Below are 54,566 nucleotides of genomic sequence, written 5' to 3'. Positions count from 1 at the left end.
TGGACTTCACGAGGGTCAGGGCCGGCAGCTGGTCGGTCGGCGTCTCGGTGGTGTCCGGCTCGGACGGCACGGCGGGCTCTCCTGGTGGGGTGCCCTCCGCGGTCGCGGTGTTCCGCACGGCACCGGCGTCGACATCCTCCTGGGTGATGACGTACGGCGCCGCGGTGCAGGAGGTGACAGCCCCGGGCGCGAGCGTCGTGAGGTCGCACGTGACGACGTCTGTCTTCGGGTCGTTCACGACGACGTCGCTCAGCGGCACGTTGCCGGTATTGGTGACGGTGAAGGTGTACGCGATGGTGTCGCCGACGTCGACCAGTCCGTTGCCGTTCGCATCCACGGGGAGTCCGGCCGTCTTGTCGATCGAGAGGGAGGGCGCAGCGGGGATCACCGGGGTGTTCGTGGTGTCGGGAACCGGCGGGAGCGGATCCCCGCCGGGGTCGGTTCCGGAGCCGCCGGCGGTGTTCTGCACTGCGCCCGCACCCTCGTCGGCCTCGGTGATCGTATAGGGCTCTGCGGTGCAGTTCGCGACCTCGCCCGGGGCCAGCGTCGTGGTGTCACAGGTGACCACACCGACCATCGGGTCGTTCACGACGATGTCGGTGATGGTGACGGTGCCGTTGTTGGTGACCGTGAACGTGTAGGCGATGGTGTCTCCGGCGTCGGTCAGGCCGTTGCCGTTGACGTCGACGGGCGTGCCCGCGGTCTTGTCGAACAGCAGGGACGGCACCTGGTCGGCCGGCGTGTTCGTGGTGTCGGGCTCGGACGGCACGGCCGGCTCACCCGGAGGCGTGCCCGTGGCCGTGGCCGTGTTGTCCGCACTGCCCGCGTCCACGTCGGCCTGGGTGATGGCGTAGGGCTCGGCCGTGCAGTTCGCGGCCTCCCCCGGCGCGAGCGTGGTCACGTCACACGTCACGGCGCCGACCTTGGGGTCGTCCACGGTGATGTCCTCGAGCGGCACGTTGCCGGTGTTGGTCACGGTGAACGTGTAGGCGATGGTGTCGCCCGCGTCGGTGAGGCCGTTGCCGTTCACGTCGACCGGGGTGCCGGCGCTCTTGTCGAGCGTGAGCGCCGGGGCGGAGGGCACGACCGGGGTGTTCGTCGAGTCGGGGTCGGACGGCACCGGGTCGCCGTCCGGACCGTTCGCGGTCGCGGTCGCGGTGTTCACGACCGCCCCTGCGGTTTCGTCGTCCTCGGTGATCGTGTACGGCGCGGCCGTGCAGCTCGCGGATTCTCCGGGCGCCAGGGTCGTGACGTCGCAGGCGACCTCGCCCACCAGGGGGTCGGTCACGGCGACATCGGTGACCGTGACATTGCCCGTGTTGGTGACGGTGAACGTGTAGGCGATGGTGTCGCCCGCGTCGGCGAGGCCGTTCGCGTTCGCGTCGACCGGGGCGCCGGCGACCTTGAACAGGGTGATGGACGGCAGCTGGTCGGCCGGAGTGTTCGTGGTGTCGGGCACCGACGGCACGGCGGGCTCGCCCGGGGGTGTGCCCGTCGCGGTGGCGCTGTTGTCCACACTGCCGTTGTCGAGGTCGGCCTGGGTGATGACGTACGGCTCGGCGATGCACGCGGCGACCTCTCCCGGGGCGAGCGTGGTCACGTCGCACGTGACGGCGCCCACCTTCGGGTCGTCGACGGTGATGTCGGCGAGGGGCACGTTGCCCGTGTTGGTCACGATGAACGTGTAGGCGATGGTGTCACCGACGTCCGTGATGCCGTCGCCGTTCACGTCGACCGGGGTGCCCGCGTTCTTGTCGAGCGTGAGCGACGGAGCCGAGTCCGCCGCGGGGGTGTTGGTGGTGTCCTCGTTCGACGGCACCGGATCGCCGTTCGGGGCGGTGCCGGACGCGGTGGCCGTGTTGACGACCTCGCCCGCGGTCTCATCCGCTGCGGTCACGGTGTACGGGGCGGCGGTGCAGGTGGCGACCTGGCCCGGGGCGAGCGCGGTCACGTCGCAGGTGACGGCGCCCGCCCTGGGGTCTTGTACCGCGATGTCGGTCACGGTGACGTTGCCGGTGTTGGTGACGGTGAAGGTGTACGCGATCGTGTCACCCTCGTCCGTGATGCCGTTCGCGTTGACATCCACCGGGACGCCGGCCGTCTTGTCGAGCAGCAGCGCGGGGGCCGCAGGGACGACGGGCGTCTCGGTGGTGTCGTCGTTGGACGGGACGGGGTCGCCGTCCGGGTCGGTGCCCGAGGCGGTGGCCGTGTTGACGACCGCGCCCGCGGCCTCGTCGTCCGTCGTGATCGTGTACGGCGCGGCGGTGCACGTGGCGAGCTCGCCCGGAGCGAGCGCGGTCACGTCACAGGTGACCGCGCCGACCTTCGGGTCGTCCACCGCGATGTCGGTGGTCGTGACATTGCCCGTGTTGGTGACGGTGAACGTGTAGGCGATGGTGTCGCCCGCGTCGGCGAGGCCGTTCGCGTTCGCGTCGACCGGGGCGCCGGCGACCTTGTCCAGCGTGAGCGCCGGGGTCTGGTCGGTCGGCGTGGTGGTGGTGTCGGGGTCCGACGGCACGGCGGGCTCGCCCGGGGGTGTGCCGGTGGCAGTGGCGGAGTTGTCGACGCTGCCGTTGTCGACGTCGGCCTGGGTGATGACGTACGGCTCGGCGGTGCACGCGGCGACCTCTCCCGGGGCGAGCGTGGTCACGTCGCACGTGACGGCGCCCACCTTCGGGTCGTCGACGGTGATGTCGGCGAGGGGCACGTTGCCCGTGTTGGTGACGGTGAAGGTGTAGGCGATGGTGTCGCCCACGTCCGTCAGGCCGTTGCCGTTCACGTCCTCGGGGGTGCCCGCAGTCTTGTCGAGGGTCAGCGACGGAGCCGACGGCGCGGCGGGCGTGTTGGTGGAGTCCTCGTTCGAAGGGACCGGGTCGCCGCTGGGCGCAGTGCCCGACGCGGTGGCGGTGTTCACGATCTCGCCTGCGGCCTCGTCGGCGGCGGTCACCGTGTACGGTGCGGCGGTGCAGTTCGCCACATCGCCCGGGGCCAGCGTCGTGATGTCGCACGTGATCGTGCCGACCATCGCGTCGGTGACCACCACGTGGGTGACCGTGACGTTGCCCGTGTTGGTGACGGTGAAGGTGTAGGCGATGGTGTCGCCCTCGTCCGTGATGCCGTTCGCGTTCACGTCCACGGGGGTGCCCGCGGTCTTGTCCAGCTCCAGCGCAGGAACCTGGTCGGTCGGGGTGGTGGTGGTGTTGGGGTCCGACGGCACGGCGGGCTCGCCCGGTGGTGTGCCGGTGGCGGTGGCAGAGTTGTCGACACTGCCGTTGTCCACGTCGGCCTGGGTGATGACGTAGGGCGCGGCGGTGCAGTTCGCGACCTCTCCCGGGGCGAGAGTTGTCACGTCACAGGTGACGGCACCGACCTTGGGGTCGTCCACAGCGACGTCGTTCAGCGGCACGTTGCCGGTGTTGGTCACGGTGAACGTGTAGGCGATGGTGTCGCCCACATCGGTGATGCCGTTGCCGTTCACGTCGTCGGGGGTGCCCGCGGTCTTGTCGATCGTCAGCGACGGGTCGGACGGGATGACCGGGGTGTTGGTCGTGTCCTCGTTCGACGGCACCGGATCGCCGTTCGGGGCGGTGCCGGACGCGGTGGCCGTGTTGACGACCTCGCCCGCGGTCTCATCCGCTGCGGTCACGGTGTACGGGGCGGCGGTGCAGGTGGCGATCTGGCCCGGGGCGAGCGCGGTCACGTCGCAGGTGACGGCGCCCGCCCTGGGGTCTTGTACCGCGATGTCGGTCACGGTGACGTTGCCGGTGTTGGTGACGGTGAAGGTGTACGCGATCGTGTCACCCTCGTCCGTGATGCCGTTCGCGTTCACGTCCACCGGGGTTCCTGCAGACTTGTCGAGCTCCAGCGCGGGAGCGGGGGCCACGACCGGGGTGTTCGTGGAGTCCTCGTTCGACGGGACGGGGCCGCCGTCCGGGTCGGTGCCCGTGGCGATGGCGGTGTTGGCCACCGCACCCCCAGCCTCATCCGCCGCGGTGATCGTGTACGGCGCGGCGGTGCAGGTGGCGACCTCGCCCGGAGCCAGTGTCGTGACATCACAGGTGACGGCGCCCACCATCGGGTCGGAGATCGCGATGTCGGTCACCGCGACGTTGCCGGTGTTGGTGACGGTGAACGTGTAGGCGATGGTGTCTCCGGCGTCGGTGAGTCCGTCGCCGTTGACGTCCACCGGAGCGCCCGCGGCCTTGTCCAGCGTGAGCGCGGGAGCGGCCGGTACGACAGGGGTCGTGGTGGAGTCCTCGTTGGAGGGCACGGGGTCGCCGTTCGGGTCGGTGCCCGTGGCGGTGGCCGTGTTCGCGACCTCGCCCGCGGCCTCGTCATCCGCCGTGATCGTGTACGGCGCGGCGGTGCAGGTCGCGACCTCTCCTGGAGCCAGCGCGGTGACATCGCAGGTGACCGCGCCGACCTTGGGGTCGTCCACCGTCAGATCGGTGAGCGTGACGGTTCCGGTGTTGGTCAGAGTGAACGTGTAGGCGATGGTGTCGCCCTCGTCGGTGAGCAGGTCGCCGTTGACGTCGACCGGGGTGCCGGCGCTCTTGTCGAGCTCCAGGGCAGGGACCTGATCCGTCGGGGTGTTCGTGGTGTCCGGCGTCGACGGCACGGCTGGCTCACCCGGGGGCGTCCCGGTCGCGGTGGCGGAGTTGTCCACGCTGCCCGCATCGACATCGGCCTGCGTGATGACGTACGGCTCGGCCATGCAGTTGGCGACCTCGGTGGGCGCGAGGGAGGTCACGTCGCACGTCACCGCCCCCACCTTCGGGTCGTCCACCACGATGTCCAGCAGCGGGACGTTGCCCGTGTTCGTCACGGTGAAGGTGTAGTCGATGGTGTCGCCCGCGTCCGTGAGGCCGTTGCCGTTGACGTCGACCGGGGTGCCGGCGGTCTTCTCGATCGCGATGGCCGGTGCCGACGGCTCGACCGGGGTGTTGGTGGTGTCGTCGTTGGAGGGCACCGGGTCGCCGTTCGGGGCGGTGCCGCCCGCGTTGGCGGTGTTCACGACCTCGCCCGCCGCCTCGTCCGCCGCCGTGACCGTGTAGGGGCCCGCGGTGCACGTGGCCACCTGGCCCGGTGCGAGCGTGGTCAGGTCGCACGTGACCGCACCCACCACGTCATCCGCGACGGCGATGTTCGCGACGGTCACGTTGCCCGTGTTCGTCACGGTGAACGTGTAGACGATCGTGTCGCCCTCGTCGGTGATCCCGTTCGCGTTGGTGTCCACCGGAGCACCCGCGGTCTTGTCGAACGCCAGCGCCGGGCTCTGGTCGGTCGGGGTGGTGGTCGTGTCGTCGTTGGACGGGACCGGGTCGCCCGCGGGGTCCGTGCCGGTCGCCGACGCCGTGTTCTGCACCTCGCCCGCGTCCATGTCGGCCTGGGTGATCTCATAGGGCGCCGCGGTGCACGTGGCGACGCCGCCGGGAGCCAGGGTGGTCACGTCGCACGTGACCGGTCCGGCCTTGTCGTCCGTGACGACCACATCGGTCACCGGGACGTTGCCCGTGTTGGTCACGGTGAAGGTGTAGGCGATGGTGTCGCCCACGTCGGTCGAACCGCTGCCGTTCGCATCGACCGGCGTTCCCGCGCTCTTGTCGAACTCCAGCGCCGGGGCGGGCGCCACGACCGGGGTGTTCGTGGTGTCCTCGTTGGACGGGACGGGGTCGCCGTTCGGGTCGGTTCCCGCGGCGGAGGCGGTGTTCGCGACTGCTCCGGCGTCCTGGTCGGCGGCGGTGATCGTGTAGGGCGCGGCCGTGCAGGTCGCGGTGCCGGTGGGCGCGAGCGTGGTCACGTCGCACGTGATCGCACCGACCATGGCGTCGGTCACCACGATGTCCGTCACGGTGACGTTGCCGGTGTTGGCGACGGTGAAGGTGTAGGCAATCGTGTCGCCCGCGTCGGTGATGCCGTTGCCGTTCACATCGACGGGTGTTCCGGCCGTCTTGTCGAAGAGCAGCTCGGGCACCTGGTCGGTCGGGGTGGTCGTGGCGGAGTCGTTCGACGGCACGGGGTCGCCGCTGGGGTCGGTGCCCGCTGCGGTCGCCGTGTTCGTCACCTCGCCGGCATCGGTCTCCGTCTGGGTGATCGTGTAGGGCGCCGCCGTGCAGGTCGCGACCTCGGTGGGCGCAAGCGTGGTCACATCACACGTGACGGCCCCCAGCTTCGGGTCGGTCACGGCGATGTTCGACATCGTGACGTTGCCGGTGTTGGTCACGGTGAAGGTGTATGCGATGGTGTCGCCGGCGTCGGTCGCACCGTTGCCGTTCACGTCGACCGGGGTGCCAGCGGTCTTCACCAGCTCCAGGGCCGAGAAGCCCTGCACCGTGTTCGTCGCCGAGATCGGCGTCGGCTCCTGGGCCGAGCTCACGCTGGCGGTATTCGTGTAGGAGTCCACGGTGTCGGGCGCCGGCGTGTCGACGGTGACCTGGTAGGTCACGGTCATCGTCTGTCCCGGCGCGATCGTGAACGGATCGGTGGGGCCGACGAGGGAACCGGCGACGGGGTCTCCGCCGACGAGATCCGGGTTCGTCCCGCCGGGGGCGTTGTCGCGGACAGTGGTCCCCTGGGTTGCGACGGTCGAGCCGGGCACGTAGGTGACACCCGGGGGCAGCACGTCGTCCACCGTCACGCCGGTCTGCGCGATGGTGCCCGTGTTGGTCACGGTGAGAGAGTAGGTGAGCGTCTGCCCACCCTCGACGATCCCGTCCGCATCGTCGTTCGACTTCGTGATCTGCAGCCCGGGCGCCAGGACTTCGATCGGGGCGGAGAACGAGGACGTGCTCGGGCCGACGATGGGCGCGCTCAGGTTCGCCGCCGGGATGGTGTTCGTCTGGACCCCGGTCGCTACGCCGACCACGTCGACGGAGATCGTGCAGGTGCCCGGAACCGACGTGGATCCCTGGAGGAGAGCGGCGGGGACGGTGCCGTTCGACAGCGTCAGCGTCGACCCGCCGGCCGGGGCGTCTACCGAGCCGGCCGAGCAGGTGGTCGCAGCATTGGGGGTCGGAGCGATGCGGATGTTCGACGGCAGGTCGTCAGTCAGCGTGGTGCCGGGCAGGCCGGTCGACGGACCGAGGTTCGGGTTAGTGATGGTGATCGTGAGGCGAGTCACCTCGCCGAGCGCGATGGGCGACTTCGCGAAGGCTTTGGTCCCCGTGAGCGGCGGCATGCACGACATCGCGGGCTCGTGGTTGTCCGGATTGGTCTGCAGCGCCGTCTGGCTGGAGGTGTAGGTCCACGTGGAGGGCGCACCGGTCGTGTTGAGCACGTCCATTGCGCCGGCGCCGGCGAAGGTCGAGGCCCCGGCGATGTACATCTGGTTGTGGAAGGGCGAGGCGGTCACGACGCGCATGTCCTTGTTCGGCGTGGGAAAGTCGCGAAGGAGCGCGCCCGTGGATGCGTCGAACACGAGGGTGTGGCCCGTGGTCGCCTGGTTCGTCGCGCTGATTCCTCGAACCGTCGCGACGAGATAGTTCGTCCCCGGGACGAAACCGACCCCGTGAAGCGCTCCACCCCCTGCCGGTGTGTAGTTGATGGTGCGCGCGAAGGTGCCGGAGACACGGTTGTAGATCTGGATGGACGTACCCTGGTTGACCGTGGCGACGTAGGCCGAGTTCGCGTCGAGGTACTCCGACGGATTCGGGGCGCTGGCGGCGAGAGTCGTGACGGCATGCGTCGTCATGTCCATGACCATCACCGCACCGCTGGTGTTGCTCATGTAGAGCAGATTGCCCACGGCACTCAACGTGACGGGCCGCCCGGGAAGGCTGATCGTCTGGGTCACGGCGTTCGTCGCTGGGTCGATCACGGAGAGCGTGTTGTTGTTGCTGTTGGCGACATACACCTCCCCGCCATCGCTCCGCGACCAGATGCCCGTCGTGAAGGCGAACCCCGGGTTGGTGATGGTTGTGACCGCCAGCGTGCGAGTGTCGATGACCTTAACCGTGTTCGAGCCGGTCGTGACGAACAGCTTGCTGCCGTCGGGGAGCGAGGTCACTCCGTACGGCGTGCTCGTTCCGAGAGGGACGTTCGCGACGGTCGTGTTCGTGCCCGTGTATACGACGGACACAGATGCGGACCCCGTGTTGACGAAGTACGTGTACCCCTCGGTGCTCGAGCAGGAGAAGTTGAACTCCGCCCGTGCTGCCGGCGGTGGAGACACGAAAGCGATCAGATACCCGGCGAGCAACGCGAAGAGAGCGAGAAGCGCCCAGTGGCGCCGCCCGTTCTTCTCTCCTGCGGTGGGCGCGATGAAATTGTGGTGCTCAGACGCGAACATCCGATCCTCCGGCAACCCCCGCCAGATGGAATCAGTGACTGCCGGAGCCCCACCTCCCGGCAATCAGGAATGCTAGCTCCGCTGCCGCGACCGATATAGAGGACTTTAGGAATTCACCCTGAGTACTTTGGGTATTCCCTGATAGTCGAAGGTCATGCTCCCGAGGTGCTCGTGAGCGCGTGCGGCGCGAGATTCAGCCGCTCACCGCCGGTCTCGGTCACGACCACGATGTCTTCGATGCGGGCGCCCCACGCACCGGGGAAGTAGATTCCCGGCTCGATGCTGAACGCCATGCCCGGTCGCAGGACGAGGTCGTTCCCCGGGGCGATGTACGGCTCCTCATGCACCGAGACGCCGATGCCGTGGCCCGTGCGATGCAGGAATGCGTCCGCCAGGCCGGCGTCGGCGAGCACGTCGCGGGCGGCGGCGTCCACCTCGGCGGCCGTCGCGCCGGGACGCACGGCGTCGACCGCGGCCTGCTGGGCGCGCACGAGCACGGCGATGCGCTCCGCCGCCTCAGGGTCGGGCGTGCCGACCACGTAGGTCCGCGTGCTGTCGGAGTTGTAGCCGCTCGGTACCGCACCCCCGATGTCGACCACCACGATGTCCCCGTCCTCGATGACGCGGTCGGACACCTCGTGGTGCGGGTCGGCGCCGTGCGCGCCGGAACTCACGATCACGAACTCGACCGTGCGGTGCCCCTCGGCCACGATGGCCTCCGCGATGTCGGCGGCCACCTCCCGCTCGGTGCGCCCCGCGCGCAGCCACTCCGGCACTCGATGATGCACCGCGTCGATGGCGGCACCCGCCCTGCGCAACTCCGCGATCTCCGCCGCATCCTTGATCATGCGGCTCTCGCGGAGCACCGGTGTCGCGAGTTCGAGTGTCACGCCCAGGCGCTGTCCCAGCGGGACCACGTGCAGGGCAGGCAGCGCGTCGGACACCCCGACGCGCGCCACGTCGCCGGCGGCCGCGGCGACCAGTGGATACGGGTCGTCGCCGTCGACCCAGTCGGCGACGGTGAGCCCGAGTTCTCCGACGGCGGTGCTGCGCACCTTGGCGAGCTCCATGCGCGGCACCACGATCGTCGGCGCTCCCTGCGGTGTGATCACCAGGGCGGTCAGGCGCTCGATGGTGTCGCCCTCGACGCCCACGAGGTACTGGAGGTCGGGGCCGGGGCCTACGACGATCGCGTCGAGGCCGGTCTCACGGGCGAGGGCGGCGGCACGGTGGAGGCGCGCGGCGTATACGGGTGCGGGGAACGGGGGTGTGCTCACAGGCTCCACGGTACTGCGCTCCGCCGACGCCAGGGCGGGTTGATCGCGCCCGTCAGCTGATGGCCTGGCGGATGCGGTCGGCGAGGAACTGCAGGTCCTTGGTCGTGAGATCCGTCACCGCGTAGGCGGTGGGCCAGACGGTGCCGTCGTCGAGGTTCGAGATCGGCTCGAACCCGAACGTGCCGTAGCGCACCTTGAACTTGCCGGCCGGCTGGAAGAAGCACAGCACCTTGCCGTCGCGTCCCCACGCGGGCATGCCGTAGTAGGTGCGGGGAACGAGTTCCGGTGCGACGTCGGAGACCAGCGTGTGCAGCTTCTCGGCCAGCGCGCGGTCGGTGTCGCCGAGCTTGTCGATGGCCTCCTTCAGGTCGGCCTCGCCGGCGGCGCGCAGCTCCTCCGGCGACTTCTTCGCCCGCGAGCGCCTGGTGCGGGCCTCCTTGGCGGCGGCCTGCATCGCCTCGCGCTCTTCGACGGTGAAGTTCTTGTCGTTGTCGGCCATGGTCGGTCCTCTCGTCCGGGGGTGAAGCGGTGATGCCCTCAGCGTACGAGCGCGGCGCGGCTGGCGCTTCTCGATTCGTGATCGGTTCGCCGGCCGACGCGGCGCGGCTCGACCGACCCGCCGTCACCGGCGGGGCGCGGCCTCGACACGCGGTCGGGGCCGCGGCATGCAGGCGGATAGGGTGTGACGCATGGACCTGCGCGTCGCCGCATACGGGGTCGTCACCGATGGGGGTGGCCGGCTCCTGCTGGCGCGCTGGACTGAGGGTCGACGTATGGCGTGGACCATGCCGGGTGGAGGCCTCGAGCCCGGCGAGGCGCCGGAGGATGCGGTCCGGCGCGAGCTGCGCGAGGAGACCGGCTACACCGTCCGGGTGGGCGAGCTCCTCGGTATCCACTCCCGCGTGATCCCCGCCGGCCGCCGCGTGCACGCCTCGACGGAACCCCTGCACACGCTGCGCATCGTCTACCGCGCGGAGGTTACGGGCGGCAGGCTCCGGTTCGAGAAGGACGGCTCCACGGACATGGCCGAGTGGTTCCCGCTGAAGGCCGTCGCCGAGCTGCAGCGGGTCAAGCTGGTCGACATCGCGATCCGCATGGCCGGCCTGGCCTGACGCGGCGCGCCCTCAGCGCTCGCCCGGCTCTTCGGGGACGGAGATGTCCGCGACGGTCGCGCCGTACGCGGCAATCAGGTCGTCCGCGTCGACGAACAGGCTGTACCCGTGCGCGCCGGCACCCATCGCGATCCGCTGCCCGACGATGGACTCGTCGGCGTAGACCGGCCAGTCGGTGTAACTGCCGATCGGCACGATGGTCCCGCGCTCATAGCCGGTCGCCGCCAGCGCGAGCTCGGGCTCAGGCAGCCGGAGCTTGTTCACGCCCACGACGGCGCGGAGCTTGGGCCAGGAGATGGCACGGCCACCCGGGACGAGCGCGAACAGGTAGGTGTCGTCGGACCGCTTCACCACGAGGGTCTTCACGATGCCGGACGGCGGAATGCCGAGGATCGCGGCGGCTTCGTGCAGGCTACGCGCCTGCGGCCGCTCGCGGATCTCGATGTCGAGTCCGCGGGCGGCCGCAGCATCCCTCACCCGCGCGTGCGGGTCGGGGGTGGTGTTCACGCGTCGGGAGCCGACAGCGGGTCGTCCGCGACCCAGAGCTCGTCGTCCGCACGGAGCGCCTGCCAGGCGGCGTAGAGCACGCCGACGGCGGCAGCGGCCCCGAGCACGATGGCGATGACGGAGCCGAGGCCCATGCCCTTCTTCTCGGCGACGACCTTACGCGGCTTGTAGGCGACGCCCTGACGCTTGGCGTTGGCGACGTCCCACGCGGTGAGGGCGGTGCCGACGACACCGCCGACGATCGGGACGACCTTGTCGTCGACGACGTGCTTGCCCATCTTCACGCTGCGGTCGACCACCGGCGCCACCCGGCGGTTGTAGGTGTCCTGGACCACCGGGACGATCTGCTCCCGGTTGAAGTTGCCGAGCTGACGACCTGCCTCGCGGGCGACGTCGGCGGCGTGGCCGACGAGCACCTGCTGGTCCTCCCACAGCTGGTTCGCGTCCTTCTGAAGACGACGAAGCTGCTTCTTCCGCTTGCGGCTGAGGCTCACGATGCTCTCCTGTCCATTGGAGTACGGGTTCCCCATCTTGCCACGAGTGCCTGAATGCGGGGAGGGAATCGTCCGCCCCTTGCATGTTGGCGCGAGGAGATGTACGCGCCCGGCCGGCTCACCGGAAGCTCTGCGAGAATGAGGGAATGGTTCACGCTTCGCATGTCGCAACTCTGCACACCAACCACGGTGACATCGTCATCAACCTCTTCGGGGACCACGCCCCCAAGACGGTCAAGAACTTCGTCGGGCTGGCCGACGGCACCCAGGAGTGGACGCACCCCGCCACCGGCAAGCCGGGCGAGGGGCCCCTCTACAAGGACGTCATCTTCCACCGCATCATCCCGAACTTCATGATCCAGGGCGGCGACCCGCTCGGTCAGGGCGTCGGCGGCCCCGGTTACAACTTCGACGACGAGATCAACGGGGAGCTCGACTTCAACGAGCCCTACATCCTGGCGATGGCCAACGCCGGCCTCCGCCGCAACGCCATCACCGGCAAGGTCGAGGGCACCAACGGCTCGCAGTTCTTCATCACGACGGACCCGACGCCGTGGCTGCAGGGCAAGCACACCATCTTCGGCGCCGTCGCCGACGAGGCATCGAAGAAGGTCGTCGACGCGATCGCCGCGGTTCCGACTGCCGCGGGCGACCGCCCGATCGAGCCGGTCGTGCTGCAGTCGATCGACATCGTCGCCGCCTGACGACAGCTGCGGTCGATCCGGATGACGACGCCCGAGTTCACGAGCAATCGCGACAACTTCTGCTACCGGCATCCGGATCGGCAGAGCTTCGTGCTCTGCCAGCGGTGCCTGCGCACCATCTGCCCCGAGTGTCAGACTCAGGCGCCCGTCGGCGTCATCTGCCCCGAGTGCATGAACGCCGAGCGCAAGAACCGCACCCCCGCTCAGAAGAAGGCGGCGCGGCGCTGGGGCGGCGGCAGCACGATGGCGGTGGCACGTGGCGGCAAGCCGGTGGTGACGTACGCGCTGCTCGCGGTGACGTCGTTCATCGGGCTGGTGCAGCTCATCCCCGGCATCGGGCAGGAGATCACGCGTCAGCTGCTGTTCGCCGCGCCCTACCTGTACCCGAGCATCTCGCCGTACCCGTTCGAGCCCTGGCGGCTGCTCACCGCGATGTTCGTGCACGGCAGCTTCATCCATCTGGCGTTGAACATGCTCGCGCTGTGGATGCTGGGTCAGAGCCTGGAGCCGATGCTCGGACGAGCGCGCTTCCTGGCGATCTACCTGATCAGCGGGTTCGGCGGTTCGGTGATGGTGGCCTGCCTCGCGCCGACCACCGCGACGGTCGGCGCCTCCGGCGCCATCTTCGGGCTCATGGCCGCGCTGCTCATCATCGGTCGGCACATCGGCGCGAACGTGACGGGGCTTCTGGTGATCCTCGGCATCAACTTCGCGCTGGGGTTCTTCATCGGGAACATCGCGTGGCAGGCGCACCTCGGCGGCGCGATCGTCGGTGCGATCGTCGCGTTCATCTACACCCGGACCAAGCGCAGGGAGCAGCGCGGCTGGCAGATCGCGCTGCTGGCGCTGGTGGTCGTCCTGTTGATCGTCGTGGTGGCGTTCGTGCCTCCCGCGATCCTTTTGTCCTGATCCCGAGTTGTTAACAGGGTTATCAACCCATGTGAATAACATCGGTGTAATTCTCCCCAGTGTGGGGATAACCTGTGGATAACTTCGCACCCCCCGCAACGACAGAACCCCTCGCCGAAGCGAGGGGTTCTGTGCGTACCGCTGACGATCAGCGCCAGCGCGTGGTCATCAGGAAGCCGATCAGGGCGATGCCGAGTCCGATCGCGAGGTTCCAGTTGTCGAGGCCAGGGATCGGGAACTGCATCCCCGAGATGTAGAACACGAGGATCCACGCGAGGCCGAGAAGCATGAAGCCGATCATCACCGGCTTGAACCACACGGCGTTGGGAGCGGCGTCGCCCTCGGCGCGCTCGACAGCGGGTTCTTCGGTCTTACGGTCACGTGCCATGCCGTCATTGTACCCATGACACCTTTGCCCGACGAGTCGCGGGGCCCTCCGCACGCCGACAGCGCGAGCCCGCGTTCAGCGATGGCGGATATGATCTCGCCATGACTGCATCCGTCGTGTCTGGGGGGCACAGCGGACGTCGGGAGCGACCACGGTCGCGCGCCACGTTCGCGAGTGTGCTCGGCGAACTCCTTCTCACCGCCGGCGTGCTCGTCCTCCTGTTCGTGGCGTGGCAGATGTGGATCGGCGACATCATCATCGCGGCCCAGAAGAACGACGAGGGCGCCGCGATCTCGCAGCAGCTCGCCGCCGCCGACCCGCCGGCACCGCCGCCGCTCGTCGAGACGGAGGACGGCACGAAGGTCTATCAGGCCCCGATCCCCGCAGCGCCGGAGGACGGCGCCTGGTTCGGGCAGATGCACATCCCCCGCTTCGGCGCGGAGTACAACTTCGGCATCTTCGGCGGCACGAGCCGCGCGCGCACGCTCGACCAGAAGGGCATCGGCGTCTACACGGACTCCAAGATGCCCGGCGAGGTCGGCAACTTCTCCCTCGCCGGTCACCGCACCACCTGGGGCAAGCCCTTCAATCAGCTCGACAAGCTGCAGCTCGACGACGCCATCGTGGTGGAGACCCCCGACGGCTGGTACACCTACCGGTTCCGCACCCTGGAGTACGTCAAGCCCACGCAGACGGACGTGCTGGCAGACGTGCCGCAGATGCCCGAGCAGCAGACCGGGGAGCAGTACATCACGCTGACCGCCTGCTCCCCGCTGTACTCGCTCGCGGAGCGCATCGTCGCGTACGGCGTGTTCGAGAGCTTCCAGCCCCGCGCGGAGGGGCCCCCGCCCGCGCTGACCGATCCCCCGCCGCCGCCCGCCGCACCCTCGGTGTGACCACGAACGAACAGGAGCGAACACCGATGTATGCCGCCCTCTGGCGTCTGCTGCCCGGTCCGTGGTGGCTGCGCGTGCTCATCCTTCTGGTGGTGATCGCCGCCGTCCTCTACGCGCTCTTCTGGTACGTGTTCCCGTGGATCAGCCCGTTCATCACACCGGGTGAGGTCGACGTCGAATGACACGCGTGCTCGTCGTGGACAATCACGACAGCTTCGTCCACACGCTGGTCGGCTACCTCCACGAGCTGGGCGCCGCCACGACGATCGTCGAGTCCGACGCGGTCGACGCCGGTCGCATCGCCGAGCTCCTCTCCGCGCACGACGCGCTGCTCCTCTCCCCCGGTCCTGGCTCGCCCGCTGACGCCGGCGTCTCGCTCGAGGCCGTGCGGCTCGCCGCCGATGCCGCCGTGCCCACGCTCGGGGTCTGCCTGGGGCACCAGACCATCGGCGCGGCGTTCGGCGCACCGGTGACGGCTGCCGCGGAGCTGATGCATGGCATGGTGTCGCACGTGCAGCACGACGGCTCCGCGCTGTTCGACGGCATCCCCTCGCCGTTCGACGCCGGGCGCTACCACTCGCTCGCGCTCGCCGCGTCCGACCTGTCCCCCGAGCTCGCGGCCACCGCGTGGGCTCCGGACGGCACTGTCATGGCGCTCGCGCACCGCACGCGCCCGTTCCACGGCGTGCAGTTCCACCCCGAGAGCGTGCTGACCGAGGGCGGCTACCGCCTGCTCGCGAACTGGCTCCGGCTGTGCGGGGACTCCGTCGCGGTGGCCAGGGCCGAAGGGCTGCATCCGCTCACGCGGTGACGCCGTGCGCGGTCAGGAGCCGGTGCAGTACCGCAGCTCGACCGAGGAGTTGATCGGGACGTCTCCGGGGGCCACCGACATGGAGTGCACCGTGGCGGGGTCGGTCGCCGGGCAGTCCGGCGACTCCAGAGGCACGGGGGTGAGTCCGAGGTCGGTCAGCGCCTTCGACGCCGACTCCACCGACCAGCCGACCACGTCGGTCAGCGTGACCTTGCCGCTCGCGACCTCCAGGTTCACGACCGTGCCGGGCGCGACCTCGTCATCCGCCTTCTCGCTCGCCGTCATCACCGTGTTCGCAGCGAGACCCTTGTCGTTGCGCTGCGTGACCGTCCCGAGTTCGAGGCCCGCCTTCTCCAGGGCGTCCGTGGCGGCTTGCAGGGACATGCCCTCCAGCTTCGGTACCACCACCGTCTCCTCGCCGGAGGAGACGTAGAGCGTGACGGTGGAGCCCTCCTCGACGGAGACTCCGCTCTCCGGATCGGTGCGGATCACGTTGCCCTCGGCGATATCGGGGCTCGACTCGATCACGATCTTCGACGACAGGTCCAGGGCGGCCAGATCGTCCTGCGCGCGCTCGGAGGCCACGTTTGTCAGGTCGGGCACCACGCGGGAGGTGCTGGGGACGTCGGCCGGACGCATGCTGATCGTCACGACCCAGAAGAGCACCGAGGCGAGCAGCACCGCCAGCAGAGCGACGCCCGCCCAGATCCAAGCGACCGGCGGACCCGACTGGGTGCGCGTCATGGTCGTGTCCGTGCTCAGCTGCCGCAGCGACCGCGCGGTCTCCTGCGCCTGTCGTGGGCTCGGGCCGTAGAGCTCGCTGGTGAGCGCGCCGATCTGCTTGCGAGTCGGTGCGGCCCCGGTCACGGCGGCGTCGAGCGCCGCACGGAAGTGCGCGGCGTCCGGGAACCGCTGATACGGGTCCTTCGCCAGCGCGCGCAGCACGATGGGGTCGAGGGCAGCCGGGGCGTCCTCGTTCACCTCGGACGGCGGCACGGGCGTCTCGCTTACGTGCTGGTAGGCGACAGCGACCGGTGACTCGCCGCGGAACGGCTGGCGTCCTGTCAGCAGCTCGTACAGCACCACACCCGTGGAGTAGAGGTCGGCTCTGGCGTCGACCGGCTCGCCCTTGGCCTGCTCGGGCGAGAAGTACGCCGCGGTGCCGATGATCTGCGTGGTCTCCGCGACCGTCGAGGAGGAGTCGGACACGGCGCGGGCGATGCCGAAGTCCATGACCTTGACCTGGCCCTTGTCGGTCACCATGACGTTGCCCGGCTTGATGTCGCGGTGGACCACGCCCGCGCGGTGGGAGTAGTCGAGGGCCTCGAGGATGCCGTCGACGTAGCGGACCGCGTCCTCCACCGGGACAGGTCCGTCCGCGATGATCTTCTTGAGCAGGGTGCCCTTGACCAGCTCCATCACGATGTACGGCGGCTCGTCGGAGGAGGCGTCGCCCGCGGAGGGATCCCCCGCGTCGTAGACCCGCACGATCGAGGGGTGCGACATGCGGGACGCCGCCTGCGCCTCCAGGCGGAAGCGCGTGCGGAAGCTGGTGTCCTTGGCGAGCTCGGGGTCGAGGATCTTGATCGCGATCTCACGCCCCAGGGTCAGGTCGTACCCGCGGTACACCTTCGCCATTCCGCCGTGCCCGATGAGCTCGTCGACGCGGTATCTCCCCGCGATGACTCGTGGCTCTGTGGACACGGACTACCCCCCTGGAAACGACTGGATTGCGATGGATCTACAGGCTACCCGTCGGCGCCCTCGCCGCCGTCACCCTCGCCGTTGTCCGCGGGGGCGGTGATCGTCACCGACAGCGGAGGCGAGGCGTTGGAGGTGCGCTGGTCGCCACCCGAGCAGAGCGCCTGGTAGGTCGCGATGAGCTGCTGACCGACGGCGTCGCCCACCTTCACCTGCGCGTTGCGCTGGGTCGGCTGGAAGTTCGGACCGCCCGACACGAACGTGCCGTTCTGCAGCGACACGACGTAGCCGGAGAGCGTGGTGCCGCTCGGGCAGGTGAAGCCGGTGCCCCACGCGATGGTGACGGTGCCACCGGCCACGGGGTCGCCCGTGATCGTCGGGGTGTCGGTCGGCGTGGGCAGCGGCGTGCGCGCGGCGTAGACGGTGAGCGCGATCGGCGTGGTCGTCTCCACGTTGCCGGACGGCTGCACGCGGTACACCTGGCCGACCTCACCGTCGGTGGGAGCAGGGTCGCCGTCGGCGCACGTGATGTCGTTCGTGAAGCCCGCGCCCTTCAGCGTGGCCGTCGCGGTCGCACAGTCCATGCCCTCGAGGTTCAGGGCGGTGACGTCGACTCGAGTGACCTCAGGGGTCGTCGGCGTCGGCGAGGGCGCCTGAGACGTCGGCGCGGCCGACGTGGGCGACTTCGACGGTTCGGCGTCTCCGCCCTGGTTGCCGAACATCGCCCACAACGTGCCGCCCAGCACGATGATCAGCAGCGCGATCAGCGCGATCAGCGGCCAGGTCCACGGGCTGCGCTTCTTCTTCTTCTTCTCCTCCTCCGCGAGGGCCTCCTCGGTCGGAAGCTGCGCGGTGGTGGGAAGGATGCGCGTGGCGCCGTCATCGGACGCGGTGAGCATGCGGGTCGCGTCGTCGTCTCCGGCGATGCCGCCCGTCGCGATGGCCGGCACGGCGATCGCCGCGGAGTTCAGGTCGCCGCGGCGCAGCGCCTGCGCCGCGCGTGCCACGGTCGCCGAGGACGACGGGCGGTCGCCCGGCTTCTTCGCGATCATGGCCATCACGAGGTTCTGCACCGGGATGGGCACCGTCGGCGGCAGCGGCGGGGGCTGCTCGTTGATCTGCGCCATCGCGATCGCCACCTGGGACTCGCCGGTGAACGGGCGCTTCCCGGCCAGGCACTCGTACGCGACGATGCCCAGCGAGTACGTGTCGGTCGCGGGAGACGCCGGGTGACCGGAGGCCTGCTCCGGAGACAGGTACTGCACCGTGCCCATCACCTGTCCGGTCGCGGTGAGCGGCACCTGGTCGGCGATGCGGGCGATGCCGAAGTCGGTGATCTTGACCCGGCCGTCCGGCGTGATCAGCAGGTTGCCCGGCTTGATGTCGCGGTGCACCAGGCCGGCGGCGTGCGCGGCCTGCAGCGCGGACGCCGTCTGGGCGACGATGTCGAGCGTCTTGTCCGCGCTCAGCGCGCCGTCGCGCTCGAGGATCGTGGACAGCGCCTCGCCGGGGACGAGTTCCATGACGAGATAGGCGCTGCCGTTCTCCTCGCCGTAGTCGAACACGCTCGCGATGCCCTCGTGGTTGACGAGTGCGGCGTGCCGGGCCTCGGCGCGGAACCGCTCGAGGAATCCGGGATCCCCCATGTACTCGTCCTTGAGGATCTTGATCGCGACGGTACGCCCGATGACATGGTCCGTGGCCTCCCAGACCTCACCCATGCCACCGATCGCGATCCGCGACTGCAGCTCGTAACGACCACCGAACGACACACCCTGCGTCGGCCTCATCTGCCCAGCACCGCCTCTATGACCTTCTTCGCAATCGGAGCGGCGATGGTGTCCCCGCTTCCTGATTGACCCTGTCCGCCGCCGTTCTCGACGACGACCGCTACTGCGACCGCGGGGTCGTCCGCGGGGGCGAACCCCGTGAACCACAGCGTGTGCGGCCTGTTTCCGTTCTCCGCCGTTCCCGTCTTACCGGCCACGTCGACCCCGTCTATTCTTGCACCCTGCGCCGCGCCGTTTGAGACGCTCGCGACCATGGCGGAAGTGATCTCGTCGGCGATCTCGGCATCCACCGCACGCCCGAACTCCGTATTCTCCGACGCCCGGATGACCGACAGGTCGTTGCCGATCACGGCGTCGACCATCTGGGGGTTCATGACCACCCCGTCGTTGGCGATGCCGGCCGAGACCATGGCCATCTGCAGCGGCGTCGCGGTGACCTGGCCCTGACCGAAACCGGACAGCGCGGTCTGCGCGTCGTCGAGCGCCCGCGGGTAGCTGGACGGAGTCGAGGGCAGCGGCGTGTCGAAGCTGCGATTGAAGCCGAACTTCTCCGCCATCTCGCGGATCGCGTCGTCGCCCAGCTCGACGGCCAGCTCCGCCATCGGGATGTTGCAGCTGAGGCGGATCGCCTCGGCGATCGTGACCGTGGCGCCCGGTCCGCAGGTGCCGCCCCACGCGTTGGACACGCGATTGGAGGAGCCGGGCAGCGTGTAGATCGCCGGGTTGGGCAGCGTGGACTCCGGCGTCCACTCGCCGCTCGCATACGCCGCCGCGGCCGTGACCAGTTTGAACGTCGATCCCGGCGGGTTGAGGTCCCCCGCGATCGCACGGTTCGACAGCGGCTTGCCGGGGTCGGCGACGAGCTGGTCGTAGGTGGCGTTCGCGGCATTCGCGTCGTGCACGGCCATCAGGTTCGTGTCGAAGCCGGGGGTGGAGGCCATCGCCAGGATGCGCCCCGTCTTCGGGTCCATCGCGACCACGGCGCCCTGCAGGCCCTCCAGCGCCTCCGTGGCGGCGCGCTGAGCAGCCGTGTTCAGGGAGAGCTCCACGCTGAGGCCGCGCTGTGGCTGACCGGACAGGATGCGCTCGATCTCGGCGAAGAAGGCGTTGGATCCCGTTCCGGAGAGGTCGGCGTTCATGGCCTTCTCGATGCCGGTGCTGGAGCCGAGCGCGGGGTTGAAGTAGCCGGTCACCGGGGCCCACATCGCGGCGTCGGTGTAGACCCGCTGGAACCGGTACTGGTCCTCGCTGGGCACGGAGCTGGCGATCGCGGCGCCGTCGACGATGATCGCGCCGCGCTGGATCTCGAAGCTGTCGAGCCGCGTGCGCTTGTTGTGCGGGTTCTGGGCCAGGCTGTCGGACTCGACGACCTGGATCCAGCTGGTCGCGGCGAACAGCGCGATGAACATGAAGAGCATGATCACGCTGAGCCGGCGGAGCTCCTTGGTCATGTCAGCCGATCACCACCCTGGGCTGACGGCGCACGCCGTCGGAGATGCGCAGCAGCAGCGCCACGATGAGCCAGTTCGCCACGAGCGAGGAGCCGCCGGCGGCGAGGAACGGAGTCGTCAGACCCGTGAGCGGGATCAGCCGCGTCACACCGCCGACCATGATGAACACCTGCAGCGCGATCGTGAACGACAGCCCCGTCGCGAGCAGCTTGCCGAAGTCGTCCTGCCCGGCGAGTCCGATCCGCACACCCCGGCTCACGAACACCATGTACAGGCAGAGGATCGCGAACAGGCCGATCAGCCCGAGCTCCTCGCCGAGACTCGTGATGATGTAGTCGCTGTGCGCGAGCGGGGTGATCTCCGGGCGGCCCTGACCCCAGCCGGTGCCGATCAGACCGCCGCGCGCGAGACCGAAGAGGCCCTGCATCGGCTGATAGCCCGCCACATCGGGGTCGACTTGCGAGGAGTCGAAGAGGAACAGCCAGTTGGTGAAGCGCCCGCGCACGTAGCTGAGGATCTGCGTGGCCGCCGCGACACCGGCCACGACCAGGCCCAGGCCGATCAGCACCCAGCTCGTCTTGCCCGTCGCGACGTAGAGCATCGCGACGAACATGCCGAAGATCAGGGTCCCGGTGCCGAGGTCGCGCTGGAACACGATGATGGCGAGCGAGATGCCCCAGACGACGAGCACCGGGCCGAGTTCGCGCATGCGCGGCCAGGTGATGCCCAGCACCCGCTTGCCGACCGAGGTGAGGCTCTCGCGCGTGCGCACCAGGTAGCCGGCGAAGAAGATCGCGAGACAGATCTTGGCCAGCTCGCCCGGCTGGAACGCGAAGATCCCGCCGAGGGACACCCAGACCTGGGCGTTCGCGTCGGGGATGCGCAGCCCAGGCACGAACGGCAGGAGCAGCAGCAGGATGCCGGCGAGACCGAAGATGTACGTGTACCGGAAGAGGATGCGGTAGTTGCGCAGCAGGATCACCACGGCGATGGCGCCGGCGAGCGAGATCGCCGTCCAGACGAGCTGCTTGGTCGAGTATGCGTCCCACCCGGTGTTGCCGTACGCGATGTCGATCCGGTAGATCATCGCCACGCCGAGGCCGGTCAGCGTCGTCGCGATCGGCAGCACGAACGGGTCGGCGTCGGAGGCGACGAACCGCAGCACGACGTGCAGCGCGAAGGCGAGCGCCGCCAGTCCGCCGCCGATCGCGAGGATCATGGGGTCGATCACTCCGAGGGCGCCGAGCTGCACGAGCGTCAGTGCCGCTCCGCTGATCACACAGGCGAACAGCAGCAGCCAGAACTCGCGGTTGCGCTGCGTCTGCGGCATGCGCAGTCGCTTGAGCGCCTTGATGACGGTGGTGTCCGCCTGGACGTCGGTGCTCACCCGTCACCCCCGGCCGGCGTGTCGCTCGGCGTCGGCAGCGGGGTGGGCAGCGGCGTCTGCTGGATCACGTTCGCCTCGGCGCCGGCGCGCAGCCGGTCGACGATGGCCATCGCGTCGGAGAGCGACCGCGCCGTGATGGTGCGCTCGACCGAGGCCCGCTGATACGGCGGGAGGTCGGCGAGCAGGATGTCGGTGTCCTCGACCGGGGTGGACAGGGTGATCGGGCCGATGTTCTGCTGCACGCCCTGGAAGATCACCACGCTGTCCTCGTCGGCGCCGATGAAGTACCGCGTCTGGGTCCAGCTGTAGGCGGCGAACGCCGCGAAGCTCAGCATCGCGATCACCACGAGCACGCCGGCGATCCAGCCGAGGCGACGGCGCTTGGCGCGACGGCGGTCCTCCTCGATCAGCTCCTCGAGGTACTCGGGCGCCGGCTCGAAGTGGCTCGGCTCGTTGGCCGCCTGGCGCACCGGGTGCAGCCAGTTGCTGCGGGGGGCGCGCACCGGCGGCACGTACACGCCGGACGGGTTGGAGGCGGCGCCGACGATGGTGGCGGTGCCGGAGTGGATCGGGTGCTGGCCGCCCACGTCGACCAGGACGATCGTGACGTTGTCGGGCGCGCCGCCGTCCAGGGCCTGCTTGAGCAGGTTGTCCGCCGTGCGGCCGGGCGCGAGGCCGAGCTGCATGGCTTTGAGGATGCGGGCCTCGTCGACCACGCCGGAGAGGCCGTCGGAGCACAGCAGCCACCGGTCGCCCGGCTGCGTGTGCATGACGAACATGTCCAGCTCGGGGTCGGAGTCCATGTCGCTCAGGACGCGCATGAGCACCGAGCGCCGCGGGTGGTAGCGGGCCTCCTCCGGCGTGATGCGGCCGGAGTCGACGAGACGCTGCACGAAGGTGTGGTCGGCGGTGATCTGCGTGAGTGCGTCGTCGCGGTAGAGGTAGATGCGCGAGTCGCCGATGTGGCCGATCACCGCATACTCGTCGACCATGATGATCGCGCTGACGGTGGTGCCGAGGCCGGCCAGCTCCGGACGGTCCTTGGCGGCGCGGATCAGGTCTCCCGCGGCGGTCGTGGCGGCCGCCTGCAGTGCGGCCTGCGCGTCCTCGGTCGAGGAGTAGGGCTGGTCGAGGGGCTCCAGCCGCTGGATGGCGATGCTGGACGCGACGTCGCCGCCCGCGTGCCCGCCCATGCCGTCGGCGACGACGAACAGGTTCGCTCCGCAGTACCCGGAGTCCTGGTTGTTGGAGCGGACCTTCCCGGTGTGGGAGATCGCGACGCTCGAGCCCTCGAAGACCATGCCGGCGTCAGGCCCTCAGCTCGAACGTCGTGGCGCCCACCTTGATGGGGGTTCCGAGGCTGAGGGCGACCGGTCCGCCGGTGACCCGCTGGCCTGCCACGAACGTGCCGTTCGTCGAGTCGAGGTCCTGGATCGCCCAGGCGTCGCCCCGCAGCATCAGTCGGGCGTGGTGGCTGGACGTGTAGTCGTCGCGGATGACGAGTGCGGACTCGCTGGAGCGGCCGATCGTCATCGAGTCGGCGCCCAGCGGAAGCTCGAGCCCCGCCTTCGGGCCGGACGTGATGACGAGCCGCTTCGCGGTCGCGATGGTCGCGGGGCCGGAGGAGGGGCGTGACGGCGACGGCTTGGCGGCGGGAGCCGCGACGGGGGCGGCGGCGACCGGTGCGCCGCCGGCGGCCTCGGCGGGCAGCTTGCGGGCGCGCACGCCGAACAGGTCGGCGCGCAGCGAGTACACGACACCGAACACGAAGAACCACAGCAGCACCAGGAACCCGATGCGCAGCAGGAGCAGGACCAGTTCGCTCATCCGAGAGCTCCGAACGCGCGGGTCGCGTCGTCCCCGGGCCGCGCAGGGCGGGACGGAGTCGCGACGGGGACGATGCGGAACACCAGGTCGGTGCGGCCGATCGTGATCGTGGTGTCGGAGGGCAGCGCGGCCTCCCGCAGCTTCTGCCCGTCGACCTTCGTGCCGTTCGTGGAGCCCATGTCGCGGAGCATCGCGCGCTCGCCGTCCCACAGGATCTCGGCGTGCCGGCGGCTCGACCCCGCATCGGCGATCGTGATGTCGGCGTCGGAGCCACGGCCGATCACGGTGCGGGCGCGGGTCAGCGCATGACGCCGCCCGTCGACATCGACCACGGCCTGCCAGTTCACCCGGCCCTCGACGGTGCCCGCGTTCACGCGGACAGTGCCCGTCGCGACCTTCTCATCCGCCTCGAGGGTGATCGACAGGGGCCCGGCGAAGCTGTAGCCCTGCGACTTCGCGTGCTTCGTCAGCAGGGCGTGCAGCTCATCCGTGAGGGCGCCGCCCAGTCCGCGCATGCGCTCCGCGTCGTCGGGGCTCAGTCGCACCACGTAGCTGTTGGGGGTGATGATGCGCTCGCGGCTGACCACCGCGGCCTTCGTGTCGGCCTCGCGGCGCAGCGCGGAGGCGATCTCCACGGGCTGGATGCCGCTGCGGAAGGTCTTCGCGAACGCGCTGTTCACTGCGCGCTCGAGACCCTTCTCAAAGCTGTCAAGTAGTCCCACTGGGCTCCTCTGGCATGCCGACCGGTAGGGACATCGTAGCCAGGTGACCTGGGGGAACGCCGCCGCACCCCCTCGCCCGGTGTGCATCGAGCCCTGAATCGCGTGATATCCTCGGGAAGTTGAGTTCTTCGGAACGAGACACTCGCGCGAGTGGCGGAATGGTAGACGCGCTGGCTTCAGGTGCCAGTGTCCTTATGGACGTGGGGGTTCAAGTCCCCCCTCGCGCACAGCGAGGCCCTGTTAGGAAATGCAGGCCAATCTGTTCGTAAATTGAAAGAGCTGGTCGGAATACTCTTCCGACCGGCTCTTTCTGGTCGGTGACTACAGTGTGGGTGCGTTCGCGATCACATGGTCGGGTTCGTTCACGAAATCCAGGAGCCGGAGCCCTCTGGCGCTCGTCCGCTGCGCGAGGATGCCATCCGGGCCCATCATTGTGGTCAGAGGTATTGACGCCAGCCCGTTCCGGACGCGACCCGGACTACGAACCGCAGAGGTTGCGAGCGTTACTCGACAGAATCGCAATGCAGGGCCTGTGGAGCGGGGACCCGCAAGGAGCCGGTCAGATGCTCAGCGCGCTCGCGCGCCACCTCGACGAGCTCGCTGAGGCTGAGTCGAGAATTGACATCGCCAGCTTCCTGGCAGGACTACCAAATCTCGGATGCGACCTTTCACCGCCATTCTTGGTGCGGCCGAGCATGCATCGACCTATGCGGAACTGACTCTGCCGAGTCGGCCTTCGAGTTCCTCCAGGGCGCGCCGTTGTTGTTCGTTGAGCAGATCGCTGGTGTGCTGGGCGAAGATGTCTGTTGCCGCGGTGAGGTCGATAGGACGCTCGGATGCGGCAAGCTCCGCGACCACGGGGGCGAAGGTAGTCATGAAGCTCTCGATCAGCTTGGCGATGTCTTGCGCGGTGCTGTCGGGTCCGAGCCGGCCGAATCGCTCGGAGATGTCCGCTACCGCGGGGATGAGGTCGGGTTCGCTGAGCCGTTCGTAGAAGCGAGTGATGTGTGGCATCCCGTCCTCGCCAGCGAGGTGGGCAAGGAGCACGGATTGGTCGCGGTCGAACTTCGCCAGCTCCGGCGACAGCCCGCCAGTGGCAGACACTGCGAGGAACGGGGCCAACTCGGGTGGGAGGTCAGGGGCCGCGTTGCTGGCCCGAAGGCGGGCAATGACATCGCGTTGCGCGGTGAGGCGGTCGATCTGCGCGGTCAGTTCCGCGTCCAGCTCGTCCAGCAGTTCCCCGGGGGCGTCGTTGGTGTCATCGAGGAGGTCGGGCATCCGTTCCAGCGGGATGCCGAGGGATGCGAGGCGCTTGATCCGTAGGACACGGATCAGGTCGTGGACGTCGTACTCGCGGTAGCCGTTGCTGCGGCGTTCGGGCTCCGCCAGGATGCCGACCTGATGGTAGTGCCGGAGCGCGCGGACGGTCACTCCGGCGAGCCGTGCCAGCTCGTTGCTATGCACTCTCGACCACCGCCGTCCCGTCGTTGTCTATCTGCGTTCTCTCCGGGTCCAGGTTACGCAGCGACCGGGCGGACAGCCCGAGGACCAGGGCGACCAACCACACTGCGGCGAGGGCGACGGCGGCGACGTTCACCCCGGCGCACTCGGTGAGCACCGCGGCGGCGACGATCCCGACCGGAGGCGCGGCCGTCACGATCGCGTTCTGCGTTCCCATGATCCGGCCCCGCATCTGCTCCGGGATGCGCTCGATCATGAGCACGCCGATCAGGCTTCCGAACAGCCCGCTGGACAACCCGACGACGAACGCGCCAGCGAACAAGATCCACACGGACGGCAGGGCGGCGATGATCCCGAAGCCGATCGTGCTGCCGATCAGCCCGGCGATGAACCAGGCTCGTCGGCGGCCGCGCGTGCCGACGACGGCGTAGCTCGTCCCGCCGACCAGCATCCCTCCGGCGAGGGCGGTGAGGACGAAGCCGAGCATTCCCGGCTGCTCGACGCGCGTGAAGTAGACCGGCAGGATCAGCCCTTGCAGCGAGGCGAGCACGATCACTGACGCGAGGCTGAGCGTGGTCGTGACCACCAGGAACGGGCTGCGGAACAGCACCCGCCACCCATCCCGGAGCTGCGCCCAGCCGCTCCCACTCGTCGCCGCTGCCGCGCCATCGGAGGTGACGATCGCGCCCACGCGGTGCGGGATGAGCAGCGTCAGCAGCGCAGCGGCCAGGGAGGTGGCTGCGGTGATCCACAGCACCGTGGACCCGTCGAATAGCACCATCAGCGTCCCCGCCGCTGCGGGACCGAGCAGGAGGGCGACCGCACCCAGCGCCTCCCGGATGCCCATGAGCCGTTCCGAGGCGATCCCGCCGTGTCGCACGATCGCGGGCAGCAGCGCGTCCCGGGCGGTCATGCCGGGCACGTCGCCGAGGGAGCCGATGATGCCGAACAGGATGAACCAGCCCAAGCTCAGCCCCGAGAGCAGGTCGATCAGCGGCAGCGCCGCGACCGCCGCGGCCGAGACGAGATCGGTCACGACCGACGAGGTGCGCCGGTTGATCCGGTCGATCACCACGCCCATCAGCAGGCCGGCGAGCACTGCCGGGATCGCGGTCGCCGCCGCCACCGCACCCGCACCGAGCGCGCTGCCGGTGACCTGCAACACGATCAGCGGCAGCGCGACTCCGGCGATCGAGTTGCCGAGCAGGGACAGCAGATAGGACGCAAGATACGCGACGGGAACGAGCTTCATGCATCCAGTCAGAACTATGACGTAGGGGCGGGGTCAAGCGGGCGCGCCATGCGAAGGCACTGACTCATGGGGCGAACGATGGGGGGTGAGAGAGTCGGTCAGAAGGAGATTCTGACCGGCTCTTCGCGTTGGGCTCGTCACGCGGGCGTGCGCTATCGCACTTCTGGAAAGCACGCTCGGGGTTACCGGAACAATCTCTGCCATCTCCACTCTTGCAGCCTCAGCCCTCGGTGCAGGCGGGCTCAGCCTCTTGGCAGGGGAATCTACGCAGGCACATTCGTGTGGAATGCCTTCGAGACCTTCATCGCTGTCGGTGATGCCGTGAGAAACTGCTGACCAGGGGGCCGGACGATGCCGAACGGGAAAGATTCACGCAAGAACTCGAGCTCCTCGGTCCTCAACGTTCTGCAGTGGGTCTTCCTGGCGCTGGCCGCCGAGGTATACGCCGCCAACCGAAACCGATACTCGTGACTGAATCAGAAGAGCTCTCCGAGGCCGAGCGGCAGCGGCTCGCGAACGAACTCAAGCAAGCGGAAACCCACCAGGCTGGCGCGCTCAAAGAGGGTTTCGTTATTGGCGGAGGGCTCGGCAATCACGAACAAAGAGCGGAACTCGATGAACGTGTTTCCGCGCTGCGCAGGCAGCTCGGCCGCGAATCGCCGGAAGCGCCTGCGGGCGAGTCCGGCCGCGGGTGGATGGGGTGGGTGATCTTGGGAGGGGTCTGCGTCGGTGTCGTCGTCGCAATCTGGGCGATGAACACGCTCTAGACCTGCCGACCGATATCGAACTACGGCTCCCGCTTCAGCAGGAAGCGGGAGCCGCGGGCGCGGTCAGCGCGTGTGACAGTCGTTCGCGCAGTAATAGCACCCATTCGCGGGACGGTATCCGCGCCGATTGGCTTCAGCCACGGCGTCCGAGCACGACGAGTAGTTTCCGAGCGACACCTGGTTCGACGCTGCGGGGAGGCATCCGCGCGTAGATGACGCGTCGTGGACCTCGTGGTCGCCGTTCGGCTGGGCATTGCTGTTCACGATGTAGGCAGTCACATTGGCTCCTTCTATGCGTTCGGCATCGCGCGGCTGCCGCGCGATGCCGATGACACTATGACCGCCGCTGCGTCCTTGCCCGCGGACGCAACTCCTTACAGAGTCTCCGCTCTGAGGCGCCGAGAGAATCGCGTTCCGTGCTCCGCCGTGTGGAAGCGGGAGACCTCTCTTGGCACTAGTCGGGGGTTCCTTACAGGCCGATTCGCCGTCGGCGTGTGGGTTTTTCCGACGTGTTAGCTTCCGAATTCGGGGGCGAAACCGCCATCCGTTTGAGGGATGAGACGGGGGAACACAATGAGGAAACGCACTGCATCGGTGCTCGCGGGACTGCTTGCGATCGGGATCGTGGCCGGCGGGGGCATGTCGGCGAGCGCGCACGACCTCGGGTACGGCTGGGCGGCCAGCTCGAAGGTCGAAGGCTCCGCGGTGGGCGGAGGCAAGCACTGGTACGGCGTCCACGAGAACCTCAACGGGTCGAACCGGGGCAACGACAGCAGCTACTTCCACGCGTCGAAGAAGCACCGGTCGAGTGTGAAGAACAGCACGGGTTCGATCGTGCGTTCCTCGGATCAGAACGGCGGTATCTGGGCGCGGGCATGGCAGCCCGCAACGGCATCGGGCAATCAGGCGTTCTGGTTCACGTACTGACCGATGCCGCGGGTTCGGTGGTCGTGACATCGTCGCGACCATCGAACCCGATGTCGCCCTTCTCGCACCGAGGTACCGAATGAGAATCACCACCCGTCCCGCCGCAGGGGCCGCAGCCGTCGCGGTCGCCGCCCTCGTCCTGGCCGGTTGCGCCTCCGGCCCCGCGCCCGAGCCGTCGACGGGTGGCTCCGGGGACGCTGCCATGCCCGCCTTCCAGGGGAACTTCGCCGCCGAGTACCAGGAGGCGTGGGAGAAGAGCGGAACGGACAGCGTCCGCGGCATCCTCGAAGACGAGCAGATCACCGATCAGGAGTGGTCGCAGGTGCTGAAGACACTCGAGACCTGCCTGGAGGACAACGGCGTCTCCCTCACCGAGTACCGGGCGGACGGCAGCTACGAGGTGAACGCCGGCGACATGAGCGGGGACGTCGCCAATGACCGCATGGGGGCGTGCGAACAGGAGAGCGGTGAGGCCTGGATCGGCTACCTGTACCGCTCGCAGACGTCGAACCCCGAGAACATCCCGGCGACGCAGCTGCTGACCGACTGTCTGATCCGCAACGGCGCTGTGCCGCCCTCGTACACGGAGGAGCAGTACCTCGTGGATGCGCCCGACCTCGCCTTCCCCTTCGTCGACGAGCAGGGTTTCGCGACCTTCGAGTCCTGCAACGCGGACTTCAGCTTCGACGGATGAAGAACTCGCTCGCCTCGACCCTGATCGTCGTCGGATGCACCCTCGTCATTGGAACCGCCGTCGGAGCAGGAGTGGCGTACTCCGTGCTTGCGGCCACGACGCCCGAGACGCTCGAGCAGGAGACGGCGCTCGCGACGATCCCCGTCACGATGCAGCACTTCGACGACCCCCGCACCGTGGAGGTCACGGCGGACATCCTGCCGCCCGCGAACATCGCACTCGCACGAGCCGGCACCGTCACGGCGCTGGCATGTGCGCCTGGCGCCTCCCTGACATCGGGAACCTCGTCGGTCGCCGTCGACGGCTCGAACCTCCTCAGCCTTTCGACGGCCGTGCCGCTGTGGCGGGACCTGACGCCCGGCGACCGGGGGAGCGACGTCCGCGCGCTCGAGGACGAGCTCGTGCGCCTGGGGCAAGCGGCGAACACGGACGGCGCCCTCTCCCGCGCGGAGATGAAGACCCTTACGGCGCTCGCGGCCGGCGTCGGCGTCGAAGTCGGGAGGACGCTGCCGCGCGACCTCGTGCTCTGGCTGCCCGCCCCGGTTGTGACGGTCGACGAATGTCGGCAGCAGCTGGGAGCCTCGGTCGCGGCAGGCGACGTCCTCGCGACCGCCGACTCCGGGATCGCCCTGTCCCCTCTCGCGCTGCCCGCTGATCTCCTGCCGGGTACCAGGCTGCTCGACCTGCTGCCCGAGCCGGTCGTGCTGGGCGAGGCGGGTGAGCTTCCGCCGGAGGTGACCAGCGCCGCCGTGCGCAGCTCCGATGCTTTCCGCGAAGCCGTGAGCGCCGCACCGGAGGCGTCATCCCTCGTCCTCACGGCGACGCTGACCCTGCAGACCCCGGTTCCGGTCGCTGCGGTTCCCGCGACCGCCGTGCTCGTGGACTCCGACGGCTCACCCTGCGTCTTCGTGGACCGGGAGCCCGTGGCGGTCACGGTGGTCGGATCGGAGTTCGGCAACTCCTTCGTCGTCTTCTCCTCCGGCGACGCGCCGCGCTCGGTCGATGCGGCCGTGCCCGAGGAGGGATCCTCATGCACGTAGAGGTCGCAGAGCTCGGGCACGCCTACCCGGGCTGCGCCTGGCTGTTCCGCGACCTCTCGTTCACGTTCGAGCCCGGGCGGATCCACGCGCTCACCGGGGCCTCCGGCTCGGGCAAGAGCACGCTGATGGCCATCCTCGCGGGCTGGACGACACCGTCCGAAGGGCGGGTGGCGCTGCACGAGGTGGACACGACGAGCTGGGTGTTCCAGAACCCGCACGGAATCGCGAGGCGCACCGCCGCCGACCACGTGGCCTACCCGCTGCTCGCCGCGGGCGAGACCACGGACGCCGCAGACCAGCGCGCCGACGAGCTGCTGACCAGGTTCGGGCTGAGCGCTGTCGGCGCCCGGCCGTTCCGGCACCTCTCCGGTGGCGAGGCGCAACGGCTGATGCTCGCGCGCGCGACCGCGGCCGACCCCGACCTCCTGCTCGTAGACGAGCCGACGGCGCAGCTGGACCGTGCGACCGCCCACGTCGTCAACGACGTCCTCCGTCACGTCGCCTCGGACACCACGATCGTCATCGTCGCGACGCACGACGAGGAGACGCGCGACGCGTGCGACGTGCACCTCGATCTCTCCGCCTACTCGCCCGCAAGGCCGGACGGATGAGGGTGCCCGCCCTCCTTCGGGAGATCGCACGGAACATCACCTCGGGCACCACCCGACTCGGCGCTCTCGTGCTGGTCGCGTCCCTCGCGCTGACCCTGGTCGTCCTCGCCGACGTGATCACCATCTCCCGCACGGTCCAGGACGCCAGGGAGTATCGCGACTCGGGCGCAGCGGTGATGACGCTCGCCCTGCCCGGACGCATCGACGGGCGCTCCTGCGAAGCCCTCGCCGAGATCCCGGACGTCGCGGCGGCAGGGGCCATGCGCGCGGAAGGCAAGGTGTCCGCGGCGACGCTGCCCGGCGAACCCCTCGACCACTACGTGACTACGCCGACGTTCGCTCGAGTCCTCGGTGCGGATGACCGCGGCGTCGGGGTGTACGTCTCCGCCGACGTGGAATCGAGCCTCGGATCGGGGCCCCTCCCGATCGCCGAGCGCACCGTCCCGATCCGCGGCAGCTACCCGTACCCCGCCGACGGCCGCCGCGCCGGCTTCGGCTGGGCCGTGCTGTCTCCGACCAGCGCAGACGGCATCTTCGACGAGTGCTGGGTGCTGGCGTGGCCGCAGCGATCCGATCTCCGTCAGCTCCTGCTCGCCACGGTCACCCCGGCCCAGGGCGCGGCGTCGACCGAGCAGCCGCAGGTCTCCCAGCTGAACACGAGCCACGGGATGACCTTCGCCGGGCTCGCCGGGTACCAGAACCGCATCACGCAATACGCCTCCGGGCTCGCCGTTCTGGTCGGGGCGCTCATGGCCGCGGCGGCGGTGTGGTTCCGGCGCGTGGAGATCGCGTCGAACCTGCACGCCGGCGCGCAACGGGGCATCCTCCTCCTGCAGCACCTCATCGAGGGCGTCGCGTGGGCGGTGCCGGCGGTGGCAGCGGCATGGATGGTCGGCTTCGTGGTGGCCGCGCTGAACGCGCCCACCGAGCTGTCGAGCCTCGCGGTGCGGTCGCTGGAGATCGCGCTGGCCTTCGCGATCGGCTCCCTGGCGGGAACCGCGCTCGGCTTCGCGCTCGTCCGCGAAGGCCGTCTCTGGCGCTACGTCAAGGGCCGGTGACCTCGGCGCATCGACCCGAACGGGAGGGGGTCAGCGGTCCGCGTCCCACATCGCATAGGAGACGACGCCCGTGGGAAGCCCGTCCAGCGGCGCGACGATCGTGCTCTCGACCCCCACGATGCGGCCCGTGTCGACCGACACGAGCGCCGTCTCCGTGCGCTGCGGGACCACGGACGAGACCTGCACGCCGATCACGTCGCGCCCCAGGCGGTCCGTCGTCTCGCCGAGCACGGTCAGGCCCCCCGCCTCGTCGAGCAGCTGCAGCAGCGTCGCATGCTGCGCGTCCGTCAGAGTCCAGTACTGCAGCAGCCCGGTGATCGCGGCGAGCAGTTCCCCGGAGGACGAGGTCGGCGTGGCGCCGAACGCCCCGAGCGCCGCCCAGAGCTCGGCGGGTGCGCTGCCGGAGAGTCCCGCGACCTCCGCCGGAAGGGCGAACTCCTCCGGGGACAGGGTCACGGTGTCGATCAGCTCGCCGGGGGCGTAGGGGCTCGCGGCGATGCCGTCAGGCCGTTCGCCGTCCGGCCAGTACGACTCGCCCGCGACGATGGTCGACACGGTCGGCTGCCCCGGGGCCCACTCCAGTGTCACGACCTGCGGCACGACCTCCACGCGCTCCTCAGCGATGTCCACACTCCAGCTCCACGAGCAGGAGTGCACCACGGGCACCTGCGCGGTGTCGGCACCGGCGTCGAGCGTGCGCTCCGCATCGGCGAGCACCTGCGCGGGAGTGCCGGCGGCGGAGTAGTGCAGCGCGGGCGGCGTCAGCGCCACCGCGGGCTGAGCGGGGACGAGCACCGCGATGGCGACGACCACCGCGGCGACAACGCCCGCCGCAGCCGTGGCCAGCCCCGCCCACGCCAGACCGCGGCGCGGCGCGCGGCGCTGCGGTCGATAGGTCCCGCGGATGATGCTCTCCCTGATCGCGATCTCCGCGGCCGTGAGCCCGGCGCCCTCGGGGTTCCGCGGTGACGGGTTCGCGGCGCGGAACAGCCGGTCGAGGTCGGCGTCGGTGGTGTTCATGGCATCCGTCCTGCGTCGAGTTCGGCACGCAGCTTCGCCCTGGCCCTGGTCAGCGTCGTCCACACCGCGCCCTGACTCGTGCGCAGCGTCTCCGCGACCTCGCCGGCGCTCAGCTCGTCCCAGTACGTGAGCACCACGACCTGCCGTTCCCGCGCGCTGAGTGCGGTGAGCGCTCGCCGCAGCGCCAGCACCTCCATGGGGTCCAGCGGTTCGGTCGGCGAGCTCAGTCCGCGGGTGAGCGCCTCGACGGCGCTGTCGCGCGAACGGGCGCTGCGGCTGCGGTCGCGCAGCTTGTTGTCGGCCGTGCGCAGGAACCAGCGCAGCCCCATCGGGTGCGCGGGGTCGAGCTTGCGCCAGGCGATCAGGAGCACCTCGGCGGTGAGCTCCTCGACCTCCGCCGGGTCGTCGACGAAGCACTCCAGGTGGCGGTGCACGCGCGGCCAGTACTCGTCGAACAGCTGCCGGTACACGACGGCCTTCGAGCCGGCACCGTCGTGCTCCGCAGCCCGGGTGATGGCGCGGTCGCGGCGGGCGGTCAGCCGCAGGAACCCGCTCGACTCGCCCGAGCCCGGCGCCGCGGTCGCCAGTGCGAGCGCGTGGCTGAACGCGATGCGGAACACGCGCCCCTCCTTACGCCCCGGTCCGGTGTGAACAGGCTAGCGGCATGATCAGAGCAAGCAGCGGAGGTTGCTGACCGCACCGGTCACGTTCGCGGTGGCTCCGGCGCCGGCCGAGGCCAGCACGGTACCGCTCCCTGCACGCGCCTGGACGGTGCCGGAGGAGCGGGCGTTCGCGATCGAGCGCACGGTGCTCAGCCCCGCGGTGCTGACGACGGTGCAGATGCTGAAGCTCAGCCGCGTCCCCCCGCGGTTCGGCTCGGAGTACGCGCAGTACGTTCCGGTGGCGCAGCTGCCGACCGCGCGGAGGAACGGCGACGGCACCGTGATCTCCATGCCCAGCTCGGGCCACACCGCGTTGCGGCTGTCGACGACGACGCCGCCGGGAACCGCGTCGAGCGCGTACACCACGTCAGGGTGCAGGCCCTCGTCGGCGTGTGCGGGCGCGACCGCTCCGAGGGCGAGCAGGGCCGTGGTGGCGAGGGCGAGCAGGGTCTTCGTCTTCATGCGGACCGTCCGTGGGGAAAGGAGTGGGTGGGCTCTTCCAATCTCCGTCCTCCCAACGCGGTCGACCGACCGCGGGCATCGCCTTGCAGCTCGGACGGATTCCTTACACAGTTCGTCGTCGACGAGGGCTGATACGGTGGCGGCGGGCCTGCAACCGGGCCTGCGGACGAGGGCGCAGTACCCGCAGAGCGACAAGACTGACCAAGAAGGTCGTCGTGTCCCGCTGGTGGAACCGCCCGTCCGACGTCCTTCTTGCGCCCCGCCGCGTCATCCGACCGAAGGACAGCGCATGAGAATCCGAACCGACACCGACCCGCAGCCGCTCGTCGACGAAGCCACCATCCACCTCATGGAGCTGTTCTTCACGAGCCTGATCGGCCTCGCCGGACTCGCGATCACGTTCGTCGCCGTGGTCGTGCTGCGCGGGCTGTTTCGCGGCCAGCGCTGACGCCCGCCCCGCGAACTCAGCTGAAGAGGATCAGGACGTAGACGGCGAAGGTCGCGAGATGCGCGGCGCCGTGCGTGGCGGTGACGCGCTTGGCCGAGAAGGTCGTGATCGACAGCAGCAGCGTGACCCCGAGCATCAGCAGGTTCGCGGGGGACTCGGCCAGCACGACCGTCTGCCCCGTGAGCATGCCGATCAGCAGCACGGCGGGGATCGTCAGCCCCACGGTCGATACGAGCGCCCCGTGGCACAGGTTCGTCACGCGCTGCGCCTCGCCGTTCAGCGCGGCTCGGACGGCCGTGATCGACTCGGGCAGGAACACGATCCCGGCGATGAGGAGCCCGGCCAGGGCCACCGGAGCCCCGAGCCGCCCGAGACCGTCGTCGAGCAGGGCGGCCATGTCGTGCGACAGCAGCACGATCGGCACGACCGTGACCACGAGGAGGACGAGCCGGGCCACCACCTCCGTGCGATGCGTCGACAGCACCGCGCGGATCCCGGGTCGCGGCTCCGCCTCCGGCCGTGTCGCCGCGTGCGACAGTCGCGCGTCGACCTCGGTGAAGTCCCCGGCCTGCGCCCCCATCTGCCGGAACAGGAAGAACGCGTAGAGCCCGAGGGTGAGCACGATGATCGGGATCTCCTGCCCGACCGTGTAGGCGCCGCCGTCGCCGATGAGCCCGGGGAGGGCCACCGCGAGCGCCACGAGCACGACCAGCATGGCCAGATATGCGGAGGTGCCGGTGCGGTTGTGCGCCATGCCGCGGTGGCGGATGCCGCCGAGCAGCAGCGCCAGCCCGATCACCAGGTTGAGGATGATCATGGACACCGCCATCACGGAGTCCCTGGCGATGGTGGCGTGCTCTCCGGGGCCGAGCATGACGGCCGAGATGAGGATCACCTCGATCAGCACGATCGAGAGCGTGAGCACGAGGGAGCCGTACGGGTCGCCCAGCCGATGCGCGAGCGCCTCCGCCTGCTTCACCACGCCGAACGCGCACACGAGGATCACTGACACGATGCCCACGAGCGCGACCGTCAGCAGCGGGCCGGGCACCGGCGGCGCGAGCAGCGGGTGCGCCACCAGCAGCACGACGTACGCACCCCACCCGAGCGCCACGCGCACGATGTCGATGGGGGTGATCAGCTGCCTGATCGACGGTCGGGTCATCGAAGGCTCCTCGACGGTCGGGGCCGTCCCCGCATGATCCTTTACGTCAGGTCGTCCTGCTCGCAGCGCTGCGCCGGTGCGCAGACTTCGATGGTACGCGCCGGGCTCTTCACGAGCTTCAGCCCGATGACCGCCGCGATGATGCCGCCGATGAACACGGCCTTGCCGACCGAAAAGGCCTCGGCGCCCGTGAGCATCGCCCACGAGACCGTGAGCACGGCCCCGAGTCCCACCCACACCGCATAGGCGGTGCCGATCGGGATCGACTTCATGGCCCACGCCAGGCCGATCATGCTCAGCGCCAGCGCGACCAGGAACACGACCGTCGGCAGCGGACGCGAGAACCCGGCGGACTGCCCGAGGGCCGTCGCCCACACCGCCTCCAGCACCGCGCTGACAAGCAGGATCGCCCACGCCATCTCAGCTCACCACCTTGAGGCCCACGACGCTGCCGACCAGCAGGAGCAGCAGCAGGATGCGCGCGAGCGACGCGCGCTCGGAGCCGGTGATCATCGCCCACAGCACGGTGAGCGATGCGCCGATGCCGACCCACACCGCATACGCCGTGCCCGTGGGAAGGTCGTTCATCGCCCACGCCAGGCCGACCATGCTGAGCGTCAGCGCGACCAGGAACAGGATCGTGGGTCGCGGCTTCTTCAGCCCCTTCGAGGCGGAGAGCGCGGTGGCCCACACCGCCTCGAGCACTCCGGAAGCGACCAGGATCACCCATGCCATGACGGACTCCTCATGAGTCAGTCGTCGTGTGCGGGTACTGCTCCCTCGTCCGCCGCCCCCGGTGACCGGAGACGCGACCAGCCTAGCCCGGCAACCACAACAACGCCTGTGCACGCCCGCTCACCGGGTCGGCGCTCGCGCCGTCGGGCCGGTTGGCGACGCCGCTGCGACCTCTGCTACGGTGGCGGCAGGTTCGAGTTCCGAACCTGCGGACGAGGGCGCAGTACCCGCAGAGCGACAAGACTGACCAAGAAGGTCGTCTCGTGTCGCATCTCGCTGGTGGAACCGCCCCCGCAGCCTCCTCGTCGCACGCGCCGACCTCCTCGGTGCCGTGCCCTCCCGCCGACGTGCTTCCAGCACTCTGCGAAGGGAGGTTCCGTGGACGCCCTCTTCGGAACGATCATCGGTGCGGTCATCCTGCTCGTCATCCTGGGGATCGCGCGGTCGTTCAGCCGCGGCTACGCCCACGACGTGCGGTACGAGGACCTCACGCACGACCGGCTGCACGCCCTCACCGAGGGGGATCTGGCTGCGCTCGAGACGCGCGACGTCGACGCATGGTCGCGCCTGCGCGTGCTGGAGCGCCGGATGACGGCCCTGCGCGCCAGGGCCGCCGCGCTCCGCACCGAGTCCTGATCCGGCAGGGCGTCAGCGCCCGCAGCCCCCACTGACGCGCCAGCCCCCTTCCGCCCGCCCATCACCTGACCCATCCCGAAGAGGACCCCATGGCCACGACGCACACTCGCGACCAGGCACCGCAGGACGCCCCGCCTCCACCGCTCGGAGGCCGCTTCGTCGGCGCCGCCGCGAACTACATCGACGAGCGCACCAGCATCTCCGGGATGGTGAAGGCGCTCGGCCGCAAGGTGTTCCCCGACCACTGGTCCTTCATGCTCGGCGAGATCGCGCTGTGGGCGTTCGTGGTGGTGTTCATCACGGGCACCTTCCTGACGTTCTTCTTCCAGGCGTCGATGGTGCCGACGCACTACACGGGCGCGTACGCCCCGATGCGCGGTATGGAGATGACGGCCGCCTTCGACTCGGCCCTGCGCATCTCCTTCGACATCCGCGGCGGACTGCTCGTGCGGCAGATGCACCACTGGGCGGCGCTGGTGTTCGTCGCCGGCATCGGCCTGCACATGCTGCGGGTGTTCTTCACCGGGGCGTTCCGCAAGCCGCGCGAACTGAACTGGGTGATCGGCTTCGTGCTGTTCATCCTCGCGATGGCCGAGGGCTTCACCGGCTACTCCCTGCCCGACGACCTGCTCTCCGGCAACGGCCTGCGCATCATCGACGGCATGATCAAGGGCCTGCCGCTGATCGGCACCTGGACCTCGTTCCTGCTGTTCGGCGGCGAGTTCCCCGGCACCGACATCATCGGCCGCCTGTACACCCTGCACATCCTGATCCTGCCGATGCTGGTGATCGCGCTGATCGCCGTGCACATGATCCTGATGATCGTGAACAAGCACACCCAGTTCGCCGGCCCCGGCCGCACGAACGAGAACGTCGTCGGCTTCCCGATCATGCCGGTGTACGCGGCGAAGATGGGCGGCTTCTTCTTCATCGTGTTCGGTGTGATCGCGCTGCTCGGCACGTTCTTCCAGATCCTGCCGTTCTGGGTGTACGGGCCCTATGACCCATCGCCGATCTCGGCGGGAACCCAGCCGGACTGGTACATCGGCTTCGCGGACGGCGCGCTGCGACTCGCTCCCCCGAACTGGGACGTCGTGCTGTTCGACCGCACCTGGTCGTTCGGCATCATCGTGCCCGTCGCCGTGATGGGGCTGTTCATCCTGACGGTGCTGTTCTACCCGTTCATCGAGGCGTGGATCACGGGCGACAAGCGCGAGCATCACATCGCCGAGCGTCCGCGCAACGCCCCCACGCGCACGGCCATCGGTGCGGCCGGCGTCATCTTCTATGCGGTGCTGTGGGCGGCCGCGTCCTCCGACCTCATCGCGACGCACTTCATGCTGACCATGGAGGGCGTGATCCACTCCCTGCAGGCGCTGCTGATCCTGGGGCCGGTGCTCGGCTACTTCGTGACGAAGCGCATCTGCCTGGCGCTGCAGAAGAAGGACCGCGAGGTCGTGCTGCACGGCTTCGAGACCGGACGCATCGTGCGGCTTCCCGGCGGCGAGTTCGTCGAGGTGCACGAGCAGGTCGACGAGTATGAGCGCTGGAAGCTCATCGACGTGGAGACGTTCGCCCCGCTCGTGGTCCGGCCGAACGCGAAGGGCCGCATCCCGTGGCATCAGAACGCGCGCGCGGCGCTGTCGCGGTGGTTCTTCGAGGATCGGCTCGCCCCGCTGACCCAGGCGGAGGTCGACCGTGCCGGTGCGCACGGTGCAGGACACGGCGCGCACGGCGCTGTCGACGCCCCCGAGGCATCGCTCACCGCCGGAGACGACAGGGAGCATGGCGCAGACGCGGACCGCTGACGCCGACAGGCTCCGCGGGGTGGGCCTGGGCATCGGCGTGGTGGTCGTCGTGCTCGGGTTCCTCCTCGCGGGCTGGACGGGGGCCCTGGGGGCCTTCGCCATCGTGATCGGGTTCGGCACGGTCCGCCGTGCCCGGCGCCGCCGAACCCGATCACCTCGGCCGTCCTTCGACTTCGCCGTGCTCGACGTCGGCGGCGACAGCGCTCCGTGCCTGCTGCTGCGTCTGCCGCCGGGTGCCGAGGAGCCGGAGGCGGAGCTGCTGCGCGCCCACGGCTGGAGCACGCTGGAGCCGCCTGTGAACGGTCCGCTCGCGCCGGTGCGCCGTGTGGGCGTGGAGTTCCGCGGTGACGACGACCTGCGGCTGCGCGACCTCGCCGTGCCCGGAGCCGCGTACGCGGAGGCGGTGCGCCGCGGGACGGTGCCCCGCGGATGGGGCGCGGCGGCGGAGCGGACGGGGTGGGTGCTGCTCCTGGCCGTGGCGGAGCACGACACTCCGTTCGGGGCCGACGGCGTGGTGCGTTCGCCCGTGCTCGGCGCGTACGGGCTGCTGCACGGCTCCCCGGCGCTGCGGCGCTCAGGCGGCTGAATCAGGGCGCCTCACGCGGGGACGCGGGGGCGCCGCGGGATCCAGCAGGCCACGCGGTCGCGGTAGGCGCGAAAGTCAGCGCCGAACCGCGCCTCCAGGTCCGCCTCCTCCAGGGGCCGCACGAGCGCGTTCCACACCAGCGAGCCGCACAGCGCGTAGAGCACCACGAGCCACGAGCCCGCCATCAGGCCGACCGCCACGCCCTGCGCGATCCCGCCCACGGCCATCGGGTTGCGCACGAAGCGGTACGGGCCCGCGACCACCAGTCGCCGCGGCATCGCCGAGGGCAGCGGCGTACCCTCGCCCTGGACGGACATGGAAGCCGCCGACCACATGGACAGCGCGAACGCGAGAGCGAACAGCACGGCCCCGCCGACGCGGACGGCCGCGGGGAACGGCACGTGCAGGCCCCACCGATGCTCGACGAACACGATGACGGCGGGCAGCGCCACCAGGAACACCGCCGAGAACACGAGGATCTGCAGCGCCGTGCGCGAGAGGTGTGCCACGGGGCGGGCGGTCGTCGCCAGCCGGAAGCGGAACGGTCCGCGCAGCAGCCACTCGGACGGCACCCGCCCGGTGAGCACGAGCACCGCCGCGCCGATCGACCCCAGCGCCGCGGCGGCCATGAGCAGCGCGCCCCACCCCGCCGCACCGGTGACCGTGGCGTACAGCGCCATGCCGGCGGCGACCACGGCCGTCCATCCGGTGGCCACCCAGACCGCGGCCGGCCAGCCGAGCGCCGCGAGAGCAGACCCGAGCACGAACAGCGGGACGTCGAGCAGGGCGACGAGCGGCGCATCGAGGGTGCCGAGGGTGGCGGTGCGCACGCCCGGCTGCGTGAACACGCCGATCCACCAGGCGGCGCCGGCGAGAGCCTGCAGCCCGAAGAAGAGACGACCCCAGGAGCGCGGCGACATCGAGCGCCACAACTCCCCCATGGCGGTCAGTCTAGGTCAGGCGGGGGCTCTCGCCGGTCGGGCGGAGGTCAGCCGCGCGGGGCGTCGTTCCAGGACCAGATGTCGTCGCCGCGGAACACGGCGTCGGCGCCGCCGTCGCAGTAGATCGTCTGTCCCGCCATGTGGGTGTTGACGGGGCTCGTCAGCCACACGAGCAGCTCGGCGATGGAGGACGCGGGCTGGTGGTAGTTGAGCGGCATCGGCACCGCGGCGTCGACCTGGGCGAGGCCTTCCGGGGAGGCGAGCAGTCCCGCGGTCATGGCGGTCGTGACGGTGCCGGGGGCGACCGCGTTCAGCGGGATCCCCGCGCCGGCCCAGGCCGGGGTGATCGACTCGCGCCGCACCCACCGGGAGAGCGCGCGCTTGCTGGACGAGTAGTTCAGGAACCCGGCTTCCGGGGTGGCGGCGAGGCCGTCGCCGATCTCCAGGGCCTTGGCCTCGTCACCGGCGAGGGCGGTGTCGACGAGCTCGGCCGAGACGGGCTGCAGCGAGGCCATCGACGAGACGACGGCGGCGCGCGGGGCATCGGCGAGGCTCAGTGTCGGCTGCAGGGCGGTGAGGAACTCGGTCACGCCGAAGAAGTTGATCGCCATGGTCTTCGCGATGGGCGCCGAGACGCCGGCGCAGGCGATGACGGCGTCCACGCTGCCGTCGGCGGCCTCGATCGCGGCCTCGGCGGCGGCGATCCGGCCGTCGTGCGTGGAGAGGTCACCGTCCACCTCGACGCCGGACAGGTCGACGCCGACGACGGTGTGTCCCTGCGAGCGGAGCAGTTCGGCGGTGGCGGCACCGATTCCGGATGCCGAGCCGGTGACGATGTATGTGCGGGTCATGATTCCTCCTAGATGTGCGGTGCGGGGTCTGTGCCGGACAGGCCGGCCACGAAGCGGGTGAGCTGGTGGCGGAAGGTGGCGACCTCCTGCGCGGTCCAGCCGGTGAGCGCGTCGCCGACCATGCCGTGGCCGGCGGCGACGAGACGGTCGTAGGCGCGGGTGCCGGCCGCGGTGAGCCGCACCTCCACCGTGCGTCCGGAGCGGACGGGGTCCACAACACCCTGGGCGGCCATGCGGGCGACGAGCTTGGACGTGGTCGGCCGCGACATCGAGGAGTGCCGGGCGAGCTCCCCCGACCCCATCGCGCCGCCGTTCATGCCGAGCAGGTACAGCGCCCGCAGTGCGGTGGGGTCGAGTTCCACGTCGACGGCTTCCGCGACGTGCCGCTGGAGATCGCTCTGACTCCACTCCGCGACGACGCGCACGAGGGCGACGTGGATGTCCGCGACCTCGGGGGTGTGGGTCATGCGACCAGTCTACTCCTTCAGTTGCCTGGGGCAACTATCGCAGGCGAGACGATCTCCGCCCTGGTCGGACGGGGTTTTCAGACGGCGTGAGACAGAGCCGGAAATCCGGCTTTGCGCCGCGATTCCGCTGTTGTACAGTGGGCCGCGTCCAATTAAGTTCAGTCTGAGAGTAAATGTGACCAAGGCTCCGTCCCTCCGCGCATCGAACCGCAGCCGCGTGCTCGCCGAGCTGATCTCGGGTGCCGAGCTCGAGCGCACCCAGCTCGCCGAGACCACCGGCCTCAGCCGCGCGACCGTCTTCCGCGTCGTCGACGAGCTGCTCGCCTCCCAGCTCGTCGTCGAGCGCAGCGCCGCACACCGCAGCGGGCCAGGGCGCCCCGCCACGACCGTCCGTCTCAACCCCTCCGCGCGACTGATCGCCGGGATCGACCTGGGCGGCACCAACTGCCGCATCGCGGTCGCCGATGCGCTCGGCAACGCCCTCGTCCGCGGACGGTACCGCACCCCGGCGGAGCTCGACGCCGCAGACTTCGCCGCCTGGCTCGCCGACCGCGTGACGGAGCTCATCGATGCGCACGGCGAGGGAATCCCGCTCGGGTCGGTCGCGCTCGGCGTGCCGGGTGCCGTCTCGGGCGACCGCAAGCGCATCCTCGGAGCCCACAACCTCCCGCAGATGCTCGGCGCCGACTTCGTGCAGGCCGTCGAGCAGGCCTTCGACGTGCCGGTGCACATCGACAACGACTCCAACCTCGCCCTCTACGGCGAGCTCGTGTGCGGCTCGATCGACGGCTCCGCCTCCGCGGTGCTGCTCGCCCTCGGCACCGGTCTCGGCACGGCCGCCGCCCGCGACGGACGGGTCCTCGCCGGCCCCGACGGCGCACTGGGCGAGTTCGGCCGGCTGCGCCTCCCCGGCCGCGCCGAGCGGCTGCGGGACCTCGTATCGGGCGCCGGCCTCGCCGCACACGCCAAGGCGAGAGGCGCCGACATCGACACCGCCGAGGACCTCTTCGACCACCCGGAGGAGTACGCCGAGATCCTGAGCGACGTGCACGAGGCGCTGCTGCATCTGGTCTCCCTGGTCACGCTCGCGTACGAGCCCGCCACCATCGTGATCGCCGGCGGCTTCGCGAAGGCCTTCGGCGACGACGTGCTCGAGCGCCTCCACGACGAGGTGCGCGACATGGTCAACGTCGACACCCGGATCCGCCGCAGCGAGCTCGGCGGCGCCGCCGGCCTTCTCGGCGCCATGGCCGCCGCGCTCAGCCAGCTGCACGCGTCCGTCGGGGTCCTCGATGAGCACGCCACGCTCGTCCCCGTGGAACGCGAGCGCATCATCCGCGCACTCGCCGCCTCCCCCACCGCGGCCTAGCCGTCGCAGTCTTCCCCCTCAATGACGAAACGGAGAACGACCATGAGATCCACCCGAATCACCGCTATCGCGGCAGCGACGCTGCTCGTCCCGCTCGCGCTCGCCGGCTGCAGCTCCGCCGGAACCGAACCCGACGCGGGCGAGACGAGCGGCACCCTCACCGTCTGGATGATGACCGGCGGCCCCGGCGACAAGCCCATCATCGAAGACGTCAACGCCGCGTTCCAGGAGAAGTACCCGGACATGGACGTCAAGGTCGAGATCCAGCAGTGGGACAACATCGCCACCAAGCTGACCACGGCCCTCGCCTCCGGCAACGGTCCCGACATCGTCGAGATGGGCAACACGCAGACGCCGCTGCAGACGTACTCCGGCGGCCTGCTCGACATCACCGACGACAAGGGCTCCTTCGAGGACTCCGACAGCTGGCTCGCCGGTCTCGCCGACCCCTCGACGCTGGACGGACGCCTGTACGCGACCCCGCTGTACGGCGGCACGAAGGTCGTCATGTACAACAAGCAGATGTTCGCCGACGCGGGCATCACCGAGATCCCCGGGACCCTCGACGAGCTGATGGCCGCCTGCACCACCCTCAACACGGCGAACGCGGCGACCGCGAACTTCTCCGGCTTCTACATGCCGGGGCAGTACTACTTCGCGGGCGTGCCGTTCATCTTCGGCGCGGGTGGCGACGTCGCCGTGCAGGAGGACGGCGAGTGGAAGGCCACGATGAGCTCGAAGAAGGCGGTGGAGGGGCTGACGGCGTTCACCGAATTCCAGAACACGTGCTCGACCCCGTCGTCGGTCGGCGTGAACACCAACAACCCCGACCAGACCCAGATCTTCGCCGACGGGCAAGCGGCCATGGCCTACGTCCGCGGCTGGGAGCCGGCGGCCGTGGTCGAGAAGAACCCCGCGATGGAGGGGAACATCGGCTACTTCGTGATGCCCGGCTACGAAGAGGGCGAGCCGCTGCCGGTGATCGTCGCCGGCTCCACCATCGGCATCGCCGCCGACACCGACTTCCCGGAGGCGGCGAAGGACTACCTGCGCATCATCACCGGCGGGGAGATGCAGGCGCGGTTCGGCTCGGAGCTCAACCTCATCCCGATCTCCCCGACCTTCACGCCGGACGACATGCCGGAGCACATGATCGTGGCGAGCGAGGCGGCCAAGAGCAACAAGTCCCTTCCCGCCAGCCCCGGGCAGTCGACGCTGGAGAGCGAGCGGTACAACGAGCAGTTCTTCTCCTCCGTCGTCGGCGGGGCCGACTTGGAGAAGGCCACCGCCGACTACGACGCGTACGTCACCAAGACGCTGAACGCCTACGGCGACTGACCAGAAGCAGAGAGCATGACGAAACTCGCACCCGCCGCCCCCGTCCGGTCCGCGCGACCGGGCGGGGCCGGCCCGGCGCGACGCCGCCGGAGCCGTGGCAGCGCGCTGCCCTACCTGCTGGTCGCCCCCGCGGCGATCGTCCTGGTGGTGATCCTCGGCTACCCGATCGTGCGCCTCGCGGTGCTGAGCTTCCAGAAGTACGACTCCCGGTCGCTGTTCACCGGCGAATCGCCGTTCGTCCTCTTCGACAACTACGCGGACGTGCTCGGAGACCCCGAGTTCTGGATGGTGCTGCTGCGCACGTTCGCGGTGACGCTGCTGTGCGTCGCGCTGCTGATGACGCTGGGCTTCCTCCTCGCGCAGCTGCTGCTGCGCACCTCCCCCTGGGCGCGTCTCGCCCTCACCGTCTGTCTCGTGCTGGTCTGGGCCATGCCGATGGTCGCCGCGGCCCTCATCTGGCAGTGGCTGTTCCAGCCCCAGTACGGCGTCGCGAACTGGCTGCTGACGCAGCTCGGCGTCTTCGGCGACCTGCGGGCGCACGACTGGTTCTCGAACCCCGTCGAGGCGCTCGCGCTGATCGTGCTGCTGATCGTGTGGAAGGGGCTGCCGTTCGTGGTGCTCACCATGTACGCCGCGCTCGGGCAGATCCCGACCTCGATGTACGAGGCGGCAGGGCTCGACGGCGCCAACGCGCTCGACACCATCCGGCACATCACGCTGCCGATGATGCGGCCCGTGCTCGCGATCCTCATCGTGCTGGAGGTCATCTGGTCGGTGAACTCGTTCACGCCGTTCTGGGTGCTGACCCAGGGCGGACCGTCGGGGCAGACCACGACGCTCGCGGTGTACTCCTACACGACCGCGTTCAGCGCGAACGACTACGGCGGCGGTGCCGCGATCTCGATGATCACCGTGGGGCTGCTCGCCGCCTTCGCCGTGTTCTACGTCCGACGACAGGTGAAGCAGGTGGATGTCCGATGAGCCGCAGCAGCTACCTCAGCAGGCGCCGCACGGTCGCGAACGTCGTCGCGGTCGCGGTGGCCGTGGTGATGATCTTCCCCGTCTACTGGATGTTCAACACGGCCTTCAAAGAGCCCGGCAGCATCATGAGCCAGACGCCCGAGTTCTTCCCGTGGCCGATCAGCGTGGACAACTTCGCCCGCGCCCTGGACTCCTCGAACTTCTGGGTGTTCTTCCGCAACTCCCTGGTGGTGTCGCTCGCGACCGTGGTCCTCTCCATGATCGTGGCGCTCGGCGCCTCGTTCGCCAGCGCCCGCTTCTCGTTTATCGGCCGCAAGGTGCTGCTGGTCGTGCTGGTGCTCGTGCAGATGATCCCCGGGTCGGCCATGGTCATCCCGCTGTACCTCATGCTGCGGCAGGTCGGCGCCCTCGACGTGCTCCCCGGCCTCGTGCTCACGTATCTCACGTTCGTGCTGCCGTTCGCCATCTGGACCCTCCGCGGCTTCGTCGAGGGGATCCCGGTGGAGCTCGAGGAGGCCGCCATGGTGGACGGTCTCAGCCGCTTCGGGGCCTTCGTCCGCGTCGTGCTGCCGCTGCTCGCCCCCGGGGTCGTGGCCACGTCGATCTTCGCCTTCATCAACGCGTGGGACGACTACCTGTTCGCCTACGTCATCATGCGCTCGCAGGAGAACTACACGCTGCCGGTCTGGCTGGTGTCGTTCCAGACCTCCGAGGGCGTCGACTACGGCGCGATGATCGCCGCGTCGACCATCTTCTCCATCCCCGTGCTCATCTTCTTCCTGCTCGTGCAGCGCCGCCTGGTCGCCGGAATGACCAGCGGCGCGGTCAAGGGCTGACCCGATCCCCCGAGGAGAACCCATGACAGACATCGCCCGCCTCGCCCACGGCGTGCTCTTCCCCGGCGTGGGCCGGACGCGGCTCCCCCGCTGGGCCGCCCCGCGTATCGCCGCGGGCCTCGGCGGCTTCGTGATCTACGGCCGGGACATCGTCTCCGCCGCGCAGGTGCGTGAGCTCACCGCGGCCATGCGGGCGGAGAACCCGCGACTGCACCTCGCCACCGACGAGGAGGGCGGCGACGTCAGCCGACTGGAGAACGCGGGAGGGATCTCCGTGCCGGGGAACTACGCGCTCGGCGCGATCGACGACGAGGAGAGCACCCGGCGCATCGCGCGCGAGATCGGGCTCTCCCTCCGCCAGGCCGGCATCGACTGGGATCTGGCCCCGGCCGTCGACGTGGCGGTCAACCCCTTCAGCCCGAACGGCATCCGCACCTTCGGCGCTGACCGCGCGCAGGTGAGCCGGCACGCCGCCGCCTGGATCGAGGGGCTGCAGTCCACCGGGGTCAGCGCATGCGCGAAGCACTTCCCCGGTCACGGCCTGAGCGGCACGGACGCCCACCTGGGCACGCCGCAGGTCGATCTCTCCCGCGAAGACCTCATCGAGCACTACCTCGATCCGTTCCGCGCCGCGATCGACGCCGAGGTCGACAGCATCATGGTGTCGCACGTGCGGCTCTCGCGCATCGATCAGCTCCCCGCGTCGATCAGCCGCCCGGTGATGACCGGGCTGCTGCGCGAGGAGCTGGGGTTCGACGGCGTCATCATCACGGACGCCCTGGAGATGCGCGGGGTGCGCGACCACGCCGGCATCGGCGACGCCGCGGTGCTCGCGCTCGCCGCGGGGGCCGATGCGCTCTGCCTCGGGTCGTGGTCCTTCGGGGAGGACGTGGACCGCGTCGTCGCGGCGATCACGGCGGCGGTGGACGAGGGTCGGCTCGACGCCCAGCGGCTGGAGGAGGCGAACGACCGTCTCGCCCGCATGGGCTCGCGTCCCGCCGCGGACGCAGAGCCCGATCCGACGCTCGGGGAGCGACTGGCCCGCGAGGTGATCTCCGTCGGCGGCGATGCCGCGGTGACCACGCAGAACGTGCTGGTGGTGCGACTGGACCCCGTCGCCTCCCCGGCGGCCGGACGGGCCGAGGGCGACGTGGAGCGCTTCCTCACGGAGGGCGGACTGACCGTGGAGACCATCCGGCTCTCGGCGGACACCTACGCGGGCGAGCAGATGCTGTCGGGTGCGGTGTCCGAGTTCGCCGAGGAGTACGGGGACGACGGCACGCTCGTGCTGCTGCTGCGCAGCCCGCACCGCTTCGACTGGCAGGAGCCCGTGATCGCGCAGCTCCGCGCCGACCACCCCGAGGCGATCGTGCTCGACATGGGCGTGCAGCACGACGACCACTCGGACTTCCGCGCCTGGGTGCGCACCTACGGCTCGTCCCGTGCGTGCGCGCTCGCCGCGGCCGACGCCCTGCTGGGCCGATGACGGTCGTCGCCGGGCGGCACGTGGTGACCCCGGACGGGGTGCTCGATGGATGGCTCCGCGTCGAGGGCGGCTGCATCGCCGAGCTCGGCCATGGTCCTGCGCCCGCCGCGGACGCCATGCTCGATGCGGGCGAGGGCTGGGTCCTGCCCGGGTTCGTCGACCTGCACTGCCACGGCGGCGACGGCGCCTCGATCTACGCGGGGACGCGCGAGGACGTGGTCGCCGTCGCCCGCGGGCACCTCGCCGCAGGGACGACCGCGATGTTCGCCTCCGTCGCGACGATGCCGGCGGAGGCCATGCGGCAGGCGGTGCGCCGCATCGTGGAGGTCGTCCGCTCGGGCGAGGCCCCCTCGATCGTGGGCGTCCACCTGGAGGGACCCTTCCTGTCGCCGCTCCGCCGCGGGGCCCAGAACGGATCCGCGCTCCGCCGCCCGGACGCCGCCCTGCTGGAGGAGCTGCTCGCCGACGCCGAGGATCTCCCCGTGATCATGACGATCGCGCCCGAGCTCGACGGGGCGGTCGAGCTGATCGCCGCCTTCGCGGATCGGGTGCTGTTCGCGCTCGGGCACAGCGACGCCGACGTCGTCCAGGCCGCGGCGGCCTTCGACGCGGGCGCACGACTGGTGACGCACGCGTTCAACGCCATGCCGCCGCTCGACCACCGACGCCCCGGGCTCCTGGGCGCGGCCCTGGTCGACCAGCGGGTGCGCATCGAGCTGATCGCCGACGGGCACCACCTCCACGACGCGGTGCTGCGGTTCGCTGCGACCGCGGTGGGCCCGGAACGGGCGGCACTGGTCACCGACGCGTCCGCCGCCGCGGGTCTCGCCGACGGCGACCACTCGTTCCCGGATCGGCTGGTGTCGGTGCGCGGCAGCCGCGTGACCCTCCGCGGCACGGACACGCTCGCCGGCTCCGCGCTGCGGCTGGCCCACGCGCACGCCAGGGTGCGCGGTCTCGGCATCGACCCCCTGGCGGCGGGACAGCTGGCGTCGGGCACCGCGGCGGCCCTCGTCGGTCTTCACGACCGCGGCGCTCTGCGCGTGGGAGCCCGCGCTGACGTGGTGCTGCTGGACCAGGAGCTCCGCGTGCAGACGGTCGTGCACGCCGGCGCGGTCGTGCCGCGGTCCTCCCGATGAGCCGTCCGCCGAAGGGCGACACCCCCGAAAGGAGTGCCCGCGTGACCCGCAGCACCGACCACCGCGGCGCACGCGCCGTGCTCCTCTTCCTCGGCATCGGCCTCGCCGCGGGACTGCTCTCCGGGCTGTTCGGGGTCGGCGGCGGCACGGTGATCGTGCCGCTGCTCGTGCTGCTGTGCGGTTTCGATCAGCGTCGTGCGGCGGGCACCTCGCTCGCGGCGATCGTGCCGACCGCGAGCATCGGGGTCATCTCCTACGCGGTGTCCGGCAATGTCGCGTGGGTGCCTGCGCTGATCCTCGCGGCCGGCGCCGTGGTGGGGGCGCAGCTCGGTACGCGCCTGCTGCCGCGCATCTCGCAGACCGTGCTGCGGTGGCTGTTCGTCGCGTTCCTGGTGCTGGTGATCGTGAGTCTGTTCCTGGTGGTCCCGTCCCGGGAGGCGGCCCTCGATCTGACCTGGCCGACGGGCATCGCCCTGCTGGTGCTCGGCGTCGGCACCGGCGTGCTGTCCGGCCTGATCGGTGTGGGCGGAGGCATCGTGGTGGTGCCGTTCCTGATGATGGTGTTCGGAACCAGCGACCTGGAGGCGAAGGGCACGTCCCTGCTGATGATGATCCCGGCCGCCCTCTCCGGCACGGTCGGAAACCTCCGCACCCGGAACGTGGAGCTGCGCCCCGCGCTGCTGATCGGCATCGCGGCCTGCACGACCACCGCGCTCGGCGCCTGGACCGCGACGCTCGTCGACCCGGTGGTCGGCAACGCGCTGTTCGCCGTGTACCTCGTCGGCATCGCGGTCCAGATGGCGCTCAAGGCGTGGCGGGGGCGGTCCGCGCGCTGACGTAGCCGGTGGAGGCGGTGTCCTCGACCAGCGCGAAGGAGAGCGTGCCGCCGGTGTCGGATCGCCGACGCCACAGTCGCTCGCGGCCGTCGGCGTAGTCGAGCACGATCCAGGCGGGCGGTGTCGGCTCGGTCGGCACGACCACGACGGAGTTCCCGCTCAGGCCGGGCGACGCCAGCTGGGCGACGGCGTGGTCGGGCGGGCAGTCCGTGGCCTCGGCTCGCAGCTCGGCGGCGTGCACCCGGAGGATCTGCTCGGGAGTGCGCGTGATGGTGGAGCGCCGCATCAGGAGGCACCGCCCGCGCGCAAGGCCCATTCGCGCGTATCCGTCGCGCCGCGGTGATCCAGGTAGGCGCGGATCACATCGTGCACGAGCTGGATCTGCGCCTCGTTCCCCATCGCGGCCTGCATGGAGCCGACCGCGGGAGCGGGCTTGCCGTCGATGCGCTCGAGAGCCTCCCAGATGATGTCCTCGCGGGCGCCGCGTCCCATCGCGTGCGGCATCGACGGGATGGCGGGGCTCGTGCGACCGGTGGGTCGTGTCTCTTCCATGACGTGTTCCTCTCTGCGGTACGACGGCAGGCTCGCGCGGAGGGGTGCGGATGCCCCTGGCGGCGCGCACGCCGGAGAGGGGGACGAGTCCCCCTGCGATGGTGCGCGAGCTGCGACCCGCGTGCTCCTCCGGATCGTCGTCTGGCGCGACGGGAGGAGCCTCGGCCTGGCCGTCGGTTCCCTCCGACCGTACCACGTTGTTTTGAGTCATTCAAAACAACGGGCGAAGGGCGCGCCGTCGATCAGTCCCCGTGCGGCGCCTCGCTCCGACCTCGCAGGTACTGCTCCACCTCTCGACGAAACGCCCGCTCGCGCCGCCGTCGTGCCTCCACGAACGCCCACTGCGCCGCCGCCCACAGCAGGAAGGCGGAGGCGAGCACCAGCTCGAACCACATCCCGCGGGCGTCGGTCGTCGTGCGGGCGGCGAGGACCATGCCGAAGGCGACGCCGCACAGGACGAGCGTTCCTCTGGCGCTGCGCGGTTCCAGGGAGACGACCCACCAGGGCCAGGGGGACGGGGTGTGCACGGCGGGCTCCTCACCGGGGTCGTCCCCAGACAGGTCATCCCGCCGGAGGTCGTCCTCCGCCGTTCTGCTCCGAGGCTATCAAGGCCCCCGGCAGGCGCCTCAGGCCCCGATCAGCAGCCGCGCGACGTGTACCGCAGTCGCCCGCGACGCCCCGAGGGCGCGCACGGCCCTCGCGGCTTCGGGCGGCGTCTCCTCCGGCCACCCGGCGTACACCACGACCGCGTCGGGGCGCGCCCGCAGCACCGCCGTGAGCACGGCCGCCTCGAACGGACTGCTCTGCGGCTGGTTCACGAGCAGAACAGCCTCTCCGTGGTGGGCAGCAGCTGCCGACGCGGCGTGGACGGCGGCTTCCGCCTCGGTCAGCCCCGCGAGCGAGATCCGCTCCACCGCGCGCGACTCCCGCAGCGCGACGGTGAAGAAGTCGGCGGCCTCGCCCACGGCGATGCTGCGCTTGGTGCGGGCGTCGATCGCCAGCACCTCGCCCCCGCGCAGCCGCACGTCGCCGATGACGACAGTGGCGCGCGCGGCCGGGGCGGCGCCGTCGAACGGGCCTGGGCGTCCCGGCGCGGGAGGCTGTCGACGTCGCCAGGCCGCGAGTTCGGCGAGGCGCGCGGCGGCGTCCTCCGCACGCGCGAGCGGCAGCTCCCCCGATTCGAGGGCCGCGATGACCGCGTGCAGCACCTCCAGGAACTCGACCTCGTCCGTGCGCTCTCCGCCGACCTGTGGGTTGAGGGCGGGGTTGCCGATGCACACGAGGTCCGCGCCTGCGACGAGAGCGGCCACCGCCCCGGGGCCGGAGCCGACCGTGCCGCGGATCGCCGCCATGTCGACGGCGTCGGTGATGAGCACGCCGTCGAAGCCGAGCTCGCGTGCCAGGGCCAGGCTCGCCGGATTCATCGTCGCGGGCTGATCGCCGAGTCCCGGGACGCGGATGTGCGCGGTCATGAGCGCCTTCGCCCCGGCGTCGATCGCAGCGCGGAAGGGCGGGAGGTGCACCGCGTGCAGCTCGTCGAGCGTGATGTCGGCGGTCGCGGCGGCGAGGTGTGAATCGGTCACGGTGTCGCCGTGCCCGGGGAAGTGCTTCGGGCAGGCGGCGACTCCGGCGCGCTGGAGACCGCGCACGTAGGCGGCGGCGTGCCGCGACACCACCTCGGGATCGGCGCTGAACGAGCGGACGCCGATCACCGGATTGCGGGCGTTCGCGTTCACGTCGACGGTGGGGGCCAGATCGATGTCGACACCGGCGGAAGCCACGAGCTCCCCGATCCAGGCAGCGGTGCGCTCCGTGAGGTCGAGGTCGTCGATGCGACCGAGGATCGCGTTGCCGGGGGTGGAGGAGCCGGCCGCGGCCTCCAGCCGGGTGACGATGCCGCCCTCCTCGTCCACGCCGATCAGGGCGTCCGGGTTGGCGTCGTGCAGCTCGGCGGACAGAGCGCGCACCTGCGAGGGATCGGCCGCGTCGATGTTCTGCTCGAAGTAGACGGCGCCGGCGAGGCCCTGGTCGAGGGCGCGCCGTAGCCAGTCCGGCGCGGTGCGACCCGCGAATCCGGGCCACAGCAGGCTGTGGGCGAGGCGGCTCAGGGCGGGGTCGCGCAGAGCGGGCATGGAGTTCCCTCGTGCCGTCGGGTGTGGTCACGACGAAACTAAACTACAAACAGCGCGCGGTCAATGAAAATTCATAACCTCGATCGGATCGACGCGCGGAGCGCAGGCGGCGATCACCGCACGGAGCAGCGGCTGCACCTGGGCGGGCGACAGACACTGCGGATTCAGTGCGAGGTCGTCGCCGTCCACGCCCACCACGATCGCCGGGTCTCCCGTGCGGAGTGCGGCGGCGACCTCAGCCGCCGTGCGGTGGAGCGGCCGCACGTACACCCGCGGGATGGAGGCCGGTTGGATGCCAGGCCGGGTCAGCAGGTGTCGACGCGCCTCCAGTCCGCTGACGCCGCGCAGTCCGCGCAGCAGCTCGTCGTTCCTGCGCTCCCACTCCGCGAAGCGCGCGCTCTCGTCCCGGCGTGCGAACAGCTCCACCGCGGTCATGAGTCCGACGATGGTCTCCTTGTCCGTCTTCATCGCGCGGCCGATGCCGTGGTGCGGGTAGGCGAGGGCCGTGCACCGGTCGATGAGCTCGACGCCACCCAGGATCATGCCGGAGGACTGCGGTCCGCCGATCTCCTTGCCGCCGCTCACCACCACGAGGTCAGCGCCTGCCGCGAACCGCCGCGCCAGGCCCGTTCGCGGAGGCAGCTCCGCCGCGGCATCCACGACCACGCGGACACCGCGCTCCCGCATCACCGCTGCCACGATCTCCAACGGCAGCGAGCCCGCAACGCCCTCCGCCTCCGCCATGAACAGCAGCAGCGCCGTGCGATCGGTCACCGCGGCCCGGAGCTCCTCAGCGGTGACCTCGTCCCCCGAGCCGACCTCGACCACGCGCAGTCCGGCCGCCGTCACCGCCGCGTCGTACCGGTTCCGGTGTGCGCGCAGCATGAGGCACTCCCCCGGGCGGCCGTCGTCGGGCGGTCGCTGCTCGGCCGCCTCCTCCGCACATGCGGCGGCCGCCACCACGAGCCCGGCCGCCGCGCCCGCCGTGACGCACGCCGCATCGACCTCGAGCGCGTCCGCGATGCGCTCCCCCGCCCGACGCTGGAGTGCGTGCAGGTCGACGAAGGCCCCGGCGGCCTCTCGCATGGCATCCAGCACCTGCGGAGCCATCAGCGACCCGCCCACCGCGGTGACGGTTCCCCACGCGTTGATCAGCGGCTGCAACCCCAGGTCCTGGTAGACGCCCATGTCGCGACACGTTAGCGGCTCGGTGGTCCCGCCGGTCTCGCGACGCGATGCGGCTCGGGCCTTCGCGGCCTCAGCGGACGTCCTCCCGACGCCGGATCCCGACGCGTTTCGCGAGCCCTCAGACAGCCCGCGCGACGAGCGGTTTTCTCCCGTTCAGCGGGAGATTTGACTTCCCTGCGCTTCCGGGTATGGTCAGGGGTTACGCCAGCCACGAAAAGGGGAAGCGCACATGTCAGGAAAGTCCACACCGGGTCGCGCCGGAAAGAAGGCGCCGCAGCTCTCGCTCAAGGAGAAGCGGGCCGCGAAGCGGGCCAAGAACGCACCCGATGAGTTCCTGAAGCCTCGCAAGGGCGCGAAGGGCTGAGGAACCGCGCCGGGCGGGTGCGCGGGAGCGACAGCCGCGCGCGCCCGCCCGGGCTGCCGGACCGACTACCCCGCGCGTGCGCACCTGTCAACGGTGGTGCTCGGTCGTCGCTCGCGACGGACGCTGGACTCTCATCCATGAGAGGAGCGCACCATGTCGAATCCCGAGGCACTCATCAACAGCCAGGAGCCGATGCAGCCCGAGGAGGAGGACCTGGTCGAGTCCGATGACCAGCCGACCGACCACTCCTTCCCGACGGATGTCGGCGGCGCCGCCTCCCCGGACCGCGAGGGCGTCGCGGCGCACCTGGCCGAGCGCGGTGGTGACGAACCCGGCGTGAGCGAAGAGGTTCCCGCGGGCGGAGCCGGCGCGGATGCGGGAGCGGGTCAGGCCGCCCGGGTCTCCCCGGAGTCCGACGCGAGCGTGTCGGACGAGTCGATCCACAACGACGAACCGGGTGTCGGCACGCGCCGCGCCGACGACGCCCCCGA

54 protein-coding genes, 1 tRNA gene and 2 riboswitches (1 of these 57 running past the window's edge) are annotated in these 54,566 nt (G+C 70.2%); of the genes, 26 read left to right on the top strand and 29 right to left on the bottom strand.

Annotation, left to right across the window (positions count from 1 at the left end; genetic code table 11):
* The 3 genes from M3C17_RS18780 to M3C17_RS08755 form a co-directional block, all read right to left on the bottom strand.
* Nucleotides 1-8,287: the 5' portion of a hypothetical protein gene (locus M3C17_RS18780; protein ID WP_311198440.1), read on the bottom strand. It extends 473 nt beyond the left edge of the window; the window shows 8,287 of its 8,760 coding nt (coding positions 1-8,287); it begins with the start codon at nucleotides 8,285-8,287; its stop codon lies beyond the left edge, outside the window.
* 152 nt (nucleotides 8,288-8,439) lie between these two features.
* A complete protein-coding gene (locus M3C17_RS08760) occupies nucleotides 8,440-9,564 on the bottom strand; it encodes a Xaa-Pro peptidase family protein (RefSeq protein ID WP_259977275.1) in 1,125 nt (374 codons plus the stop codon).
* Between the two features lie 52 nt (nucleotides 9,565-9,616).
* The gene (locus M3C17_RS08755; protein ID WP_259977274.1) at nucleotides 9,617-10,063 is read right to left on the bottom strand and encodes a hypothetical protein; all 447 of its coding nucleotides are present in this window, start codon (nucleotides 10,061-10,063) and stop codon (nucleotides 9,617-9,619) included.
* Between the two features lie 190 nt (nucleotides 10,064-10,253).
* On the opposite strand from M3C17_RS08755, the gene M3C17_RS08750 reads away from it, so the two are divergent.
* Nucleotides 10,254-10,676, top strand: coding sequence for an NUDIX hydrolase (locus M3C17_RS08750; protein ID WP_259977273.1), 423 nt, complete (start codon nucleotides 10,254-10,256; stop codon nucleotides 10,674-10,676).
* Between the two features lie 12 nt (nucleotides 10,677-10,688).
* On the opposite strand, the gene M3C17_RS08745 is transcribed toward M3C17_RS08750, so the two are convergent.
* Both M3C17_RS08745 and M3C17_RS08740 read right to left on the bottom strand, forming a co-directional pair.
* On the bottom strand, nucleotides 10,689-11,153 hold the full coding sequence (locus tag M3C17_RS08745) for an aminoacyl-tRNA deacylase (RefSeq protein ID WP_259977279.1): 465 nt from the start codon (nucleotides 11,151-11,153) through the stop codon (nucleotides 10,689-10,691).
* A gap of 26 nt (nucleotides 11,154-11,179) precedes the next feature.
* Entirely contained in the window at nucleotides 11,180-11,677 is a 498-nt protein-coding gene (locus M3C17_RS08740) for a DNA helicase (protein WP_259977272.1), read from the bottom strand.
* Nucleotides 11,678-11,823: 146 nt separating this feature from the next.
* Here M3C17_RS08740 and M3C17_RS08735 point away from each other — a divergent pair, with 146 nt between their 5' ends.
* Both M3C17_RS08735 and M3C17_RS08730 read left to right on the top strand, forming a co-directional pair.
* The gene (locus M3C17_RS08735) at nucleotides 11,824-12,381 is read left to right on the top strand and encodes a peptidylprolyl isomerase (protein ID WP_259977271.1); all 558 of its coding nucleotides are present in this window, start codon (nucleotides 11,824-11,826) and stop codon (nucleotides 12,379-12,381) included.
* Nucleotides 12,382-12,402: 21 nt separating this feature from the next.
* Nucleotides 12,403-13,290 carry a rhomboid family intramembrane serine protease gene (locus tag M3C17_RS08730; RefSeq protein WP_259977270.1) on the top strand — a complete coding sequence of 296 codons (888 nt, stop codon included), beginning with the start codon at nucleotides 12,403-12,405 and terminating at the stop codon, nucleotides 13,288-13,290.
* A gap of 148 nt (nucleotides 13,291-13,438) precedes the next feature.
* On the opposite strand, the gene M3C17_RS08725 is transcribed toward M3C17_RS08730, so the two are convergent.
* Nucleotides 13,439-13,678, bottom strand: coding sequence for a cell division protein CrgA (locus tag M3C17_RS08725; RefSeq protein ID WP_025102888.1), 240 nt, complete (start codon nucleotides 13,676-13,678; stop codon nucleotides 13,439-13,441).
* Nucleotides 13,679-13,779: 101 nt separating this feature from the next.
* Between M3C17_RS08725 and M3C17_RS08720 the strand changes: the two genes are divergently transcribed.
* From M3C17_RS08720 to M3C17_RS08710, 3 genes are read left to right on the top strand one after another with little or no spacing between them, the layout of a single operon-like run.
* On the top strand, nucleotides 13,780-14,574 hold the full coding sequence (locus M3C17_RS08720; protein WP_259977269.1) for a class E sortase: 795 nt from the start codon (nucleotides 13,780-13,782) through the stop codon (nucleotides 14,572-14,574).
* 26 nt (nucleotides 14,575-14,600) lie between these two features.
* Nucleotides 14,601-14,756 (top strand): hypothetical protein, encoded by a 156-nt coding sequence (locus M3C17_RS08715; RefSeq protein ID WP_259977268.1) that lies wholly within the window; start codon nucleotides 14,601-14,603, stop codon nucleotides 14,754-14,756.
* Nucleotides 14,753-15,385, top strand: a complete 633-nt coding sequence (locus tag M3C17_RS08710; RefSeq protein WP_259977267.1) for an aminodeoxychorismate/anthranilate synthase component II — start codon at nucleotides 14,753-14,755, stop codon at nucleotides 15,383-15,385. The genes M3C17_RS08715 and M3C17_RS08710 overlap by 4 nt, the downstream gene beginning before the upstream one ends.
* Nucleotides 15,386-15,397: 12 nt before the next feature.
* Here the strand turns inward: M3C17_RS08710 and pknB are convergent, their stop codons facing one another.
* The 7 genes from pknB to M3C17_RS08675 are packed head-to-tail and all read right to left on the bottom strand — an operon-like array spanning nucleotide 15,398 to nucleotide 24,263.
* Entirely contained in the window at nucleotides 15,398-17,089 is a 1,692-nt protein-coding gene (pknB, locus tag M3C17_RS08705; protein ID WP_259977266.1) for a Stk1 family PASTA domain-containing Ser/Thr kinase, read from the bottom strand.
* Between the two features lie 44 nt (nucleotides 17,090-17,133).
* A complete protein-coding gene (locus M3C17_RS08700) occupies nucleotides 17,134-18,876 on the bottom strand; it encodes a serine/threonine-protein kinase (RefSeq protein WP_259977265.1) in 1,743 nt (580 codons plus the stop codon).
* Nucleotides 18,873-20,327 carry a penicillin-binding protein 2 gene (locus M3C17_RS08695; protein WP_259977264.1) on the bottom strand — a complete coding sequence of 485 codons (1,455 nt, stop codon included), beginning with the start codon at nucleotides 20,325-20,327 and terminating at the stop codon, nucleotides 18,873-18,875. The genes M3C17_RS08700 and M3C17_RS08695 overlap by 4 nt, the downstream gene beginning before the upstream one ends.
* Nucleotide 20,328: 1 nt before the next feature.
* Nucleotides 20,329-21,714, bottom strand: coding sequence for an FtsW/RodA/SpoVE family cell cycle protein (locus tag M3C17_RS08690; protein ID WP_259977263.1), 1,386 nt, complete (start codon nucleotides 21,712-21,714; stop codon nucleotides 20,329-20,331).
* The gene (locus M3C17_RS08685; protein WP_259977262.1) at nucleotides 21,711-23,015 is read right to left on the bottom strand and encodes a PP2C family serine/threonine-protein phosphatase; all 1,305 of its coding nucleotides are present in this window, start codon (nucleotides 23,013-23,015) and stop codon (nucleotides 21,711-21,713) included. The genes M3C17_RS08690 and M3C17_RS08685 overlap by 4 nt, the downstream gene beginning before the upstream one ends.
* A gap of 7 nt (nucleotides 23,016-23,022) precedes the next feature.
* A complete protein-coding gene (locus M3C17_RS08680) occupies nucleotides 23,023-23,541 on the bottom strand; it encodes an FHA domain-containing protein (protein ID WP_259977261.1) in 519 nt (172 codons plus the stop codon).
* Nucleotides 23,538-24,263, bottom strand: a complete 726-nt coding sequence (locus tag M3C17_RS08675; RefSeq protein ID WP_259977260.1) for a DUF3662 and FHA domain-containing protein — start codon at nucleotides 24,261-24,263, stop codon at nucleotides 23,538-23,540. Before M3C17_RS08675 ends, M3C17_RS08680 begins: the two co-directional genes overlap by 4 nt.
* Nucleotides 24,264-24,407: 144 nt before the next feature.
* Here M3C17_RS08675 and M3C17_RS08670 point away from each other — a divergent pair.
* Nucleotides 24,408-24,490 (top strand) — tRNA-Leu (locus M3C17_RS08670).
* A 478-nt stretch (nucleotides 24,491-24,968) separates the two neighbouring features.
* Here M3C17_RS08670 and M3C17_RS08665 read toward each other — a convergent pair.
* On the bottom strand, nucleotides 24,969-25,727 hold the full coding sequence (locus M3C17_RS08665; protein ID WP_259977259.1) for a MerR family transcriptional regulator: 759 nt from the start codon (nucleotides 25,725-25,727) through the stop codon (nucleotides 24,969-24,971).
* Nucleotides 25,720-26,976 carry an MFS transporter gene (locus M3C17_RS08660; protein ID WP_259977258.1) on the bottom strand — a complete coding sequence of 419 codons (1,257 nt, stop codon included), beginning with the start codon at nucleotides 26,974-26,976 and terminating at the stop codon, nucleotides 25,720-25,722. The genes M3C17_RS08665 and M3C17_RS08660 overlap by 8 nt, the downstream gene beginning before the upstream one ends.
* A gap of 467 nt (nucleotides 26,977-27,443) precedes the next feature.
* Here M3C17_RS08660 and M3C17_RS08655 point away from each other — a divergent pair, with 467 nt between their 5' ends.
* The 6 genes from M3C17_RS08655 to M3C17_RS08630 all read left to right on the top strand — a co-directional run bounded on the left by M3C17_RS08655 (nucleotide 27,444) and on the right by M3C17_RS08630 (nucleotide 32,073).
* Entirely contained in the window at nucleotides 27,444-27,743 is a 300-nt protein-coding gene (locus M3C17_RS08655) for a hypothetical protein (protein ID WP_259977257.1), read from the top strand.
* Nucleotides 27,744-28,316: 573 nt separating this feature from the next.
* The gene (locus M3C17_RS08650; RefSeq protein ID WP_259977256.1) at nucleotides 28,317-28,670 is read left to right on the top strand and encodes a lactococcin 972 family bacteriocin; all 354 of its coding nucleotides are present in this window, start codon (nucleotides 28,317-28,319) and stop codon (nucleotides 28,668-28,670) included.
* A 79-nt stretch (nucleotides 28,671-28,749) separates the two neighbouring features.
* Nucleotides 28,750-29,364 carry a hypothetical protein gene (locus M3C17_RS08645; RefSeq protein WP_259977255.1) on the top strand — a complete coding sequence of 205 codons (615 nt, stop codon included), beginning with the start codon at nucleotides 28,750-28,752 and terminating at the stop codon, nucleotides 29,362-29,364.
* A complete protein-coding gene (locus M3C17_RS08640) occupies nucleotides 29,361-30,404 on the top strand; it encodes a hypothetical protein (RefSeq protein WP_259977254.1) in 1,044 nt (347 codons plus the stop codon). The genes M3C17_RS08645 and M3C17_RS08640 overlap by 4 nt, the downstream gene beginning before the upstream one ends.
* Complete coding sequence (locus M3C17_RS08635) at nucleotides 30,395-31,015, top strand: ABC transporter ATP-binding protein (protein ID WP_259977253.1); 621 nt, start codon at nucleotides 30,395-30,397, stop codon at nucleotides 31,013-31,015. The genes M3C17_RS08640 and M3C17_RS08635 overlap by 10 nt, the downstream gene beginning before the upstream one ends.
* A gap of 2 nt (nucleotides 31,016-31,017) precedes the next feature.
* Nucleotides 31,018-32,073, top strand: coding sequence for a hypothetical protein (locus tag M3C17_RS08630; RefSeq protein WP_259977252.1), 1,056 nt, complete (start codon nucleotides 31,018-31,020; stop codon nucleotides 32,071-32,073).
* 30 nt (nucleotides 32,074-32,103) lie between these two features.
* Here M3C17_RS08630 and M3C17_RS08625 read toward each other — a convergent pair whose 3' ends face one another.
* Genes M3C17_RS08625 through M3C17_RS08615 form a run of 3 tightly spaced genes read right to left on the bottom strand, consistent with a single transcriptional unit; the run spans nucleotide 32,104 to nucleotide 34,217 of the window.
* Nucleotides 32,104-33,093, bottom strand: coding sequence for a hypothetical protein (locus M3C17_RS08625; protein WP_259977251.1), 990 nt, complete (start codon nucleotides 33,091-33,093; stop codon nucleotides 32,104-32,106).
* On the bottom strand, nucleotides 33,090-33,713 hold the full coding sequence (locus tag M3C17_RS08620) for an RNA polymerase sigma factor (RefSeq protein ID WP_259977250.1): 624 nt from the start codon (nucleotides 33,711-33,713) through the stop codon (nucleotides 33,090-33,092). The genes M3C17_RS08625 and M3C17_RS08620 overlap by 4 nt, the downstream gene beginning before the upstream one ends.
* Before the next feature lie 48 nt (nucleotides 33,714-33,761).
* Complete coding sequence (locus M3C17_RS08615) at nucleotides 33,762-34,217, bottom strand: hypothetical protein (RefSeq protein WP_259977248.1); 456 nt, start codon at nucleotides 34,215-34,217, stop codon at nucleotides 33,762-33,764.
* Nucleotides 34,218-34,358: 141 nt separating this feature from the next.
* Nucleotides 34,359-34,422, top strand: a riboswitch (guanidine-III (ykkC-III) riboswitch).
* Between the two features lie 84 nt (nucleotides 34,423-34,506).
* Between M3C17_RS08615 and M3C17_RS08610 the strand changes: the two genes are divergently transcribed.
* Nucleotides 34,507-34,665, top strand: coding sequence for a hypothetical protein (locus tag M3C17_RS08610; RefSeq protein WP_259977281.1), 159 nt, complete (start codon nucleotides 34,507-34,509; stop codon nucleotides 34,663-34,665).
* Between the two features lie 16 nt (nucleotides 34,666-34,681).
* Here the strand turns inward: M3C17_RS08610 and M3C17_RS08605 are convergent, their stop codons facing one another.
* The 3 genes from M3C17_RS08605 to M3C17_RS08595 are packed head-to-tail and all read right to left on the bottom strand — an operon-like array spanning nucleotide 34,682 to nucleotide 36,565.
* On the bottom strand, nucleotides 34,682-35,830 hold the full coding sequence (locus M3C17_RS08605; protein ID WP_259977247.1) for a calcium:proton antiporter: 1,149 nt from the start codon (nucleotides 35,828-35,830) through the stop codon (nucleotides 34,682-34,684).
* 41 nt (nucleotides 35,831-35,871) lie between these two features.
* Nucleotides 35,872-36,249 (bottom strand): multidrug efflux SMR transporter, encoded by a 378-nt coding sequence (locus M3C17_RS08600; RefSeq protein WP_259977246.1) that lies wholly within the window; start codon nucleotides 36,247-36,249, stop codon nucleotides 35,872-35,874.
* 1 nt (nucleotide 36,250) lies between these two features.
* Nucleotides 36,251-36,565: a multidrug efflux SMR transporter gene (locus tag M3C17_RS08595; protein ID WP_259977243.1), complete on the bottom strand. Its 315-nt coding sequence runs from the start codon at nucleotides 36,563-36,565 to the stop codon at nucleotides 36,251-36,253.
* Between the two features lie 186 nt (nucleotides 36,566-36,751).
* A riboswitch (guanidine-III (ykkC-III) riboswitch) is annotated at nucleotides 36,752-36,816 on the top strand.
* 127 nt (nucleotides 36,817-36,943) lie between these two features.
* Here M3C17_RS08595 and M3C17_RS08590 point away from each other — a divergent pair.
* The 3 genes from M3C17_RS08590 to M3C17_RS08580 all read left to right on the top strand — a co-directional run bounded on the left by M3C17_RS08590 (nucleotide 36,944) and on the right by M3C17_RS08580 (nucleotide 39,595).
* Nucleotides 36,944-37,201 (top strand): hypothetical protein, encoded by a 258-nt coding sequence (locus M3C17_RS08590; protein WP_259977242.1) that lies wholly within the window; start codon nucleotides 36,944-36,946, stop codon nucleotides 37,199-37,201.
* 89 nt (nucleotides 37,202-37,290) lie between these two features.
* Nucleotides 37,291-39,009: a cytochrome bc complex cytochrome b subunit gene (locus tag M3C17_RS08585; protein WP_259977241.1), complete on the top strand. Its 1,719-nt coding sequence runs from the start codon at nucleotides 37,291-37,293 to the stop codon at nucleotides 39,007-39,009.
* Nucleotides 38,987-39,595 carry a hypothetical protein gene (locus tag M3C17_RS08580; protein WP_259977240.1) on the top strand — a complete coding sequence of 203 codons (609 nt, stop codon included), beginning with the start codon at nucleotides 38,987-38,989 and terminating at the stop codon, nucleotides 39,593-39,595. The genes M3C17_RS08585 and M3C17_RS08580 overlap by 23 nt, the downstream gene beginning before the upstream one ends.
* Nucleotides 39,596-39,606: 11 nt before the next feature.
* On the opposite strand, the gene M3C17_RS08575 is transcribed toward M3C17_RS08580, so the two are convergent.
* Genes M3C17_RS08575 through M3C17_RS08565 form a run of 3 tightly spaced genes read right to left on the bottom strand, consistent with a single transcriptional unit; the run spans nucleotide 39,607 to nucleotide 41,854 of the window.
* The gene (locus M3C17_RS08575; protein WP_259977239.1) at nucleotides 39,607-40,536 is read right to left on the bottom strand and encodes an isoprenylcysteine carboxylmethyltransferase family protein; all 930 of its coding nucleotides are present in this window, start codon (nucleotides 40,534-40,536) and stop codon (nucleotides 39,607-39,609) included.
* 47 nt (nucleotides 40,537-40,583) lie between these two features.
* Nucleotides 40,584-41,387: an SDR family oxidoreductase gene (locus M3C17_RS08570; protein ID WP_259977238.1), complete on the bottom strand. Its 804-nt coding sequence runs from the start codon at nucleotides 41,385-41,387 to the stop codon at nucleotides 40,584-40,586.
* An 8-nt stretch (nucleotides 41,388-41,395) separates the two neighbouring features.
* A complete protein-coding gene (locus M3C17_RS08565) occupies nucleotides 41,396-41,854 on the bottom strand; it encodes a MarR family winged helix-turn-helix transcriptional regulator (protein WP_259977237.1) in 459 nt (152 codons plus the stop codon).
* A gap of 175 nt (nucleotides 41,855-42,029) precedes the next feature.
* On the opposite strand from M3C17_RS08565, the gene M3C17_RS08560 reads away from it, so the two are divergent.
* Genes M3C17_RS08560 through M3C17_RS08530 form a run of 7 tightly spaced genes read left to right on the top strand, consistent with a single transcriptional unit; the run spans nucleotide 42,030 to nucleotide 49,839 of the window.
* Nucleotides 42,030-43,223: an ROK family transcriptional regulator gene (locus tag M3C17_RS08560; RefSeq protein ID WP_259977236.1), complete on the top strand. Its 1,194-nt coding sequence runs from the start codon at nucleotides 42,030-42,032 to the stop codon at nucleotides 43,221-43,223.
* Nucleotides 43,224-43,265: 42 nt separating this feature from the next.
* On the top strand, nucleotides 43,266-44,561 hold the full coding sequence (locus M3C17_RS08555) for an extracellular solute-binding protein (protein ID WP_259977235.1): 1,296 nt from the start codon (nucleotides 43,266-43,268) through the stop codon (nucleotides 44,559-44,561).
* Between the two features lie 15 nt (nucleotides 44,562-44,576).
* Entirely contained in the window at nucleotides 44,577-45,542 is a 966-nt protein-coding gene (locus tag M3C17_RS08550) for a carbohydrate ABC transporter permease (RefSeq protein WP_259977234.1), read from the top strand.
* Nucleotides 45,539-46,378, top strand: a complete 840-nt coding sequence (locus M3C17_RS08545) for a carbohydrate ABC transporter permease (protein WP_259977233.1) — start codon at nucleotides 45,539-45,541, stop codon at nucleotides 46,376-46,378. Before M3C17_RS08550 ends, M3C17_RS08545 begins: the two co-directional genes overlap by 4 nt.
* A 22-nt stretch (nucleotides 46,379-46,400) precedes the next feature.
* Complete coding sequence (locus M3C17_RS08540) at nucleotides 46,401-47,864, top strand: glycoside hydrolase family 3 protein (RefSeq protein ID WP_259977232.1); 1,464 nt, start codon at nucleotides 46,401-46,403, stop codon at nucleotides 47,862-47,864.
* Nucleotides 47,861-49,003: an N-acetylglucosamine-6-phosphate deacetylase gene (gene nagA, locus M3C17_RS08535; RefSeq protein ID WP_259977231.1), complete on the top strand. Its 1,143-nt coding sequence runs from the start codon at nucleotides 47,861-47,863 to the stop codon at nucleotides 49,001-49,003. Before M3C17_RS08540 ends, nagA begins: the two co-directional genes overlap by 4 nt.
* Nucleotides 49,000-49,839 carry a sulfite exporter TauE/SafE family protein gene (locus tag M3C17_RS08530; protein WP_396819892.1) on the top strand — a complete coding sequence of 280 codons (840 nt, stop codon included), beginning with the start codon at nucleotides 49,000-49,002 and terminating at the stop codon, nucleotides 49,837-49,839. The genes nagA and M3C17_RS08530 overlap by 4 nt, the downstream gene beginning before the upstream one ends.
* On the opposite strand, the gene M3C17_RS08525 is transcribed toward M3C17_RS08530, so the two are convergent.
* The 5 genes from M3C17_RS08525 to M3C17_RS08505 form a co-directional block, all read right to left on the bottom strand.
* Nucleotides 49,808-50,125, bottom strand: a complete 318-nt coding sequence (locus tag M3C17_RS08525) for a hypothetical protein (protein ID WP_259977229.1) — start codon at nucleotides 50,123-50,125, stop codon at nucleotides 49,808-49,810. The two genes, M3C17_RS08530 and M3C17_RS08525, sit on opposite strands and share 32 nt — an antisense overlap.
* Nucleotides 50,125-50,391: a hypothetical protein gene (locus M3C17_RS08520; protein ID WP_259977228.1), complete on the bottom strand. Its 267-nt coding sequence runs from the start codon at nucleotides 50,389-50,391 to the stop codon at nucleotides 50,125-50,127. Before M3C17_RS08520 ends, M3C17_RS08525 begins: the two co-directional genes overlap by 1 nt.
* Before the next feature lie 242 nt (nucleotides 50,392-50,633).
* Nucleotides 50,634-50,918 (bottom strand): hypothetical protein, encoded by a 285-nt coding sequence (locus M3C17_RS08515; RefSeq protein ID WP_259977225.1) that lies wholly within the window; start codon nucleotides 50,916-50,918, stop codon nucleotides 50,634-50,636.
* Nucleotides 50,919-51,017: 99 nt separating this feature from the next.
* Nucleotides 51,018-52,523, bottom strand: coding sequence for a glycoside hydrolase family 3 protein (locus tag M3C17_RS08510; RefSeq protein WP_259977224.1), 1,506 nt, complete (start codon nucleotides 52,521-52,523; stop codon nucleotides 51,018-51,020).
* Nucleotides 52,524-52,583: 60 nt separating this feature from the next.
* Nucleotides 52,584-53,711, bottom strand: a complete 1,128-nt coding sequence (locus M3C17_RS08505; protein WP_259977223.1) for an aminotransferase class V-fold PLP-dependent enzyme — start codon at nucleotides 53,709-53,711, stop codon at nucleotides 52,584-52,586.
* 229 nt (nucleotides 53,712-53,940) lie between these two features.
* Between M3C17_RS08505 and M3C17_RS08500 the strand changes: the two genes are divergently transcribed.
* Together M3C17_RS08500 and M3C17_RS08495 are read left to right on the top strand one after the other, a co-directional pair.
* Nucleotides 53,941-54,075: a hypothetical protein gene (locus M3C17_RS08500; RefSeq protein WP_259977222.1), complete on the top strand. Its 135-nt coding sequence runs from the start codon at nucleotides 53,941-53,943 to the stop codon at nucleotides 54,073-54,075.
* Between the two features lie 153 nt (nucleotides 54,076-54,228).
* Nucleotides 54,229-54,566: hypothetical protein (locus M3C17_RS08495; RefSeq protein WP_259977221.1), on the top strand; the 338-nt coding region annotated here is incomplete at its 3' end.

It is taken from the genome of Microbacterium sp. p3-SID336 (assembly GCF_025143365.1).
In the GTDB taxonomy this organism is placed as follows: Bacteria; Actinomycetota; Actinomycetes; order Actinomycetales; family Microbacteriaceae; genus Microbacterium.
This window is presented reverse-complemented; position numbering and strand designations above follow the sequence as displayed.

What these genes read in the sequence shown, in the direction of transcription:
- M3C17_RS08755 (WP_259977274.1), bottom strand. Translation starts at nt 10,063, where the DNA reads ATGGCCGACAACGACAAGAACTTCACCGTCGAAGAGCGCGAGGCGATG.
- M3C17_RS08750 (WP_259977273.1), top strand. Translation starts at nt 10,254, where the DNA reads ATGGACCTGCGCGTCGCCGCATACGGGGTCGTCACCGATGGGGGTGGC.
- M3C17_RS08735 (WP_259977271.1), top strand. Translation starts at nt 11,824, where the DNA reads ATGGTTCACGCTTCGCATGTCGCAACTCTGCACACCAACCACGGTGAC.
- M3C17_RS08730 (WP_259977270.1), top strand. Translation starts at nt 12,403, where the DNA reads ATGACGACGCCCGAGTTCACGAGCAATCGCGACAACTTCTGCTACCGG.
- M3C17_RS08725 (WP_025102888.1), bottom strand. Translation starts at nt 13,678, where the DNA reads ATGGCACGTGACCGTAAGACCGAAGAACCCGCTGTCGAGCGCGCCGAG.
- M3C17_RS08720 (WP_259977269.1), top strand. Translation starts at nt 13,780, where the DNA reads ATGACTGCATCCGTCGTGTCTGGGGGGCACAGCGGACGTCGGGAGCGA.
- M3C17_RS08715 (WP_259977268.1), top strand. Translation starts at nt 14,601, where the DNA reads ATGTATGCCGCCCTCTGGCGTCTGCTGCCCGGTCCGTGGTGGCTGCGC.
- M3C17_RS08710 (WP_259977267.1), top strand. Translation starts at nt 14,753, where the DNA reads ATGACACGCGTGCTCGTCGTGGACAATCACGACAGCTTCGTCCACACG.
- M3C17_RS08700 (WP_259977265.1), bottom strand. Translation starts at nt 18,876, where the DNA reads ATGAGGCCGACGCAGGGTGTGTCGTTCGGTGGTCGTTACGAGCTGCAG.
- M3C17_RS08695 (WP_259977264.1), bottom strand. Translation starts at nt 20,327, where the DNA reads ATGACCAAGGAGCTCCGCCGGCTCAGCGTGATCATGCTCTTCATGTTC.
- M3C17_RS08685 (WP_259977262.1), bottom strand. Translation starts at nt 23,015, where the DNA reads ATGGTCTTCGAGGGCTCGAGCGTCGCGATCTCCCACACCGGGAAGGTC.
- M3C17_RS08680 (WP_259977261.1), bottom strand. Translation starts at nt 23,541, where the DNA reads ATGAGCGAACTGGTCCTGCTCCTGCTGCGCATCGGGTTCCTGGTGCTG.
- M3C17_RS08660 (WP_259977258.1), bottom strand. Translation starts at nt 26,976, where the DNA reads ATGAAGCTCGTTCCCGTCGCGTATCTTGCGTCCTATCTGCTGTCCCTG.
- M3C17_RS08650 (WP_259977256.1), top strand. Translation starts at nt 28,317, where the DNA reads ATGAGGAAACGCACTGCATCGGTGCTCGCGGGACTGCTTGCGATCGGG.
- M3C17_RS08645 (WP_259977255.1), top strand. Translation starts at nt 28,750, where the DNA reads ATGAGAATCACCACCCGTCCCGCCGCAGGGGCCGCAGCCGTCGCGGTC.
- M3C17_RS08640 (WP_259977254.1), top strand. Translation starts at nt 29,361, where the DNA reads ATGAAGAACTCGCTCGCCTCGACCCTGATCGTCGTCGGATGCACCCTC.
- M3C17_RS08635 (WP_259977253.1), top strand. Translation starts at nt 30,395, where the DNA reads ATGCACGTAGAGGTCGCAGAGCTCGGGCACGCCTACCCGGGCTGCGCC.
- M3C17_RS08625 (WP_259977251.1), bottom strand. Translation starts at nt 33,093, where the DNA reads ATGAACACCACCGACGCCGACCTCGACCGGCTGTTCCGCGCCGCGAAC.
- M3C17_RS08615 (WP_259977248.1), bottom strand. Translation starts at nt 34,217, where the DNA reads ATGAAGACGAAGACCCTGCTCGCCCTCGCCACCACGGCCCTGCTCGCC.
- M3C17_RS08610 (WP_259977281.1), top strand. Translation starts at nt 34,507, where the DNA reads ATGAGAATCCGAACCGACACCGACCCGCAGCCGCTCGTCGACGAAGCC.
- M3C17_RS08605 (WP_259977247.1), bottom strand. Translation starts at nt 35,830, where the DNA reads ATGACCCGACCGTCGATCAGGCAGCTGATCACCCCCATCGACATCGTG.
- M3C17_RS08600 (WP_259977246.1), bottom strand. Translation starts at nt 36,249, where the DNA reads ATGGCGTGGGCGATCCTGCTTGTCAGCGCGGTGCTGGAGGCGGTGTGG.
- M3C17_RS08595 (WP_259977243.1), bottom strand. Translation starts at nt 36,565, where the DNA reads ATGGCATGGGTGATCCTGGTCGCTTCCGGAGTGCTCGAGGCGGTGTGG.
- M3C17_RS08585 (WP_259977241.1), top strand. Translation starts at nt 37,291, where the DNA reads ATGGCCACGACGCACACTCGCGACCAGGCACCGCAGGACGCCCCGCCT.
- M3C17_RS08580 (WP_259977240.1), top strand. Translation starts at nt 38,987, where the DNA reads ATGGCGCAGACGCGGACCGCTGACGCCGACAGGCTCCGCGGGGTGGGC.
- M3C17_RS08575 (WP_259977239.1), bottom strand. Translation starts at nt 40,536, where the DNA reads ATGGGGGAGTTGTGGCGCTCGATGTCGCCGCGCTCCTGGGGTCGTCTC.
- M3C17_RS08570 (WP_259977238.1), bottom strand. Translation starts at nt 41,387, where the DNA reads ATGACCCGCACATACATCGTCACCGGCTCGGCATCCGGAATCGGTGCC.
- M3C17_RS08565 (WP_259977237.1), bottom strand. Translation starts at nt 41,854, where the DNA reads ATGACCCACACCCCCGAGGTCGCGGACATCCACGTCGCCCTCGTGCGC.
- M3C17_RS08555 (WP_259977235.1), top strand. Translation starts at nt 43,266, where the DNA reads ATGAGATCCACCCGAATCACCGCTATCGCGGCAGCGACGCTGCTCGTC.
- M3C17_RS08550 (WP_259977234.1), top strand. Translation starts at nt 44,577, where the DNA reads ATGACGAAACTCGCACCCGCCGCCCCCGTCCGGTCCGCGCGACCGGGC.
- M3C17_RS08545 (WP_259977233.1), top strand. Translation starts at nt 45,539, where the DNA reads ATGAGCCGCAGCAGCTACCTCAGCAGGCGCCGCACGGTCGCGAACGTC.
- M3C17_RS08540 (WP_259977232.1), top strand. Translation starts at nt 46,401, where the DNA reads ATGACAGACATCGCCCGCCTCGCCCACGGCGTGCTCTTCCCCGGCGTG.
- nagA (WP_259977231.1), top strand. Translation starts at nt 47,861, where the DNA reads ATGACGGTCGTCGCCGGGCGGCACGTGGTGACCCCGGACGGGGTGCTC.
- M3C17_RS08530 (WP_396819892.1), top strand. Translation starts at nt 49,000, where the DNA reads ATGAGCCGTCCGCCGAAGGGCGACACCCCCGAAAGGAGTGCCCGCGTG.
- M3C17_RS08525 (WP_259977229.1), bottom strand. Translation starts at nt 50,125, where the DNA reads ATGCGGCGCTCCACCATCACGCGCACTCCCGAGCAGATCCTCCGGGTG.
- M3C17_RS08520 (WP_259977228.1), bottom strand. Translation starts at nt 50,391, where the DNA reads ATGGAAGAGACACGACCCACCGGTCGCACGAGCCCCGCCATCCCGTCG.
- M3C17_RS08510 (WP_259977224.1), bottom strand. Translation starts at nt 52,523, where the DNA reads ATGCCCGCTCTGCGCGACCCCGCCCTGAGCCGCCTCGCCCACAGCCTG.
- M3C17_RS08505 (WP_259977223.1), bottom strand. Translation starts at nt 53,711, where the DNA reads ATGGGCGTCTACCAGGACCTGGGGTTGCAGCCGCTGATCAACGCGTGG.
- M3C17_RS08500 (WP_259977222.1), top strand. Translation starts at nt 53,941, where the DNA reads ATGTCAGGAAAGTCCACACCGGGTCGCGCCGGAAAGAAGGCGCCGCAG.